Annotated in this window: 28 protein-coding genes and 1 pseudogene; 14 read left to right on the forward strand and 15 right to left on the reverse strand. The window is 43.1% G+C overall.

Features of this window, described 5'->3' with window-relative positions:
• The 5 genes from CDG79_RS20235 to efeB form a co-directional block, all read left to right on the forward strand.
• Positions 1-1,070: phage tail protein (locus tag CDG79_RS20235; RefSeq protein WP_317616594.1), on the forward strand; the 1,070-nt coding region annotated here is incomplete at its 5' end.
• 173 nt (positions 1,071-1,243) lie between these two features.
• Positions 1,244-2,443: a DUF4159 domain-containing protein gene (locus CDG79_RS20240; RefSeq protein ID WP_094330618.1), complete on the forward strand. Its 1,200-nt coding sequence runs from the start codon at positions 1,244-1,246 to the stop codon at positions 2,441-2,443.
• Between the two features lie 491 nt (positions 2,444-2,934).
• The gene (gene efeU / locus CDG79_RS20245) at positions 2,935-3,768 is read left to right on the forward strand and encodes an iron uptake transporter permease EfeU (protein WP_094343719.1); all 834 of its coding nucleotides are present in this window, start codon (positions 2,935-2,937) and stop codon (positions 3,766-3,768) included.
• 110 nt (positions 3,769-3,878) lie between these two features.
• On the forward strand, positions 3,879-5,069 hold the full coding sequence (efeO, locus tag CDG79_RS20250; protein WP_094343720.1) for an iron uptake system protein EfeO: 1,191 nt from the start codon (positions 3,879-3,881) through the stop codon (positions 5,067-5,069).
• Positions 5,070-5,099: 30 nt separating this feature from the next.
• On the forward strand, positions 5,100-6,368 hold the full coding sequence (gene efeB / locus CDG79_RS20255; protein ID WP_094343721.1) for an iron uptake transporter deferrochelatase/peroxidase subunit: 1,269 nt from the start codon (positions 5,100-5,102) through the stop codon (positions 6,366-6,368).
• Between the two features lie 145 nt (positions 6,369-6,513).
• Here efeB and CDG79_RS20260 read toward each other — a convergent pair whose 3' ends face one another.
• From CDG79_RS20260 to recN, 5 genes are all read right to left on the reverse strand, one after another.
• On the reverse strand, positions 6,514-8,241 hold the full coding sequence (locus CDG79_RS20260) for a hypothetical protein (protein WP_094343741.1): 1,728 nt from the start codon (positions 8,239-8,241) through the stop codon (positions 6,514-6,516).
• 76 nt (positions 8,242-8,317) lie between these two features.
• On the reverse strand, positions 8,318-9,601 hold the full coding sequence (locus tag CDG79_RS20265) for an O-antigen ligase family protein (RefSeq protein ID WP_223278225.1): 1,284 nt from the start codon (positions 9,599-9,601) through the stop codon (positions 8,318-8,320).
• A 2-nt stretch (positions 9,602-9,603) separates the two neighbouring features.
• On the reverse strand, positions 9,604-10,803 hold the full coding sequence (locus tag CDG79_RS43860; protein ID WP_094343722.1) for a hypothetical protein: 1,200 nt from the start codon (positions 10,801-10,803) through the stop codon (positions 9,604-9,606).
• A gap of 98 nt (positions 10,804-10,901) precedes the next feature.
• Positions 10,902-11,558, reverse strand: coding sequence for a hypothetical protein (locus CDG79_RS20275; RefSeq protein WP_223278226.1), 657 nt, complete (start codon positions 11,556-11,558; stop codon positions 10,902-10,904).
• Positions 11,559-12,211: 653 nt separating this feature from the next.
• Complete coding sequence (gene recN, locus CDG79_RS20280; protein WP_094343723.1) at positions 12,212-13,960, reverse strand: DNA repair protein RecN; 1,749 nt, start codon at positions 13,958-13,960, stop codon at positions 12,212-12,214.
• 245 nt (positions 13,961-14,205) lie between these two features.
• Here recN and CDG79_RS20285 point away from each other — a divergent pair, with 245 nt between their 5' ends.
• On the forward strand, positions 14,206-16,215 hold the full coding sequence (locus CDG79_RS20285) for an ABC1 kinase family protein (protein ID WP_094343724.1): 2,010 nt from the start codon (positions 14,206-14,208) through the stop codon (positions 16,213-16,215).
• A gap of 31 nt (positions 16,216-16,246) precedes the next feature.
• Here the strand turns inward: CDG79_RS20285 and cysC are convergent.
• Positions 16,247-16,937: pseudogene (gene cysC, locus CDG79_RS45530) on the reverse strand (adenylyl-sulfate kinase).
• A gap of 802 nt (positions 16,938-17,739) precedes the next feature.
• Here cysC and CDG79_RS20300 point away from each other — a divergent pair.
• Complete coding sequence (locus CDG79_RS20300; protein WP_094343725.1) at positions 17,740-18,843, forward strand: TIGR03032 family protein; 1,104 nt, start codon at positions 17,740-17,742, stop codon at positions 18,841-18,843.
• 65 nt (positions 18,844-18,908) lie between these two features.
• Positions 18,909-23,483, forward strand: coding sequence for a beta strand repeat-containing protein (locus CDG79_RS20305; RefSeq protein ID WP_094343726.1), 4,575 nt, complete (start codon positions 18,909-18,911; stop codon positions 23,481-23,483).
• A 99-nt stretch (positions 23,484-23,582) separates the two neighbouring features.
• Here the strand turns inward: CDG79_RS20305 and CDG79_RS20310 are convergent, their stop codons facing one another.
• The 3 genes from CDG79_RS20310 to CDG79_RS20320 form a co-directional block, all read right to left on the reverse strand.
• Positions 23,583-24,953: a DUF3370 domain-containing protein gene (locus CDG79_RS20310; RefSeq protein WP_094343727.1), complete on the reverse strand. Its 1,371-nt coding sequence runs from the start codon at positions 24,951-24,953 to the stop codon at positions 23,583-23,585.
• A gap of 442 nt (positions 24,954-25,395) precedes the next feature.
• The gene (locus CDG79_RS20315) at positions 25,396-25,830 is read right to left on the reverse strand and encodes a hypothetical protein (RefSeq protein WP_094343743.1); all 435 of its coding nucleotides are present in this window, start codon (positions 25,828-25,830) and stop codon (positions 25,396-25,398) included.
• 219 nt (positions 25,831-26,049) lie between these two features.
• Positions 26,050-29,061 carry a valine--tRNA ligase gene (locus tag CDG79_RS20320; RefSeq protein ID WP_094343728.1) on the reverse strand — a complete coding sequence of 1,004 codons (3,012 nt, stop codon included), beginning with the start codon at positions 29,059-29,061 and terminating at the stop codon, positions 26,050-26,052.
• Positions 29,062-29,247: 186 nt separating this feature from the next.
• Here CDG79_RS20320 and CDG79_RS41170 point away from each other — a divergent pair, with 186 nt between their 5' ends.
• From CDG79_RS41170 to CDG79_RS20335, 4 genes are read left to right on the forward strand one after another with little or no spacing between them, the layout of a single operon-like run.
• A complete protein-coding gene (locus CDG79_RS41170; RefSeq protein WP_143855525.1) occupies positions 29,248-29,634 on the forward strand; it encodes a hypothetical protein in 387 nt (128 codons plus the stop codon).
• Positions 29,635-29,641: 7 nt separating this feature from the next.
• Complete coding sequence (locus tag CDG79_RS20325; protein WP_094343744.1) at positions 29,642-30,904, forward strand: glutathionylspermidine synthase family protein; 1,263 nt, start codon at positions 29,642-29,644, stop codon at positions 30,902-30,904.
• Positions 30,905-30,934: 30 nt separating this feature from the next.
• Positions 30,935-32,206: an MFS transporter gene (locus CDG79_RS20330; RefSeq protein WP_094343729.1), complete on the forward strand. Its 1,272-nt coding sequence runs from the start codon at positions 30,935-30,937 to the stop codon at positions 32,204-32,206.
• A gap of 14 nt (positions 32,207-32,220) precedes the next feature.
• Positions 32,221-33,180: an N-acetylglucosamine kinase gene (locus CDG79_RS20335; protein WP_094343730.1), complete on the forward strand. Its 960-nt coding sequence runs from the start codon at positions 32,221-32,223 to the stop codon at positions 33,178-33,180.
• Positions 33,181-33,199: 19 nt separating this feature from the next.
• Here the strand turns inward: CDG79_RS20335 and CDG79_RS20340 are convergent, their stop codons facing one another.
• On the reverse strand, positions 33,200-33,940 hold the full coding sequence (locus CDG79_RS20340) for a dienelactone hydrolase family protein (protein ID WP_094343731.1): 741 nt from the start codon (positions 33,938-33,940) through the stop codon (positions 33,200-33,202).
• Positions 33,941-34,056: 116 nt separating this feature from the next.
• Positions 34,057-37,347: an ATP-binding protein gene (locus CDG79_RS20345; protein ID WP_094343732.1), complete on the reverse strand. Its 3,291-nt coding sequence runs from the start codon at positions 37,345-37,347 to the stop codon at positions 34,057-34,059.
• An 878-nt stretch (positions 37,348-38,225) separates the two neighbouring features.
• On the opposite strand from CDG79_RS20345, the gene CDG79_RS20350 reads away from it, so the two are divergent.
• Both CDG79_RS20350 and CDG79_RS20355 read left to right on the forward strand, forming a co-directional pair.
• Entirely contained in the window at positions 38,226-39,326 is a 1,101-nt protein-coding gene (locus CDG79_RS20350) for an ATP-binding response regulator (protein ID WP_094343733.1), read from the forward strand.
• A 126-nt stretch (positions 39,327-39,452) separates the two neighbouring features.
• Positions 39,453-40,145, forward strand: coding sequence for a response regulator transcription factor (locus CDG79_RS20355; RefSeq protein WP_094343734.1), 693 nt, complete (start codon positions 39,453-39,455; stop codon positions 40,143-40,145).
• Between the two features lie 560 nt (positions 40,146-40,705).
• On the opposite strand, the gene CDG79_RS20360 is transcribed toward CDG79_RS20355, so the two are convergent.
• From CDG79_RS20360 to CDG79_RS20375, 4 genes are all read right to left on the reverse strand, one after another.
• Entirely contained in the window at positions 40,706-41,302 is a 597-nt protein-coding gene (locus CDG79_RS20360) for a DUF3455 domain-containing protein (protein ID WP_094343735.1), read from the reverse strand.
• 25 nt (positions 41,303-41,327) lie between these two features.
• Positions 41,328-44,255 (reverse strand): NHLP bacteriocin export ABC transporter permease/ATPase subunit, encoded by a 2,928-nt coding sequence (locus CDG79_RS20365; RefSeq protein ID WP_094343736.1) that lies wholly within the window; start codon positions 44,253-44,255, stop codon positions 41,328-41,330.
• A gap of 247 nt (positions 44,256-44,502) precedes the next feature.
• Entirely contained in the window at positions 44,503-46,746 is a 2,244-nt protein-coding gene (locus CDG79_RS20370; RefSeq protein WP_094343737.1) for an NHLP family bacteriocin export ABC transporter peptidase/permease/ATPase subunit, read from the reverse strand.
• A 2-nt stretch (positions 46,747-46,748) separates the two neighbouring features.
• Complete coding sequence (locus CDG79_RS20375) at positions 46,749-48,191, reverse strand: NHLP bacteriocin system secretion protein (protein WP_094343738.1); 1,443 nt, start codon at positions 48,189-48,191, stop codon at positions 46,749-46,751.
• Between the last annotated feature and the right edge of the window lie 115 nt (positions 48,192-48,306).

The following is a 48,306-nucleotide window of genomic DNA, read 5'->3' on the forward strand; positions in this document are numbered from 1 at the left end:
CCCCTCTGCCTCTTCTACCCCCACCCCCAATCCCTAATCCTATGGTTCAAAGTCGCTCTAGTCCGGCTGTAAGCATTCAATTAACACCAATGCAAATACCCGAAGCTTTACCTGTGGCGGGTTTAGGATTTGCAAACGCGGATATGGATGTAGGTGGACGTACTTTACTCTTGCATCCTGGACATCCCAGCGAGATGATTGTGCAAGTGCAAAACTTAGAACAACGTCCTTTGCGGGTAAGCTTAAGCGTTGAAGGAAACTTTCCATCCCAATGGTGTCAAATTGGCACAGAAGGTAGTGAAATACCGCCTCGCGGACAAATGGATGCTGTTCTCTACTTCTCAATTCCCGACACATTTTTTGAAGACCAAGAAGCAATTTCTCCAGGAAAAAAAGACAAATTAACTCTCAATTTTCGCAGCCTAATTACTTTACATATAGACCGAGGCACGGATAACGAACAAATCGAGAGAAGCGAGTATTTCGATTTATATATCCGTCCCTACACCGCCTACATGGAATTCTTGCCAATTTTGTATCGAGAAGTCGATTTTATTGGTCGCTTCATGAAAATATTTGAGCAAGCTTTTCAACCAATCGTTGATAGTTACAACGTCATGTGGGCAAACCTCGATCCTTTGACAGCACCGCAAGCATTACTACCCTTTATGGCTCATTGGGTTGCTTGGCAAGTAGATTCTATTTGGGATCTCCAGCAACAACGGCGTTTAATTCGTCGGGCTGTAGAACTATATCGCTGGCGGGGAACTCGTAAAGGATTACGTCTTTATTTACATCTTTATACTGGTTTACCACTAGACGAACATTTACCTGATGAAGCTGATAAACATATTAGTATTACAGAACCTTTCGGCCCCAGTTTTATCATAGGAGATGCCCAATTAGGAAATGCAGTTTTAGCAGGTGGACAACCATATCATTTTATAGTTCGTTTGCGTTCAAATATTTCTAGTGGCATCATTAACGAGCAACTTATCCAAAGAATTATAGAACAAGAAAAACCTGCTTTTTGCACATACGAATTATCTATTGAAAATCCTTCTAATTAAATAAATAATTTTAAATTAAATTGTAGGGTGTGTTGTTGCTTTAGCGTAACGCACCATCGATAATTAAAGGTGCGTTAGCCTTTGGCATAACACACCTTACATCTTGAATAGGTAGTATTGTTTAAAACTCCTAAAATAGACTTTTAATCCAAAATCCAAAATCTAAAATCGCTATGTCCCATCCTTTCCCACCCCCACCAATCAAATCCTTGGAACGCCTGCAAGCCGCAGACGGGTTACTAATCAATGCAGAACGCTGGCGCACAGCCCATGATTATCATCGGAATCGGCAAAATGCTCAATATCAAAGTTTAAACCAACCAGGAATTGTTTGCGGTTTAGGCGTGCGAGATGTGACAGCCCCTAGCCTTGTAGAAGCTAGATATCGAGATGGACGTTGGGTGCAAATTCAACCTGGTATTGCAATTGATTTAGCAGGTAATCTAATTGTTGTACCGACTTCTTATGATTTTCCTATTGATATAGAAGTAGTAAGTTCTGAACCACTCATGATCTACTTAGTAGTTAGCTATGTAGACCCTGATGAATTGAGGCGTGGACAGCAAAGAGATATTGTTCAAGAAACCTATCGCATTGACCAAAGAAACTCTATACCAGCCAGTTCAGAAATAGAAATATGCCGCATACTTCTGCAACCAGGAAATACTGAAATTACCCAACCTGCGGATGCTTTCTTTCCTGGATATAACAATATTGATTTGCGTTATCGTCGTCAGGCACAAATGCGTCCTCAAGCACTTGTTTGTATGGCACAGGCAACTCATAGCGATCCTGATTGTGCGCGTAATTTTTTCAGCCTTTCGTATTTGTTACAAGCAGTAGAACCCCTGTATCCCAGTTTACGAGGGTCTGATGAACCAGGTCAGGTTTCTTTAGGAGAAAATATTCAAGATTATGACCTACTTTATCTAACAGGTGGACAGGCAATTTCTTTAAATAGTCTCGAATTTGAATCCCTCAAAAATTATTTAAATTTAGGTGGTGTGCTTCTCGTCGATGCACCAACAAATGCTAATGCTTTAATTGAGAGTACTCAAGCATTAGCACAACAGTTAGAAAGTCCTTTAAGACCTTTAGAAGAATTGCAACGGAGTCATCCTTTAAGGACAAAACCTTTTTTGTTTGCTGCCTTGCCAATGGTTAATCAACAGCAAATTAAATTGTTAATTGGTGGCGGAATTATTTTAGTAATTGGTGATTTAGCAACAGCTTGGGGACTGGATAGAGATTTGAATTTACCCAGATTGACTATTCGTACAGCCCAGGAACTTGGAATTAATATTCTTCACTATGCTTGGAAGCGGCGACAGTTGATAGGTTTGCAACAAGAAGATAATTCAGGACAGTGGTGAAAGTCAAGTTAGTCGGGTAGGCATTGCTGCAAATAATATACAGCAGATTGCAGGTAAGTTAGGTACAAAATGCAGGACTCACGCATCAGATATAAAGAGTTTCTATCTCCTGCCTCCTGCCTCCAAACCCGTAGCTTTGTACTTCATGCAAAGAAATACTGCTGTATATTGCACCTACGACATCTTTATTAAACCAACCGCGTACTAAGCTAATCGGCATTTAAGTTGCATAATCAGGGCGGGCAAGATGCCCACCCCACAAGATATTGAGCAAATTTGAATATGCAAATTAGATGTGTTTTAGCTTAGGAGTTCTTTTATAGATTGACATAATTTACAGTCTGCAATGTTTGACAGGCTGTAAATTCAACGAGAAATTTATGCTTCCAGGATTTTAGAGATTTTTTAACTTGCAGTTGTATACAAATGTTCTCAAGTAAGTTATTATTCTCATGATGATTTGATAGTAATTATAACTAATAAGGTTATCCATGCTTTTTCCCTTCTTGATCATGTTCCGAGAGGGCGTTGAAGCTGCACTTGTCGTGGGCATCATTGCCAGTTATCTCAAGCAAACTGGGCGTACCCATTTGATGAAGTCAGTGTGGGTTGGCATTGCACTAGCGACTTTTTTTTGTCTAGTAGCTGCAATTATTTTGCAAATAACTAGCCAGGATTTTCCACAACAAGAACAAGAATTATTTGCAGCAGTAATTTCCATCGTCGCAGTTGGGGTTCTCACCTGGATGGTTTTTTGGATGCGCCGTGCTGCTCGTTCTATGAAAGGCGAGTTACAGTCTCAAATTGAAACAGCCATTCAGTCAGGGGATAAATGGGGTACAGCATTGGTGGGGATGGCATTTTTTGCTGTGCTGCGAGAAGGTTTGGAAACAGTAGTGTTTCTACTGGCAACATTCCAGCAAAATTTGGGAATTCAAGCTCCAATGGGAGCATTATTTGGATATGCAGCAGCAGTAGCCGTCGGTATAGGTATTTACCAAGGTGGTATTCGCATCAATCTGCGGCGATTTTTTAAATGGACAGGAGCCTTTATTATCCTGGTTGCTGCTGGACTCTTAGCAAGTGGGGTGAGAGCTTTCCATGAAGCTGGGGTGTGGAATTTACTGCAAACAGTGGTATTCGATGCTAGTGGAGTAATTCCTAATAATGGGTTTATAGGTTCACTTTTGGCGGGATTTTTTGGGTATAACGATGCCCCGACTGTGAGCGAGGCGATCGCCTATTGTGCTTATCTAATTCCTACCATGTTGCTGTTCTTCTTGGGGGATAACGCTGGACAGAAGCCTACAGCAAGGCATTCGTAATTCGTAATTCGTAATTACGATTGCATAAGGGTTTTAGATATTTGATCGGGGTAGTTCATTTTGGCTGTGCTGTAGTAGTTAGTTCAATAATTTTTAGGATAAATACAACAATGAAAAATTTTTTAAAGCACTCAACAATTATCTGTCTGATTGCCTTGACAGTAGCTGCATGTGAATCGAATAAATCAAGCGATACTTTGGGGAGTAATTCTCCAGAAGCTAAAGTAGCTAGCGATACTTCTACTAACAATTCTGCCGAAACTGCTTTGACTGTGACAGATAAAGGTTGCGAACCCAATCAGCTAACGGTATCATCTGGGCAAAACAGCTTTGTGCTTACCAATAAAAGCAGCCAACCTTTAGAGTGGGAGATTTTGTCTGGGGTGAAAGTCATTGAGGAACGGGAGAATATTGCTCCTGGCTTCGTTCAAAAACTCAAAACCAATCTAGAACCAGGTGAATATGATATGGCTTGCGGTTTACGCAGCAATCCCAAAGGGAAAATCACTGTCAAAGCAGGAGTTGGAGACTCTCAAGCTAAAGGAACTGTAGATCGAGGTAAATTAGTCGGTGCGATCGCAGAGTATAAAGTCTACGTCACCAAAGAAGTTGACCAACTGGTGGCAGACAACAAGACCTTCACCGATGCCGTGATTGCTGGCGACCTTCCTAAAGCCCAGAAACTCTATGCCTCTACCCATGTTCACTGGGAACGCGCAGAACCAATAGCTGAATTGTTCTCCGACCTCGATAAAACGATGGATTCCCGTGCTGATGACTTTGCAAAAAAAGAGGCCGACCCGCAATTCACTGGATACCATCGTCTAGAGAAAGCTTTATTCCAAGACAAAACTACAAAAGGGATGAAACCTTTTGCCGAAAAGCTACAGAAAGATGGACTGGAACTACAAAAGCGTATTGCTACCTTGACCATTGAACCGAAAAATATGGTTGGTGGTGCTGCTGGCTTGATTGAAGAAGTGGCTGCTACCAAAATTTCTGGGGAAGAAGACCGTTACAGCCATACTGACCTATGGGACTTCAGCGCTAATGTAGACGGTTCCCAAAAGATTGTGGAGTTATTGCGTCCCGTCATCCAAAAAGCCAACCCAGATTTACTAGCGCGTGTGGATGCTAACTTTACCAAAGTTAATCAAGGACTTGCTAAGTATAAAACCCCTGATGGTGGTTTTGCTACCTACGATAAGGTGAGTGACGCAGACAAGAAAGATATGAAAACAGCGATCGCTGCTCTTTCGGAAGATTTGTCTCAACTGCGCGGCACTTTAGGCGTTAATTAAATTTTTGCATAATTTCCAGAAAAGTAAAGTATGTCTAGTTCCAAACAACCAAGTTTACGCATTACTCCCCGGATCAGCCGTCGTGATTTGCTGATTGGCATGGCAGCAGCCGGTGGAGTAGCAGCTTTGACCAGTTTGGGTTATCGCAGTCTTTCGGAAACTACCGAAGACCCATCTGAAGAAACTGTGCCATTTTTTGGGATTCACCAAGCAGGTATTATTACCCCTGTCCCAGCTTCTGCCCTGATGGTGGCATTTGACACAACAGCTAAAACCAAAGCGGATTTGGTGCGATTGTTTCAAACCTTGAGCGATCGCATTCAGTTTCTCATGGCAGGGGGAACACCCAAGCTACGCGACCCCAAATTTCCACCCAATGATTCGGGAATTCTTGGGTCTGTAGTGGTTCCCGATAATCTCACCATCACCCTAGCAGTGGGTGAGTCGCTTTTCAATAACCGTTTTGGACTTGGCAACTTGAAACCCAAGCGGTTAAACACCATGCCAGGTTTTTCCAATGACCAACTCGATCCCGATTTGTGTCATGGGGATATACTGCTACAATTTTGTGCCAACACAGAAGAAGCGAATATCCACGCTTTGCGGGATATTATTAAGAATCTGCCTGACTTGCTAACTCTGCGTTGGCAAATAGAGGGATTTCTACCACCCAATACTCATAAAAAGCTTGGCAAAACCACAGTGCGAAATCTACTTGGTTTTAAAGATGGCACAGCAAATTTAGATGCTAGCGATGATAAATTGATGAACCGGATTGTTTGGGTAAAGCCAAACAACGGCGAACCAGCTTGGACAGCAGGGGGAAGCTATCAAGTGGTGCGGGTAATTCGTAACTTAGTCGAACGCTGGGATCGGACACCACTACAGGAGCAACAGACGATTATTGGACGCAGTAAGGACTCTGGCGCACCCTTGGGAATGAAGCACGAGAAAGATATTCCCAATTATGCCCAAGATCCCAAAGGTCAACAAATCCCTTTAGATGCTCATATCCGCCTTGCTAATCCCCGCAAATCAGAATTGGGTTTGATTCTGCGGCGTGGTTTCAACTATTCACGCGGCTTTGACAAAGCTGGACATTTAGATATGGGTTTGTTGTTTGTCTGTTTTCAGGCTGATTTGGAAAAGGGCTTTGTGACTGTACAAAATCGCTTAAGTGGGGAACCTTTGGAGGAGTATATTCGCCCTATTGGTGGTGGATATTTCTTCGCTTTACCTGGTGTCAAGGGTGAAGGAGGTTATCTCGGTCAGTCATTACTAGAAGCATCAACGGTGTAGTAAGTAGGTGGGTGGGAAAATTTATATAGCGGTTCTCATTTATGTGAGGTACACACGTAGGGGCAATTCATGAATTGCCCCTACGACGGATCTGGTTTTTGCAATCATCTATACTTGGTCTTTCCTGTCAATGCGTAAGTCCTAGTTACCTGCTTTGACTTTGGAACTGATACCCACCCGCCTCGACTCTAAGCTTACCTTCCTTCCATCCTAAATAAATTGGGATTTGATTACCATCAGCATTTTGGTAAACAGCAAAATGCTTTTGCCAGTCGTGGTAGTATCCATTGCGCCAAACTTTTGGTAAACCCAAACCCTGATATTGAAGTTTTACCTGACCAAAAACCCCTTGATACTCAACTACTCCACTATTAACCTGCTTGAGGTTTAAGAGTGACTTATTTACTATAGACTGCTGGAACTGCCTCAAACTGCCGTAGGTTTCCTGTTCACCGACTTCTAGGGCAAATCCAGTTACTGTTTTTCCAGTCCCCACCGCAGTCAGAATTTGGTCATCGGGATATCTGGAGTGGATTTTCTGCGTTGCTGTTGAGTTAATTCCCTCTAGGAGCAAATTAATTGGTGTCAACGCCAACCATGTCTTTTCGTACAAGATAAAAGTTACACCATTGTGGGTTTCCAACTTGGCAGACTTGGGCAAGAAAAATTGAAACGGCGTTTTTGGTTTATCGTTGAGCCAGATAACTAAATTGCGGTACTGAGCAATGTTATCACCACCAATAGAAGAAGTAGATATTGTAGTAGGGTCTGTTCCTGTTGAGCCAATAAAGTAATCAACCCCGCGTTTTTGATTAAATGCCATCAACTTAAAGCCATTCCAGTCACCACCGGAACCTTGAGCTAATGTGCCAAGCTGAAAGGAATTACCAAAATAGAGGGTTTCGTGAAACTGAGGTGCTTTGTCTGCACCGGGTTTCCAGTTTTCGTAAGTTGGTTTAGAATTTAGCAGTTCCAGAGGTTTTTTGAATTCCTTACGCGCCAAAGCCACAACAGCTAAAGGGGGACGGTAGCTGCTAGTAATTAGGTGGACTTCATCGGAGTCAGGCTTGGGATCTGCCAAGGGTGAATCACCAAAGTACAACCCTAATTCATGGGTAGCAAGGGAACACCAAACACAATTCCCCTGACTATAATCGCGCTTACTTGGCCCACCAAATCCACCCCGCCAATACTTCAGCGCCCCGGAAGTAAAAAACCAATCCAGTGCAGATTTAGCAAGTGACTTGACTTCTTGATCTTGAGCAAAGTCATAAAGATTTACATAAGTCGTAACAGCGTGTCCCAAGTAGTTTTCCGAATCCCATTCTCCTTGTCCAATTTGGTAGAGAGTGCGAACATTGCGGCGGATGCGTTCTTTATATATTTTGCGTGTCTCTTCGTTCCCAGTTTCTTCAGCAAACAAATAGACAGCGACTTCCCGCATTGCTCTTAAATTATCAGTATTGCGGCAGTCTACCCAAGTATTGCAGTTATCGGTTGACTGTTCCCAAAATTTGCGAGGTTGGGGAAAGGTACGTGTGAGCGGGTCTTTTTCAGTCAAAATCCCCATCGCTTCCTTCATTCGCTGGCGATAGTTTGGGTCAAGATATTTGCCAAAATAGAAGTATTTGCGGACTTGACCTTTGAGGGTAAAACCAGAGTAAAAGTCAATTCCCAAGGTGTGAGCATTTCTCTCGGCATCTGCGTCTTCTGATTGCAGAAATGCGATCGCTTTTTCTCGATTACCTGCAAGAAAGTCCATCATCGCTCTGGGGTAGGATCTCTTCTCGTTCTCGAAGGCTGTATTCCCATAGTTTTTACCTGCAAGTTGAGTAATTGCTTCTTGGGAACGCTGCTGAAACTCTGCTGACATTTTTGGTGTCCATTGTGACTCTGGCTGAGACTGGGTGTTGCCTAGCAGAAACAATAAGCAGATGATTACAACCTGATTAAGATGCAGTTTTTTCAAGACAATGAGAGACTCCAAAGAAACTGAGTGACCACCAAGCCAGATGAGTATATTGGGCACACTCGAACCAGGTGAAAGTAAAAGCGAGATAGGCGATCGCGATCGCCTCAATGCCCTGGCAAGGTGATTTGATAACCTGCCATAAACATAATATTAACAGCCCCAGATAAGATGCCATCCCTAGAAAACCTACGGATAAAGTTGTATCTAAAATTAAATTGTGTGCTTTTGTTGTAGGTAGTTGTGCCGTCTGAATCTGCCCGTTTTTATCTTGGTAATCGAAACTAAAATCACCCAAACGAATAACCTTAGCTATTGTTCTCCCGTAGCGCATATATGGATAAACTGCGCCGAAACCATTCATCCCCCATCCGAGTAAGGGACGCTGACTAGTTCCACGGTTGGCCATTTCCCATAGATAAACTCGGTCTGATGTAATTTGTCTGATCAAAGGTGCATTATTGATCTGCCTAGTACTGGTAGCGATGCCAATTATGAGCAGACACACAAGGGTTGCTGGGACTAACAGTTTGTAATACTGGTGTCCTAATAGATAAATAGTCGCTACCAGTAAGGCTAATATTCCCGCCCTGGTTTGAGTGAGCAGCAAAGCTGGGATAATTAAGATGCCAGCGATCGCGGCATAATTGGTACTTATCCACCGCCATTGCCAACCGACAAGTGTCATAATTGCCACTGCTGCTAATACAAATGAAGCATGACCGCGATGGGAATACAAGCCGATTGGTTGCTGATTTTGAAAAATGGTACTCCGCAGAATGTTGGACTGGATCAATTGTCCTGTTGTGGCTGTATAATCAATGCGCCAGTCAATGGCTTGGGGGAAGATGCTGAGGGCAACAATTACCCCACCAATGACTAAACCTTGTAGTTGAGAACGGGCTATTTCTGGGTGTAGTCTGAGTAATAAGTTATTGCTAAGAGTGAAGATGGCGATGAGCAGCCAGTAAAGCAAGCCGTCGCCCATCTGTTCTTGACCAAATAGCGATCGCCAGGGGAAAGGACTAGCGAGAGTTGCAATCAATCCAATTCCCAAAAATATTTCCCAGAGTAGTCTGTTAATTTTCCAACTTTGGGGGAGTTTCAGGTGTTCCCTGTCTTCCCAGAGGATTAAAAAGTTGAGTATGCAAATAAGGCTAATGGCAAATACTTTTGGTTGAGTCCAGATTTCCCCGCGCATTGCACCGATTGGATTGATGAGAATGATGCTAAGGGAAAATAGCAGGGTGTAGAGATGGTTCACGGTTATTTTTCAAGGCGAATTTTCATCGCCTTCATTATGCCCCATGCGCCAAGTGCTAATAGTCCTAGTGCAGATGTGGATTCGGGTACGGAGACAGGAGATTCAGAATTATCTTCTTCCTGGTTTTCGTCAAGAATCGGTTCTTCGTCAGAAGTCCAATCCCAATTCTCAAATTCAGGCACTGATGGGTCTTGTTCTTCAATCCAGTCTGGGTCATTGATATCAAAATCAAAGTCTTCAGTCCAGTTGGTTTCATCAATGTTGGAATAAGAAATTTCCTGATTTATATTTTCGATACTGTCGTTATCAAATATGCCGTCAGTTTGTGTTCTATTACAGCCACCGCCACCACTACCAGGGTTACAAACTAGATCAGTAATTTTAGGAATGGGAATAGGTATTGGCTCAAATTTAGGTATTTCAGGTATGCGTATAGGTATAGGTATGGGTAAGGGATTTTTACGACGATATACTTTGTTTATCCAACCCCATCTGATTCCGTTGTAAATTGTTACTTCTCTTTCTGCTGTTTCCTCAACTAAGTAAAGTTCAGCAAACCAGGTGTGAGGGTTTTTGGCATCAGGTCTATAAGGTCTGTCATAGAAGGAAAATTCGGTTCCACCGGGATAATATGGGTTAACGTTCTGAAATGGGCGAATATCTATTCCGTCGTAAGGAACACCGTGTAAACCTTCACTGGAAGTGCTTTGGTGTTCATCAAATGAAGCATGGTTGTTAACTATATGTTGAATCCAATGGATTTTTCCTTGTCCTGGTTCTGGGTCTGTTTTCTTGGGATTATACTTTATATCAATATAAGCTCCTACTCCACCTCGGATTGTGTCGTTCGGTCTTTGTTTAGCACAATTAGTTTGAGACCCGCAGCCATAGTAATCAGAAATTTCAAAATTACCATATAAGTTTTTCTTGGAAGATATGAAATCCCAACCTCGCCACCTAACATCATTCTTGAGCATATTGAGGAAAGCTCTTGTCCCACCTAACTGAATAGGGGCAACGTATCTAGGTGACAAAAAAGTTGTACCTCTGGTATTAGCATCTATAACGTATGGCACTGTAGGATTGTAATAATTGATGGCACCATTTCCAGACTTAAGAGTAAAGCCCATAGCGGACTGATTTGTCAGTGCTACTAGTAAGTTTGTTGCTAAAAAAGCTAGAAAATATTGTTGTTTAATCATTTTTGTTATTCTTGTAGTTACTTAGTTTGAAATACTTATCAGTTTTTGTGATGAAATGAGGTAAAAAGGTCAACTTTCATTTCATTACTGACTTCAATTTATGACTCTACTAAGCGAATCTCCACAAGTGGAGTTAGTACCTCTCCAGTCCAGAGATTTTGTAATATTGTTTGTAATACTGTTGGTTCAATCCAGTGATAATATTCCTCCATACCTTCACGAGATTGACGATACTTGAAGCGAAATTGATATAAACCTGGATACAGTGGGCAAAAACTATAAATGTCTTGATATGGAAAAGGGATGTTCAAAGTTAACTTTCGGTCACGTTTTTTCTTACGGTTCTGTATCCAAAAAAGAAAAGCATCACGAGAAAAAGTTACTGTTTCCCCTGGTACTACCAGCACATAATCAGATTCAATTGGTGGGTTAAGCCGCTCGCAGCTGATACCTGTCTGCATTACTTGACCATCTGGTGCTATCAGTTCTGGAAACAACGAGTAAAAATTTGATGAAAAGTAAAAAAAACTTTGCGTATTATTAGTAATACGAATACCAAGCTCTACAGGAGTATAGACACCGCGCTTGGCTTCTGGGATGGTTAATACCCTCTGTGATACCACAGTTTCAAACCCGACATTATCCACTTCAACGGCATTAATTTCATTCGATTCAAAAGATGTCATTTTGGCTACCCTCTCTATTTCCAGATTTTCATCCGCCGTCAAATTTATTGGCGTATGGCTTAATGCCATTGTCCTGAAAAAGAATGATGATTTGTTGCAAAATACAGATTTTTCTGAAAAATTTTGCCCTTTGCTTCATCTCACCAAGGCAACAACATTAATATTCTCTTAAATGCAGGGCAATCACTTTCTCTAAAAGCTTTATAGGAATGTTCTTTGTTTGAGGATTCACAAATAGATAGTAGATGCATAAATTCTATTTTTCTAGGTTGCAAAACTATTCATTGCTGTACTTGATGCTACAGCTAATTAGAAAGCATTAAGATAAATGTACGGTCGTTTGGAGTATGTGATAACCCAATATTTACTGAACTATTAAAACAGCATCTACTGAATCACTAAACCAAACTTTATGAAGTTTATCTAAAGTAAATAGGTCGATTGCCGCTAACTTAGTAGCCACCTGTTTGCACTACGTTTACTTCATCAAAACCCAATATTTACTAGATTGTTAAAACAAGTATCTACTAAATTAATACATAAAGTTTTATCCGAAATTCATGAACTGCTGATGAAGTAAATGCACTCCAAAAAATGCCAGGGGTATGACATCTAAAAACCTATAGGCTTTTACCTGAAATTGACACCAATGGGCAATGCTGTACTCTTACAAAAAATCTATATGTAAGTAACTAAGCAAAATTAATTACACAATCTTATTGTCAAATTTGCTCCCCGCGACGGTGGTTAGCAGCTTGCAATAACAGAGATTCGGCAAAAGCGATCGCATCACTTGCAGATTTACCACCAGCTAACTGTGCTAATTCTTCCCGACGAGTAGTTAAATTGTCCAAGGTAGTAACTCGCACAACAGTACGCTGTTCAGCATTTTCATTGTTAGCTTTTTTACCTTTGCCTTGATTAATAGTTTGCTTATCCACCCGGAAATGGCGATCGGCCATTGCTGCAACTAAAGGCTGGTGGGTAACACACAATACTTGGTTGCGTTGACTTAGCTGGTGTAATTTTTCTGCGATCGCTTGGGCGACTCTTCCCGAAACCCCGACATCAATTTCATCAAATACCATTGTCCCAGCCACATCAACCTGAGAAAAACAAGCTTTCAGCGCCAGTAAAAAGCGGCTCATTTCCCCACCAGAAGCAACTTCTGTTAAAGGTTGCAGTGGTTCTCCAGGGTTGGAACTAAATGTAAAAGTAATTTTATCTGCTCCCATAGCAGTGGGGAAAGCAGGCACTATCTCAACCAGAAACTTCACCTTTTCCATCGCTAGGGGCTTGAGTTCAGCTATCAAACGAGATTCTAAATTAGCAGCCGCCTTACTCCGCAGTTGAGTTAACTGATTACTTGCTTGGGTGAGTTTTTCAAAACACGCCTTTTCTTGCTGTTCTAGCTTTTCAATCGATTGTTCGCTATCGTTAAGTAAGGCTAATTCCCCTTGGATACGCTGGTAATAAGCGATCGCTTCTGTAAGTGTCGGCCCATACTTGCGGCAAATTTGCTTTAATTCCTGAGTCCGTTCTTCCACCTCTTCCAATCGCTGCGGATCGGCTTCCAAACCATCTCCATAAGCATTTATCTGTCTTCCCACTTCCGTTACCGCAGCTTGCGCGTCCCTAACCAATTCCAACAGGTGTTGTAGTTGACTATCGTACTCCACCATGTCATTTAATGTTGCTTCACTGTCTCCCAGTAAATCTGCTGCGGCTGGCGTTTCACGATCGTTTTGATACAAAGCCTGATAGACCTTGTAACTCATCTGTTGCAAATCGACGACATGATTCAGGCGTTCCCGTTCTTGTCCCAACTGTTCCAATTCATTAGCTTCGCACAGATTAGCTGCTCCCAATTCCTGCACTTGATAAGTGAGCAAGTCGAGTTGTTGCAACCGTTCGCGTTCCGATGTCCGGCGTTTTTCTAATGCTAAATGCGCCTGTTGGTAAGTACTAAAATTCGTAGCGACTTTATGGCGCTGCTGCATTAGAGAGTCGCCACCATATAAATCCAGCCAGTCGCGGACTTGGGCAGATTGTCCTACTTGTACAGTTTGACCTTGGGCCGTGATTTCCACCAAGCGATCGCGCATTCCTCCCATAATCTGCCGATTTACCAACACACCATTTACCCGCGATCGACTGCGGATATTACTAGCAGTAGCTGTGATTTCTCGGCTAATGACTACGGAATTTTCATCAAGCAAATCTATTTCTTGTTCGGTCAACCAAGCGGCTAAGGGGGCATTTGAGGTGAAAGTCGCTTCTACCATTGCGCGACTCGTCCCTGTGCGAATCACTCGACTAGAGACTTTACCGCCTAAAGCGGCATCAATGGCATCCAAAATAATCGATTTTCCAGCGCCGGTTTCACCTGTAAGCACATTTAGTCCAGCGCCAAATTCCAATTCCAGTTGGTCGATTAGGGCAAAGTTTTCAATTCGCAGGCAAAGCAACATCAAGCCAAATTCTCCACGAGGGCAGATGCCGGATACTTCTAATTTACAGGACAATAAGTACAATCTTTCAGCAACCAGCAATACCTACTACTATTTAATTATTATGCCCGTTTAAGTGTAGCAAACCTCTGGGGACTGGGTACTGGAAAAAATTAGTTGAACCCCAATCCCCGATTCCCAATTCCCAATCCCTCAACATATTGTTACAATACTTAATGCGATCGTTCTGACTGGTGGCCTTTTTCATGATTCTTAAGACACTTCCCCCTAGTTCCCAACCGATTCAGGAGGACAGTCGCAACGGCACAAATAGCCGAGGCGAACTGGACGTTATAGATATAATGCCAGAAAATATTACACCAAGCTTAGTTGTGCGTAGGCGTAGCCCGTCGCAGACATCGGCAAGACTCTTAGCTGCCCAAAAGGTGAGGACATCTGCCCAACCAGAGATGCTTTACGATCCTGTGGGCATAGCGGCGCATTACCAAAACAGACCCTTGGAAGTTTTACGGCGGATTTTTGCCGTGTTGGGGCCAACTTTATCCTTTGTTTTTGGGTTGTGGTCGGATAGTAAACGGGGAATTGTCGTCAAAAATGACCGCCGCCGAGCCACTCAGCTACGAGAATTGCTGACCAAACTGGGGCCTGCTTACATCAAAATTGGCCAAGCTTTATCCACTAGACCGGATCTAGTTCCTACCGTATACCTAGAAGAATTAACCAAGCTACAAGACCAATTACCACCTTTTCCCAACGAACTTGCTTACCAGTTTATCCAGGAAGAACTAGGTGCACCTCCAGAAGAGGTTTACGCCGAACTCTCCGCCCAGCCAATTGCTGCGGCTTCCTTGGGACAAGTCTATAAAGGTAAGCTAAAAACAGGTGAAGAAGTCGCTGTAAAAGTCCAACGTCCTGACTTAAGAGAGCGGATCGCTATTGACTTGTATATCTTGCGTAAACTCGCCGCTTGGGTGCAGAAAAAGGTCAAACGGGTAAGAAGTGACTTAGTTGGGATTCTTGATGAATTAGGCGATCGCATCTTTGAAGAGATGGACTACATCCATGAAGGTGAAAATGCTGAAAGATTTTTCGAGTTATACGGTCACATAAAAGATATCTACGTACCAAAAATTTACTGGGAATATACCAATCGTCGTGTATTGACGATGGAATGGATTAACGGTATTAAATTAACCCAGACAGAAGAAATTAGCGCCCAAGGCATAGATGCTCGTTATCTAATTGAAGTGGGTGTCCAGTGTTCCCTGCGCCAACTGCTAGAACATGGATTTTTCCACGCCGATCCCCACCCTGGTAATTTATTAGCAACGCCAGACGGTAAATTGGCTTATCTTGACTTTGGGATGATGAGCGAGATTAAGCCACCACAGCGTTATGGTTTAATTGAAGCGATCGTCCACGTCGTCAACCGTGACTTTGAAGGTTTAGCAAAAGACTACGTTAAATTAGATTTCCTATCACCAGAAACCGATTTAACACCAATTATCCCAGCTTTTGCCAGAGTCTTTGCTGATGCTCAAGGAGCCAGTGTTGCCGACCTGAACATTAAAAGCATCACCGATGAACTATCGGCTTTGATGTATGAGTATCCTTTCCGCGTACCGCCCTACTACGCCTTAATTATTCGCTCCCTTGTTACCCTCGAAGGGATTGCAATATTTATAGATCCCAACTTTAAAGTCCTCAGCGAAGCTTATCCCTACGTTTCCAAACGCCTGTTAACAGACACAGCACCGCAATTAAGAGCATCATTGCAAGATTTGCTATTTAAAGATGGTAGATTTCGTTGGAATCGCTTAGAAAACTTGTTACGTAATGCGCGTAATAGTCAAGACTACGACTTTAACTTAGTGCTGAACCAAGGCATAGAATTTCTATCATCTGAACGCGGTGCTTTCATTCGTGACAAGCTAGTAGATGAATCTATTAATGGACTCGATGCTTTAGGTAAAAATGTTTTGCATAACTTTACCTCCCTCTTGCGGGAACGGGTAGGATTGACAGCAGTTAATGAAACTCCAGCAGCGACAGTTGAGCAACAACAAACTTTGGAACATATCAAACGTATATTAGGTATTCTCCGAGAAACACGAGGCTTTGACCCACTACAACTTGCGTCCCAAATTTCCCAGTTGTTGGTAAATTCCGATGTACAACGTTTAGGTCAACAAATTGCCAATCGCTTCACACAAAAAGCTGTAGCCAGATTGATCCGGCAATTATTGGCATCCTAGTAAGAGTTATGAGTTAAAAACTTTCTTTAACTCATAAATCATTAACATTAGCAACTATGTAACCCAACTCTTCCAGCTTTTCTAAAACCTTAGTTGCACTTTGGACAACACTTTCTTGGTTAGTCTTGCATTCAACTTCAGGATGAAGTGGTATTTCATACGGATCGTCAATACCAGTGAAGTGCTTAATCTCCCCGGATCTCAATACTTCTCGGGTTTTGGGGAAAAGGGGAAAGGGAAAAGGGAAAGAAAAAACCTTTAACCCTTACCCTTTACCCTTTTCCCCAAACCCGATTCCGAGTTAAAAATGCTTAACCGAGCAGTATTGCCCCGGATCTGGCTTTTTTATATAAGCCTTTTACGTCTCGCTGTTCGCAAACTTCTAATGATGCATTGACGTAAACTTCAATGAAACATGGAATATTTTGGCGCACTTCTTCTCGAATTTCGCGGTAAGGAGAAATGGTCGAAACCAATACAATTACATTATTTCTGGCAAGAAGATGAGCCACAAAGCCAATGCGCCGAATATTCTCTTCTCGATCTTCTTTACTGAAACCCAACCCTTTGCATAGATTCTGACGCACCGCATCGCCATCCAGGACTTCAACTCTGTAGCCCTGTATCCGCAGTTCCTTCTCCACAAATTGACAGATAGTAGTTTTCCCTGCACCACTGAGACCAGTGAACCATACTGTCACACCATACTCTTCTTGTTTCATCCTAACTCCACAGTACACTTCAAATGGCACACCCAAAAAAAGCTTTTTTGGGTAATTTCAGGTTAAATAGCAATTTTATTTATAATCCTTTTTTAGCAGAGATTTCAGACATTGCTTAGTACTTATTGTAGTATTTATTACTTTTGTTCTCACTAATTTCAAGCTTATTGATTGCACTTATATGGATCTCGGCTAAATACCTAATATAGCAGTTGGCAATGTCACATCTACTCACTTTATCAAGCCTAATCCTTCTCGGCATACCAAGAAAACGGCTGAGGCGGGCTGCAAATTATTAAAGTTTTGAATAAGTTTTATATTCAGTAAATATACAGATTTTATTTAAAGAAATAGTCTTTATTATGACAATGTAATACTAAATAAAATTTACCACTAAGAAATTATAAAAAAACTAAGTTCAAAATGTTTACAAAGATTAAATCCAGTGCAGCTTTAGCTTTATAGCGGCGTGACTTGTTGTCTGGGGGCGATTAGGTGTGTTCCTAGTACAGGCTTGTTTATTGACAATTATGACACCCTTAGTAGTCTATGAAGGCAAGTTTGCTGAGTGAGATACTTCTTAAACATCTTTTTTTCCTCTAACTCTGTGTTCTCTGTGCCTCTGTGGTTGATTCCCCTTCAAACTTCACGTGACCAATACTATTCTGTGTCATTAGTTTTTCACGATTCGTAGTGAGCGATTTATCGCTCAATTTTAAGGGCTAGAGCCACTGACTCTTTTTTTGTATTCAACTAAATCCAAATTTCCCCAACAAAATTTGAAATTTAATTCAACTTATTTATGTTAGCCACCTCTACCACTACTGCCCCAGAAGAGAATAACTTCATTCAGTGTGATGCCGATCGCGGATTTATCTCCTGGCTAAGTCAAACTGGAGGCTCAGTTGCCATCACCACCTACCAAGCCGGGAAACTAGCAGTTGTGGGCTGGAATGGACAACAGATAACCATGCTGTTACGCCAATTTTCCAAACCAATGGGGTTAGCAGTTCATGGTTCCCGTCTGGCACTGGCTAGCCATCACGAAGTCTGTTTGTTAGCCAATGCGCCCGCATTAGCTTATGAGTTTTTAGAAGACCAGCCCAGACGCTACGATGCCCTCTACCTACCACGGATGGCATACTTCACAGGCGACTTGAACATTCACGACCTAGAATTTGGCAGAGAAGGACTATGGATTGTCAACACCCGCTTTTCCTGTCTTTCTGCCTTGAGTCCAGACTTTAGCTTTGTACCGCGCTGGCATCCCAAATTTATTTCCCAAGTAGTACCAGAAGACCGTTGCCACCTGAATGGATTGGCGATGGTGGATGGCAACCCCAAGTATGTGACTGCCCTTGGTGCAACAGATACCGTCGGCGGATGGCGACCAGGTAAAGCCAACGGTGGGGTCGTTGTGGAAGTAGAGAGCAATGAAATTATTGTAGATGGATTATCAATGCCCCATTCCCCAATCTGGCATGACGGATTTTTGTGGCTGCTCAATTCTGGTGCTGGGGAAATATGGCGCATTCATCCAGAATCAGGGGACAAACAGGTAGTCTGTGTACTCCCTGGATTTCTGCGGGGGTTGTGCTGCGTGGGGTATTACGCCCTAGTGGGACTATGCCAGATTCGGGAACGGCATATTTTTGGGGGGTTGCCCATTGCCCAACGTTTTGAGCAGTTGCTATGTGGTGTGGCAGTAGTGGATTTACGAAATGGGCAGCAGGTAGGGATGCTAAAGTTCACCGCAGGCTGTCAAGAACTTTATGATGTGCAGTTTCTTGCTGGTGTACAGCGTCCGATGGTTTTAAATCAGGAACGAAAAGAAATCCGCCAAGCATTTACTGCACCAGAGTTGAACTACTGGCTGCGACCAAGTGCAGTGATTCCGAATGATTAAAGAGTCTGCTTAATCAAAGCGTAATTGTTGAAATCAAACTTTTAGTTTTTTTCAGAGGTTTTTTCATGACTGAATTCCAAGTTAATACTTATACCAACAACGAACAAGTTAACCCCACTGTAGCGATAGATGCGACTGGGGACTTTGTTATTACCTGGACTAGCTATGGTCAAGACGGGTCTGGCAATGGGATATATGCCCAACGCTACAACAGTGCCGGGCTAGCTCAAGGAAACGAATTCAAAGTCAATACCACCACCACTGGCAATCAAATCAACCCTATAATAGCGATGGATGGTGCTGGGGACTTTGTTGTTTCCTGGACTAGCAATGGTCAAGATAGTTCTGGCAATGGGATATATGCCCAACGCTACAATAGTGCCGGGGTAGCTCAAGGAAACGAATTCCAAGTCAATACCACCTTCAGCGACAATCAAATTAGCCCGACAGTAGCGATCGATGCCACTGGGGACTTTATCATTTCCTGGACTAGCAATGGTCAAGATGGTTCTGGCAATGGGATATATGCCCAACGCTACAATAGTGCCGGGGTAGCTCAAGGAAACGAATTCCAAGTCAATACCACCTTCAGCGACAATCAAATTAGCCCGACAGTAGCGATGGATGCGGCTGGGGACTTTGTGATTTCTTGGCAAAGCAATAATCAGGACGGTTCTAGATATGGGATATATGCCCAACGCTACAATAGTGCCGGGGTAGCTCAAGGAAACGAATTTAGAGTCAATACCACCACCAACGACAATCAAATTAACCCTACAGTAGCGATAAATGCCAATAATGGAGACTTTATCATTTCCTGGACTAGCAATGGTCAAGATGGTTCTGGCACTGGGATATATGCCCAACGCTACAACAGTGCCGGGGTAGCCCAAGGAAACGAATTTAGAGTCAATACCACCACCAACGACTCTCAAAGCAACCCCAAAGTAGCGATCGCGGCTAATGGGGAGTATGTCATTTCCTGGCAAAGCAATGGTCAAGACGGTTCTAGCAATGGGATATATGCTCAAGTCTACAACAGCTCTCTTGTTCCCCCGACAATCACCTCTACTTCTGCCTCTGCTCTGGCCTACACCGAAAACGCCACTAAAGCCATTGACTCAGGCATTACCGTCAGTGATACAGACTCTCCCAACCTGGCTAGTGCCACCGTCACCATTACCAGTGGTTTTGTTTCTGCTCAAGACATTCTCACCTTCATCAACCAAAATGGGATTATCGGCAGCTACAACAACAACACAGGTGTCTTAACCTTAACTGGCAGTTCCAGCGTTGCTAATTATCAAACCGCACTACAATCCATTACTTATACCAACAGCAGTGAGAACCCCAATACTACACCTCGTACCGTCAGCTTTGTAGTTGATGATGGGACTGCTAGTAGTACCGCCCTTACCCGCAATATTAATATTACGGCGGTGAATGATGCGCCTGTTGCTACTGCCACAAACTCTGCTCTAGCATATACTGAGAACGCCATTATAGCCATCGACTCAGGCTTCACCGTTAGCGATGCAGATACCACCAACCTAGCTAATGCCACTGTCAGTATCAGCAGTGGCTTTATTTCTGCTCAAGACATTCTTGCCTTCACCAACCAAAATGGGATTACAGGTAGCTACAACAGCAGCACAGGCATCTTAACCTTAACTGGCAGTTCCAGCGTCGCTAATTATCAAACAGCACTGCGTTCCATTACTTATACCAACAGCAGCAATAACCCCAATACTACACCTCGTACCATCAGTTTCGTCCTTAATGATGGGACTGCTAATAGTACCACCGTTACCCGCAATATTAATATTACGGCAGTGAATAATGCGCCTGTTGCTAGTGCCACCAACGCGGACCTGGCATACACTGAGAACGCCATTACAGCTATCGACTCAGGCATCACAGTCAGCGATTTAGACTCCGCTAACCTCTCCAGTGCCACCATCAGTATTAGTAGTGGTTTCGCTTCTGCTCAAGACATTCTTGCCTTCACCAACCAAAATGGAATTACAGGTAGCTACAACAGCAACACAGGCATCTTAACCTTAACTGGCAGTTCCAGTGTTGCTAATTATCAAACAGCACTGCGTTCCATTACTTATACCAACAGCAGTGATAATCCAAGCCTCACACCTCGTACTGTCAGCTTTATAGTTAATGATGGAACTGCAAATAGTACCGTCGTTACCCGCAATATTAATATCACGGCGGTAAATGATGCTCCCATCGCTGTTAACGATAGCATCACCACAAACAAAAACACACCCGTTATCATTAGCGCTACTACTTTGTTGAGCAATGATACAGATGTGGATGTCAGTGACGTATTGAGCATTGCTAGCTTTACCCAACCTAGCCAAGGAATTTTAGTTGACAACGGTAATAGTACTTACACTTATACTCCTGGTCAAAACTATTTTGGCTCTGACGGCTTCACTTACACCATAAGTGATGGTCACGGAGGCAGTAGTACTGCTACCGTCAACTTGAGCATTAATGAAGTCACAAATGCGAATAACGGCACTTCAGGTGCAGACAACCTGACTGGTACGGTGAATATGGATATCATCTCAGGATTGCTGGGCAATGACACGCTCAACGGACTAGGTGATAACGACACGCTCGATGGTGGCGATGGTAATGATTTGTTAGATGGTGGTACAGGCAACGATAGCCTCATTGGTGGTAAAGGCAATGACACTTATATTGTGGACAGCATCGGCGACACTATTACTGAAGGTTTAAATGCAGGCACAGATTTAGTTAAGTCTTCAGTGAGTTGGGTGTTGGGAAATAACCTGGAGAATTTGACCTTAACTGGAACCGACACAATTAATGGTACTGGTAACAGCCTTAATAATATCTTGACTGGAAATACTGCCGCTAATATCTTGAGCGGAGAAAATGGTAACGATAATCTGATTGGTGGTGCAGGTAATGACACCTTATTGGGCGGTGCAGGTAATGACACCTTGGATGGAGGTTTAGGAGCAGATAGTCTTAATGGTGGAATCGGCAATGATATTTACATCGTAGATAACCCCAGCGATACAATTACTGAAGGCTTAAATGCGGGCACAGATTTAGTTAAGTCTTCGGTGAGTTTTGTGTTGGCAGATAACGTGGAGAACTTGACCCTGACCGGAACCGACGCAATCAATGGTACTGGTAATAGCCTTAAGAACATCCTGATTGGAAATACTGGTGCTAACATCTTGAGCGGAGGAGATGGTAACGATAGCCTCTTTGGTAGCTCAGGTAATGACACTTTGTTGGGCGGTGCAGGCGATGATACTTTGGATGGAGGTTTAGGGACTGATAGTCTCAATGGTGGAGCCGGCAATGATGTTTACACCGTAGACAACCTGAACGATACTATTACTGAAGGCTTGAATGCAGGCATAGATTTAGTTAAGTCTTCGGTGAGTTTTGTGTTGGCAGATAACGTGGAGAAGTTGACCCTGACTGGAAGCGGGGTAATTAATGGTACTGGTAACAACCTTGATAACGTACTGATTGGAAATACTGGTGCTAACATCTTGAGCGGAGGAGATGGCAATGATAGCTTAATTGGTGGTGCAGGCAATGATAGCCTAATTGGTGGTGCAGGCGATGACACCTTGGATGGAGGTGCAGGGATTGATAGTCTCAATGGTGGAGCCGGCAATGATGTTTACACCATAGACAACCTGAAGGATACGATCGCTGAAGGCTTAAATGCAGGCATAGATTTAGTTAAGTCTTCGGTGAGTTGGGTGTTGGGAGATAACCTGGAGAACTTGACTCTGACTGGAAGTGCGACAATTGGTACTGGTAACAGCCTTGATAATATTCTGATTGGAAATGGTAGTGCGAACACTTTGACTGGAGGAGATGGTAAGGATAGTCTCTTTGGTAGCTCAGGCAATGATAGCCTAATTGGTGGTGCAGGCGATGACACCTTGGATGGAGGTGCAGGGATTGATAGTCTCAATGGTGGAGATGGTAATGACATTTACACGGTAGACAACCTCAGCGATATTATTACTGAAGGCTTAAATGCAGGCACAGATTTAGTTAACTCTTCGGTGAGTTGGGTGTTGGGAGATAACCTGGAGAACTTGACCCTGACTGGAACCGGAGCAATCACTGGTACTGGTAACAGCCTTAATAACATCCTGATGGGAAATACTGGTGCTAACACCTTGAGCGGAGGAGATGGTAACGATCGCCTCTTTGGTAATTCGGGTAATGACAGCTTAGTAGGCGGTATAGGTGATGATAGCCTCTATGGTGGAGTTGGTAAAGATACGCTGAGTGGTGGAGCTGGTCGAGATAGCTTATATCTGACTGATACCCGCACTGGAGGCTATGATACAATTACCGATTTTACTGGTGCTGATGATACTATCTTCATTTCTAAGGCGGAATTTGGACTGAGCCAAGCTCAGGATACAACACTCGATCAGAGCTTGTTCCGACTTGGTACGATCGCTACAACCGCAAGCGATCGCTTCATCTACAATCAAAGTACGGGTAGCTTATTCTTTGATAAAGATGGATTAGGTGGTACAGCACAAGTTCAAATAGCCCAATTCTCGAATAACGCACTGCTTGGTAGTGCAAATATTACTGTGATTGCCTAACTTTGCTAAAACTATTAACTTAGCATAAACCTATGTATAGACGCGAAACTTCGCGTCTATAAACGTTTTTTAGGTAAGTCTTACCTTCTTTCCTCTGCCTTATTTTTGGTCTACAGTTTGAATTGTCAACATTTGAGGGGGTGTGGCATCTGGTGGGTAGAGAAAATCCACTTCTACCGATCGCAGCTGGCCTGGAGACATTTTTAATTGAGCAAGCGGTTGTCCCATCTGTCCCCGTTGTTGAACTAAATGCCAATATTGAGTTCTGGGTAAGCCATTATCGTCATTGTAGCGAATACGAACTGTGCCTCGAAAAAAGACGGATGGTTGGGGTGGTGAAAAAAAGCGAAGCCCAGGTTTACTTAACTCGTCTTCTTTGATAGGTGTTTGGAAAAGCATATTTACAGTTTGTAGTTTGTCCGTATTGTTGATTAAGGGTAAAGAGATGTTGTATTCAATGCCGTAGTTGCCGTGAGCTTCGTAAGCAGTACCAGGATAACGCACCGCGAGTTTGGCAGTTTGGTTTTGTCCAGTACCCATTTTACCTGCCAAAAGGGTACTTAAGCCGTAGGAAAAAGCTTGTCCTGAAGCGGGGATTGTCAGGTATGAACTATTGGAGTTGGTAACTCGTGCTTGCCAACGAGAGCCAACAGCTACCGCCGCTACCCGACCGTAAATTTCTGCTGTCGCTGTCAGGTTATTTGGAGGACTAGGGGCAGGTTCACGCGGCCCTGCAAAATCACCATTTTCTAACAAGCTCTCCCATTCTTTTAAAGTGGGCGCTCGTTCAGTAGCATCTGGATTGGGTTTGGCAAACATGGCTAGGTTCGCCATATAAACTGGACTATCACTGTACAAACGCAACAAAGTAGAACGTCCATTCAATGGCGGTGTTAAAGGACGCACTGGAATTGGATGATTCATTAACATCCGGCTTTGTTTTGGTGGAATTAGCAACTGGGCTGGCCATCCTAACTGCCGTTTTCCTCGTAGCACATCATTCATAACGCGATCGCCTGGCCCAGCATAAATGTTTCCCGAATTATTTGACTGCATGGGGGGAAGTTTGAGAAAAGGTGCATCAGGTTGACTAACATAACTGGCTGCTTGTAAGATATTTATAGTTGCAGGGCGATCGCTGGGATTGTAAACAATCACCCCTAAATAAAGAGTCCGCAAATCATTTGGAGTCTCAATGGCTCTAGCAATATGATGAGAAAAGAAATCAAAGCGTCCCTTCCATAGAAAGTTCAGGTGGGCGCTAGGCACTCTTTTACCCTGGGGAGGAAATGTAGACAGCAGAATACCTTCACTCTGAACTACTTCTGGGTTATTACTGTTAAATACTGGTATTGGATCAAGATGTCCGGGTAAAGGTCTTGTTTGTTGGGGAATGAAGATTTCCTGGGGTTCAGTTGCTGGAGAAGGCGCTGCTTGAGCCAAAAGCAAATAGGAAATAAAATTAAGCATTTATATCAAAAATAAATTTATCGGTGAAGTTAAGAGTACAGCATACTTATACCAATTCTGTATGAGGTTGCGCTTTATTCACCTACGCCATAAAATTTTTATGTTGACATTCACTTAAAGCCAATACCCGTGAATGAAATTCTTAAACTGTCTTTGGGGAAAGAATTTCTAAATTTTTATTAAATGTCACTCGGAGGATAATTTGTCCGAGTCTGGGAGCATAAGCTAGAAGTTTAGTATCTTTTAAATGATTAAAAAACCGCAGAGACGCTGAGAAGCCAGTGCGTTGCGGGGGTTCCCCCCGTTGAAGCAACTGGTGCGGCGCAGAGGGAGAGGAAAAAGGAATAATTCCGATACAAACGGATTTGATCTGAAACCCTGATTTTGGGGAAAGTCGGCCAAGCTGTCACTAGGCGCTATGCGACTCTCAAAAGCATTGCCTTTAACTTTCCTCTTGGGGATAACCGTTTTTCTCGCGTTTGAGGCTTTCTTCTAAGGCTTGAATTTGTTCGCGACGGGCTTCTAATTCTAAGGAACGCCGCGCTAAGTCTTGGTTTTGCAACGTCAAGGATTGTCGCCAATGTTCTGCTCGTTCGGCTTCGTGCTGCAAAAATTCTGGGGTAATGCCAATGGTGAGATAGTTTTGTACCAGATGGAGTACCCAGTTGGTAGCGTCTTCTATTTTTTCAATGTCGCCTGTAGGGGAAAGTTCTACTAAAACAAGTAAGTTCTCACTGACGATCTTTCCCTTTCCTAGCAGAATGAAAGCCTCTTCTGGAATTATCGCCCACAAGTTATCAGCTTCTTGACGCGCCAACAAGCGTAACTGGTGCTGGTCTAAAAAATCGTTTTTACGCACCTGGGCTAGATATAGCATGAAAGTCGCTTCGCTCCAATTCAAAATCACCGAAGTTGAGATCGCCGGAAGTCGGCGCTCCGACTTCTCTCAAAATTCAAAAAAAATTTAATAAAATAATTAAGTACCAGAATTGATATTTTGATTTTGGTAATGTAATGAGTAATAGCTAATGGGTAATTGGAAATTATTGACACTTCCATTACCCATTACAGTTATCCTAAGCCATGCAGGCGATACCTACGACAATGCCTTTAGGCGATCGCGCAAAATTTCCACTTGTTTCTGTGCTTCTATTAAAGTATCCCGCGCCCCTTGTACCACATCGGCTCTAGCTCTGTCTACGAAGCTAGGATTGTTTAATCTGGTACTGAGGGACTGAACTTCTGCTTCAGCTTTGCTCAAGCTTTTCTCTAGCTTGGCACGCACAGCTTCAATATCTACCACACCGCTCAGAGGAATTAGCACTTGTATTGTACCAATTACACCTGCGTAGACGCTTTGCGACTTGCCGTCAGGCATCGCATTTTCTGATTCTTGTGGTTGTTCTAATTCTCTCTGCGGGAAAAACTGGCTCCACAACTTAAGTCTCGATTGAGCAGTTAGTAAATTTTGGCTTACAAACCAAGCTGTGTAACCAAAACCAACCATTTCAAAGAAAGTTCCGACGATGGGAATATCATTAATGGCATTTCCAGCAGCCAAACCTAATCTACCAAAGATAATGGCCACGATAATTAAGCCAATTGTCTTCAAACCCCTCTGAGGTTTTTTTACAGCAACAGTTTGGCTTGTTTCTTTGTCAGTAATAATTAAAGTCTCAACCTTAGCCAAATCTTTAATATAAGACTGTCCAGCAGTGAGAATTTCCCGCTCCTTCTGGCTTTCAGTTTGCAAATTCGCTGTTACTTTCACCCCTGGTTTAATATCCGCTTCAGCCCGTAAATTCCGAATTGTGCGGATAGTAGCAATTAGCAAATCAAACTGTTCTTCTAATTCAGAATCAATTAAATTTGCATCCACCTGCGGATAGATTTGCAATGACAAAGTTTGCGGGGAATCTGCTGATTGTTGGGTGAGAGTTTGCCAAATTTCTTCGGTAATATGAGGCATGAAAGGATGAAGCAGTTTCATAATCCCCTCCAGAACGTAGCCAAGGGTTTGCTGTGCTACCCTCTGCGATGTGGGATCGACATCTGCTTGCAATCTGGATTTTACCAATTCAATATATTGATCGCAGAAATCACCCCAAATAAACTCATAGAGTCCTTTGGCTGCTTCCCCTAAACCGTAATTATCGATGTAATTAGTGGTTTGTTTGACAACTTGATGATACCGCGAGAGAATCCAGCGATCGCTCAATTCGGTAGCAACTGGGTTCCCCAATTGTTGCGGTGTTTGTCCATCCAAATTCATCATCACAAATCGGGCAGCATTCCACAACTTGTTGGTAAAGTTGCGGGATGCTTCTACAGATGCTGATTCATCCTTTTTGCGATCGTATTCTAGGCGGATATTTTGTCCAGCGCCAGCCACTTCCCTAATTAGGGTATAGCGCAGGGCATCCGTACCATATTTGTCAATTAATAACAACGGGTCAATGCCATTACCTTTGCTCTTTCCCATCTTCTGACCTTTCTCATCCAGCACTAAGCCGTGGATGTAAACCGTTTGGAAAGGCATTTGCCCCGTAAAATGACTAGCCATCATGGTCATTCTGGCTACCCAGAAAAAGATGATGTCAAAGCCTGTCACTAAAGTGGTAGTTGGGTAGTAAGTCGCTAAATCCTGAGTTTGTTCTGGCCAGCCCAAAGTCGAAAACGGCCATAGTCCAGAAGAAAACCAAGTATCTAGTACATCTGGGTCTTGTTCTAGTTGGACATTTTCACCAAATTGTGATTTAGCTTTCTCCCAAGCTTCAGTTTCTGATTTCGCTACCACAAACGGCGTATTATCAGTAATTTGTCCACCTGTTTCACTGACAGCGTACCAAGCAGGAATTCGGTGTCCCCACCATAATTGCCGAGAGATACACCAATCAGTGAGTTTTACTAGCCAATCACGATAGACCTTAGTCCAGCGTTGGGGGACAAACTCTGGGGAAGTTTGCTGGTCGAGGAATTCGAGAGTGTTGTCAGCTAGGGGGCGAATTTTGACGAACCACTGAGTCGAGAGGAGGGGTTCAATGGGTACTTTACCGCGATCGCTGTAGGGAACGGTATGCTTATAATCTTCTATCTTCACCAAAAAGCCATCTGCCTCTAAGCGAGAAACCACATTTTTTCTAGCAACAAAGCGGTCTTGTCCTTGAAACTCCCCGGCATTGGCGTTGAGAGTGCCGTCTTTGTTCATAATGTTGATTAACGGCAGATTGTGACGCTTACCCATGTCAAAATCGTTCGGGTCATGGGCGGGAGTCACCTTTACGCAACCCGTGCCGAAAGTAGGGTCAACAAATTCATCGCCAATGATCGGAATTTCTCGTTGTAGAATGGGCAGAGTTAGAGTTTTACCAATGAGATGTTTGTAGCGATCGTCATTGGGATTAACTGCTACAGCCGTATCGCCCAGCATAGTTTCTGGTCGAGTTGTCGCCACCTCTACAAAACCGGAACCATCGGTGAGGGGATAGCGGAAGTGCCAGAGATTGCCATTAACTTCTTGATTTTCCACTTCCACATCAGATACAGCCGACCCAGAAGCGGGACACCAGTTAACTAAATATTCACCACGATAAATTAAGCCTTCCTCGTAGAGGCGAGTAAACGCCTCCACAACAGCTTTGGATAAGCCCTCATCCAGCGTAAACCTTTCCCGCGACCAGTCCACCGAGACACCCAAGCGTCGTAGCTGATTCAGAATCGTTCCCTCAGACTCCGCCTTCCATTGCCAAGCGCGTTCTAAGAATTTCTCGCGCCCCAATTCGTAGCGAGTCTTACCCTCTGTTTTTAGTTGCTTTTCCAGCATACTATGCACAGCAATGCTGGCGTGGTCAGTTCCGGGTAGCCATAGGGTATTGCGTCCCTGCATCCGGTGGTAGCGCACGAGGGTATCAATCAATGCACTTTCAAATGCGTGACCCATGTGTAAGCTGCCGGTGACGTTGGGCGGTGGAATGACGATGCAGTAGGGTTCGCCGCCTTTGTTGGGGTCAGCTTTGTAAACTTGGTTGTCTTCCCAGAATTTTTGCCACTTGGCTTCAGTGGAAAAAGGGTCGTAAAGACTGGGGAGATTGGGAATAATTGCGGTCATGCGGGAAAACTAAGGAAGGACTCTAATAAATTTTGCCACAGGGTTGGAGGCTGGTTTGTTTAGCAATTCTCGAAATCGTGGGTGTACCCCTTAAAAAATCTGGAAATGCGAAATCTATTCTTGACCCTTGTAGCTATCTTGGTAAATTCCGTAGCTGACATCTGTAATATTCGCTTAGAAAGACTCATGAAATTGAAACCAGGTTTATTTCAACTCATCGTGTTCGTTATGACTGTATCGTTACTTGCTTCTTGTGCGACAACCCCAGAAGCAAAACAGTCAGATTGCATCTCCAAAACGTCGCCGAACCCTAAACAACAACCCAATAACTGTTCACCCTCATCTAATAGTAGCGGCACAAGCGGTTACTCCGGTGGCAGTAACAATAGTCGCGGCACAAGTGGTTACTCTAGTGGCAGTAGCATTAGAAGCGGCACAAGCGGTTACTCTAGTGGCAGTAGCATTAGAAGAAGCAGTTTTGGTGATTCATCAGAGGTCGGTACTTCCAGCGGTTCTTCCAAGGGTCGTAGTGGTTTTGGTAGTTTTGGTCGCGGTGGTCATGCGGGTGGATAAGAGAATTATGAATATTTTCAACAGTCCTCAACGAAAGCGTCTATTTCAGTCCATGAAAATGGGTTGGTACAACTTTGCTCCTATTGAAGAAGGAACAGGTATACCTCTAACTGACCAAGAAACACCTTACGCTCTTTATTATTGCCATCAAGTTTTACCACAGACGATACAAGAAATCCGGCAAGCATCGGAATTAGTCGGTAGTGTTTTAACCCAAGCGTGGGGAATTATCCGCACTCTTGATGAGGATACACTACTTTACTATGGATTTCCTGAAGATACCATCAAGTTAGTTAAATATGACTTCCTCGCACCATTTTGTATGCGTCTTGACTGGTGCTGGAATCCAGAAGCGGGGATAAAAAAAGTAGTAGAAACTAATCCCCAAACTCCTAGTTTTTGGTTTGAGTGTACGGACGGCAATAACAAAGTTGCCAGACATTTTGGATTGCAACAACCAGATTTAGATGCTCAAAAAATCTTAACAAGAACACTCAATCAGCATATAAATAAAGCCGCATTAAATTTGGGTAAACCAATTACAGACTGTCGTGTGGCATTTACAGCTTTGAATAATGCCGAAGATTTAGGGACTATGCGATGGTTGAGCAAGTATTTGGAGTCCAAAAGTGCCATTTTACCCTTAGAATATCTTGGCATCAAAGATGGTGAATATCTATTTGACCAGAGAACAAAAAAACCAATAGATATCCTCTTTATGTGGTATCCAGTGGAATGGTTAATCCATGATACTGATGAAAAAGGTGAAAGATTATGGCCGGCTCTAGAACAACTAATTTTTGAGAATAAAATTGTGATTGTGAACTTTGGTTCTGCCTTTGCACTGCAACCAAAGAGTGTATTTGCCCTAATTACAGATTTGGGATATGACTTTTTTTCTGAGAAAGATGCTGGGACAGTCTGGGAATATTTTCCTAAAACATCACTGAGTGCAACAGAAATAGGTAATTCATACTTTGCTAAACCTATTTTAGGAAGAGAAGGTGAAGGAGGATTTGCAGTTAATTCAGGAAATATCTCTGCGCGTAGTAGTAATAACGATCCTTGGTATACACAACAAAATTATGTGTATCAAGAGTTATTAGAGTTTCCTAAACTAGAAATTGATGGTAAGTCAATGACTCAGGTTTGGGGAGCATGGCTATATAACAATGGTAATGACAAATTTATATCTGGAGGTGTAGGAATGCGTCTTTCTGAAGGGGAAATTACAGATAACTTATCCTATTGGTGTCCTATTGGATGCTAATTTTAATAGCATCGATAATTAGAGGCAAATATGAAACCTCAAACCACCACCCCTTCGCCCTGGACATACATACCCACCCTATATTTCACCTCCGGTATCCCTTACGTCATTATCAACACAGTTTCCGTAATCTTTTACAAAAAACTCGGAATCGATAACGCCCAAATTGCCCTTTGGACAAGCTTTCTCTATCTACCTTGGGTCATCAAAATGTTTTGGGGCCCAATTGTTGATATTTACTCTACCAAACGCAAATGGATACTTTATACCCAATTTGCCATGTTCGCTTGTCTAGGCTTAATAGCTCTCTCCTTACAACTGCCAAATTTCTTTTTCATCTCCCTTGCAACATTAACAATAGGAGCATTTATTTCTGCAACTTATGACATTGCCACAGATGGCTTCTACCTCTTCGCCTTATCTCCAGAACAACAAGCATTTTTTGTCGGCATTCGCTCACTTTGTTATCGGCTTGCTGTAATCTTTGGCTCTGGGATATTAGTAGTCTTAGCAGGTCAGCTTGAAGGATCTCTCAATAATATTCCTTTAAGCTGGACAATTGCTATTGGATTCTCAGCTTTAATTTTAGCAATGCTGTTTATTTCCCATCGCCTAATTTTACCCTTACCTGAATCAGATAACCACCTACAAATACAAGCTAGAGAAAATATACCTTTTTGGTCAATTATTAGCTCATATTTTGCTCAAGATAAAATTATCAGTATTTTAGCCTTTATCTTGCTCTACAGACTTGGTGAAGCAATGCTTGTCAAGATAGCCTCTTTATTTTTATTGGATAAACCAGAAGTAGGAGGGTTAGGGCTATCAACGTCAGATGTTGGGTTAGTCTACGGGACATTTGGGGTAATATCTCTAATTTGTGGAGGAATTTTAGGAGGCTTGCTAATCTCTAAATATGGATTAAAAAAGTGTCTATTTCCTATGGCTTTGGCATTAAATTTGCCGGATATATTTTACGTGTATATGGCTTATACGAAACCTTCGCTAACATTAATATATCCCTTAGTTTCCTTGGAGCAATTTGGGTATGGTTTTGGATTTACCGCTTTTAGTGTTTATTTAATGTATATTTGCCAAGGCGAATATAAAACTTCTCATTTTGCCATATCCACTGGCATTATGGCTTTAGGAATGATGTTACCAGGTTTAATTAGCGGTTATCTGCAAAAAGCACTTGGTTATCCATTATTTTTTGTCTTGGTCTGCTTGCTCACAATTCCTGGGATGATTGCTATCTTTTTTATACCTTTAAAAGAAGAACCAAAGCGTCAGAATAATTAATATTATTACAGATAATGAGTTATGTTTTAGGAATAGATGGCGGCGCTAGTAAGACTGTTTGTGTCTTGATGGATAATTTACATCAAGTGCTAGGTCGTGGTGAAGCTGGCCCATCTAATTATCAGGGTATAGGTATCGAAGCAACTTTACAATCTATTCAATCAGCAATTCAGAATGCGGTTAAGGCAGCAATAATTACAAGTACCCTGAAGATTGACGCTATATGTCTGGGTTTAGCCGGTGTAGGTCGGGCAGCAGATATCGAAGTAGTCAAAGGTTTAGTTGAAGAGTTGCAGAATAATAAACTTTTACCTATTACTTGGGCATTAAAACCAGCGAATATTGTCATTTGTAACGACGCTTTGATTGCTTTAGTTGGTGGAATTGGTCAGCCTGTAGGAATTGTGGTTGCAGCAGGTACTGGTTCCATAGTGTTCGGGCGAAATAATCAGGGACATACTAAGCGAGTCGGCGGCTGGGGTTATATTTTAGGAGATGAAGGTAGCGCTTATAAAATTGCGATCGCTGGGATGAATGCAGCATTAAAATCTGATGATGGACGGGAAAAATCAACGAGTTTGATTGAGGGTTTCAAACAGCATCTTGATTTGGAAAGTATAGAAGATTTAATAGAATTAATATATCGGCGAGGATGGGGAGTTAAAAAGATTGCGGCTTTAGCACCAATTGTAGATTTTGCAGCAGCATCAGGTGATATAGTAGCGAATATCATAATTGATGATGCTGTAAAAGAGTTGGTGAAAGCTACATCTACAGTAATTGATGCAATTTTTAGTTCTAACTCTATTTTAGAAGTAGTCACAACAGGAAGTGTGTGGCGCGGTAGATGCAAGATCCATGAGAGGTTTGCAGCCTCTCTTGTTAAGAAGTTTCCTAAAGTAAAGGTGATTTTTCCCAGGTATGAGCCTGCTTATGGTGCTGGTTTATTAGCGTTGCAGACAACTCAAAATTGACAAAGTAATAATAACGTTTTCAGTCTGCAAATATGCGCTCTAAGAAAGTTATTATTTCAGACCAAGCAGAGGTGCTAGGACTAGAATCATAACGATAACCGTCGTCGCGCATGAATGTATGTTCTGCTTCATACAAAAAAACTTGATGAGGTATGTTAGCATTCTCGATTGCTTTTATTATGGTTTTGCGATCGCTCTCTGGAATATGAGGATCGAGAGTACCAAACACCATTAGCATCTCACCTTTGATTTCACTTACCCTCTGGATTGTATCGGCTACCTCTTTACCCAGTTTGCCACTGGGAATACCAGTCGGGTAACAGCAGACACAAGCCCGAATTTCGCTTTGAAATGCGGCGCGGAAAGCTAAATGTCCACCAATACAAAAGCCGAGAGTGCCTATTTGATTTGGAGAAACCGCAGTCTCTCCTTTCAGAAATTCAATCACAGCAAGGCAATCGGCATCATAATCCGCTACGGAGGTTCGACGAGCATTGTCATTTCCCCGCATCCGTCCAAGATCGTCTGGCTCAATTACTAAACCAACTGGCTCAATTCGGTGAAAAATTTCTGGGGCTGCTACTACATAGCCGTATCCTGCTAAGTAGTTAGCTAGACGAGTTATGGCATCACCTAACTGATAAATATCACTGTAGAAGACAATACCAGGATATTTTCCTGCTGCTTTGGGAGCCGCAACGTAAACACGCATTAAGCTGCCATCTACTCTTAACTCAACGTTGCGCTTAGTGATTTGCACTTTTTTGTCTCCGTGTTCCGCTAGCTGTCATTAAAAAATACTCGAAGTTTTTCCAGCATCAGGATATCCTCAATTCCCAATTTGGTCATTGGTCATTGCACATCTACCTTTTTGGATCATTTACTTTTTTTGGTAGTCCTTAATGCAATAATTTCTTCAAAGCAGAAGCAGTCTACGAGATTGGTTAGTGCCTTGATAAGGCGATCGTGCTGCTCAGGAATTTGCTTAATCAGCATCAGAACTTCCTTAGCATTTATTCTAAGCGCTGCCTGATGCAGTTGCTCGATCCAGTCGCTGGGCATGACGCTTAAATCTGCAACTGTTAATAAATCAGGTGTGAAGGATGAAGTCTTAGAAGGCCAAGATGCTTTTTCCTGATTTTCTAGTTCATCAGCATAAACATAACGAACACCCAAATATTCAGCCATCTTTTCAAAAATTACAGTAGTCCGAAATGGCTTTCGCACAAAGTCATCAAAGCCTACAGACATGGCTGTTAAGCGGTCTTCTTCAAACGCACTTCCAGTCAAGGCGATAATCACTGGCGCTTGAGCGCCTGCTGCTTTAATATGTTTGGTTGCCTCAAATCCGTTCATAATTGGCATCCGCAGATCCATCCAGATGAGGTTAGGCGAGCAGGTTTGCCAAAGGTCGATCGCAGCTTGACCATTTACTGCCTCCCGCACCTCAAAGCCAATGGGGGTTAATAACTCAACCAATAGCTGGCGATTTTCTAGTTTATCCTCAACAATCAGAATGCGATAGCTGGGTTGTCCCTTTTCTAAACCGATAACTTGCCGATTTGGTGCAGGTGTTGGCAAGGTATCCATAATTACTGCACAAGTTCGGATCTCAAAGAGAAAAATTGAACCTTTTCCTAGCGTGCTATTCACACTGATATCTCCGCCCATCAGCCGCACAAATCGCTGGCTGATGGGTAATCCCAGTCCAGTCCCTTCCTGAGCTTTTTGTCCCGCCTCTGTTTGGACAAATGGCTCAAATAGGCGATTAAAGTCAGAGTTAGCAATGCCGCAACCCGTATCTTCGACGCTGAAGTTCAGGGTGATGGGTTCATTCGGTGTGATGTTTTGGTTCAGAGTTTCTACCCGCAAAGTTACTTGACCAATCTTGGTAAACTTTATGGCGTTTCCTAATAGATTAACCAAAACTTGGCGTAATTTACTTTCGTCAGCACAGATGTATTGGGGAATCGCTGGCGATCGCTCCAAAATGAGTTGTAACCCTCTCGATCGCGCTTTCAATGCAAACATCTGTTGCAGTCGATCCAAAAGCCCGTAGAGGTCAAAATTTGTTTCGCTGAGAATAACTCGACCTGCTTCAATTTTGGACATTTCCAACACATCATTGATTAAGGTCAGTAGGTCTTCGCCACTGCGGTTGATCGTGTCAAGATATTCCTGTTGCTGTGAGTCGAGCGATGGATTTCGCAGCAGCAGTTGAGTAAAGCCAAGGATGATGTTAAGAGGAGTCCGCAGTTCGTGGCTCATGTTGGAGAGAAACTGGCTTTTGGCAAGGTTGGCAGCATCTGCGGTTTCTTTGGCTTGTTTGAGGGCGGCTTCGGTTTTTTTCAGCTTGGTGATATCGCGAGCAACCCAAAGTACTGTATTGTCAGATAATGGCGAAACACTAGCTAAAAACCAAGTTTCTCGGTTCTTGTTGGATAAGTGGTATTCAACAAAAACATTCTTGCGGCTGCCATCAGCGTTTCTGGGTTCTTCTTTTAGATGCAACGCTTGCTGAATGGCATCGAGTATTAAATTGGCGATGTCTTTTGGTAAAACTTCATCAACTTTTTTGCCAATGCGATCTATATCAGGTTTATAAGCGAAGGATTGGGTTAGCACATACTTCGTTTGTACATACTTTTGGTAACGACCCTCTGCATCAAAAACCACTACCATATCAGTCATGGCAGCGAACATTAATCGGAGTTCTGCTTCGGATGTTTTTAGTGCTGCTTCTACTTTTTGGCGACCCCTTTGGGCAGCTTCGCTAACGCGAATTTCCCGTTGAAGTTGGGTATTTTTCTCTCCAAGTTCTGTGGTGCGTTGCGTGACTCGGCTTTCTAATTCCTCGTTGGTTCGGGCTAAAGCTAGAAAGGACTCACGCAACTGATGGGCCATAAGGTTAAAAGACTCTGCCAAAGAGTTTAGCTCGGTTGTACTGTTCACAGAAACCTTCTGGTCTAAGTTTCCGGCGGCGATCGCTTTGGCTGTACTTCCTAGTTGGAGAATTGGCTGTGTAATCCAGCCAGCCGTCAGAATGCCAAATCCGGTTGCGAGTGCAAACGCAACCAGACAAAGCACAATTGTGGAACGAGTATTCGTATTGATTTGATCCATGAAATCCCGTTCTGGCACAACCACGACGATTAGCCAGTCCAACCCCTGCTGATTCTTCATTGGGACAATCTGTAAAAATTGCCGTTGACCCTCAATGTCAAAATCTAGTTGTTGTTTTTCGATAATCTGGGTTAAGTCTCTGAAGTGTTGCTGCAAATATTCAGCAGTGTGTCGCGTCAAAGGATCGTTACTTGCGATCGCCTGAACTCGAACCGGATTCTGCGCTGTGATTGGATCTGTGGGATTTTTAATTACGTAGGGTTGTTGAGTGGTAGAACTGCCAACCAGCAATCCTGTGCGGCGTTCTAGGATGAAAGTTTCGCCCGTGCGCCCGATTTTTAGACTCCGCAGATATTGACTAATCCCAGTCAGTGAAAAATCGACAGCAGTAACGCCTAGCAAATTGTCGCCTCGATCGTAAATGGGTAAGCTGGCATTTAGTACATATTTTGGCGTGGCAAACAGTCTATAAATTCCACCCCAATTAGCCTTTTTAGACTTAACTGCCGATTCATACCAGGGACGAGTTCGCGGATCGTAATTAGGCTTGGATCTTAAAAGTTTAGTGTAATGTCCCGGTCGATCTGCGGCATAAATCCGAATTTCATTCCCAGTGGACTTGCCTGAAAGTTTCACCTGAAACTGTCCATCATCTGCTCTTTCAACCGCAACGTGTTCTCCATATTCTGACCCAACGTAAACTGCTGTCACCGTGTCAAAGGTCTTCAGTTGATACCAAAGGTGTTGTTCTAATGTTGATAATTTTTGGATATTAACTTCACCCAGTTGAATGGCATTAGCATTTAGTTGATTGATTTTATGAGGCGTTTCAACATATATTTGTAAGTACTGCTGGATTCGAGCCGTGATTTCATTTCGGAGTTGAATTGCAACTTCATTGACTGCCCGTTGCCCATTGTGTATGGATAGCCACCCGGTTAGCCCTACGGCTAAAGAAATTTGCAGTATAAACGGCACTACAAGAATATGGCGCAACTGCACATTTTTAGTCAGTTTTGAAACTTGAAGGGTGAGAGGATGCATATCCAAACTCCTGAAATTAAATAGCAATGTTGGGGTACGAATATTTACACAGAAGCTTCTTAATTTTTGTGAATTTTATTTGCATAATTATAAAAGATTAACTGTCTTAGATGATATTACCCAAGAGGGTAATATTGACAAAGAATACACAACTTAATTATGTGAGAGTTAGAATTTATCACTCTCTTAACAACTTCAGAATCTCCTAAGGCTTTTTGCTTTAGCAGACACTAGGCGTAGCTGGGTTGTACTGAGCTAATTTGGGACAATCAAGCTAAAAAACAGATAAAAAGAAGGTTGTAACTTGATTTACAATTGTGAAATAATTATTTAAAGCAATTAAAATAAAAAAATTTTACGTACTCAATTTCTTTTTAATTACTACTAACAAAAATAACTAAAGTAGGTAGACGGATATAGGATTACTATTTGATTTTTGAACGAAATTACGTATTGTAGAGGAGCCAGTGCGTTGCGGAGGTTCCCTCCGTTGTAGCAACTGGCGTTGTGTTAGAACGGAGTTCGTAACGCACTATTATCAAGGGTTTGATGCCGTACTCTCCGTGCTAACACATCCTACGGATATTTTCTCCAAATCAAACCGGATTCCTATATTAAGCCAACTATATATAGCGGTGTGCAGTTCAGTGAGATACAAAAACTTTGCTGAAATGATTTGACAGCAAGGACTTTGGTGTTCTCATCCAATCGATAACCGCTATAAATAAATGTAAATTTAGCAGCGCTTTTGAAATAACAAATATCATCAATAGATTTGTTACACAGATGGAATTTAGCATCACTTATAATCCACAATTTCTGTACAATACATTATCAGTAGCTTGATAATCAACAACTCTCTTAGCCCTTTGAGAAGTATGGAATTAAGCCAATCAGCCAAGGGAGATATTCTCATCGTTGATGACACCCTAGATAATCTTCGCCTCCTATCAGCAATGCTTACCGAGCAAGGATACGAAGTTAGGAGTGTTACTAATGGTTCTATGGCGTTGATTGGCATACAAGCTCAACCTCCAGATTTGATTTTGCTGGATATTACTATGCCCGGAATGAACGGCTATGAGGTATGTCAGCACCTCAAATCGAATCCTCAAACACAAGAGATTCCCGTCATTTTTATTAGTGCTTTAAATGAGGTATTTGATAAAGTGAAAGCCTTTTCGGTTGGAGGCGTTGATTTTATTAACAAACCTTTTCAGATTGAAGAGGTGGTTGCGCGGATGGAGCATCAACTGAAACTTTGCCGCTTACAACTGCAACTCCAGGAGCAAAATCGGCGCTTGCAGGAGACAGAAGCAGAACTGAGGCGATCGCTCAATCATCAGAGGGCGCTGAATCAACGCATCGAGGAAATGGTGGCGCTAGAAGAACGCAATCGGATTGCGCGTGACATCCACGACTCTCTAGGACATTCCCTAGTAGCGCTAAATGTGCAAATGGAAACAGCACTAACCCTTTGGGAAACCGATCCCAATCGAGCGCGATCGTTTTTATTAGAAGCGAAAAAATTGGGTTCCGAAGCTCTGCAAGATGTGCGGGAATCAGTTTCGGCAATTCGCTCAGATCCACTCCACGGACAATTGCTCGAAAATGCGATCGCTAACCTTGCAGAGGAATTCTATCACCTCACCGATGTCTTACCATACTGCAAAATTGATTTATCACAACCGCTTTCCGATTCAGTAAATCATGTTGTATACCGCATTATCCAGGAAGGGCTAACCAATATTTATAAACACGCCAATGCTACAGCGGTGCAAATCAAAATTCAAACAACGGCGGCGGGGCTATCGTTGATACTCCAAGATAACGGCAAAGGCTTTCAATGCGATCGCTCTGTAGCAGGATATGGACTCCAGGGAATGCGAGAACGAACGGTTACAGTAAATGCCCAGCTAGAAGTTGTCAGTAAACCGGGTGCTGGTTGTCGAATTGTTGCTAACTTTCCCAGAGATTAAGCATTGGGGAAGGAATGTAAAGACGTTACATATTGTAACGTTTCTGCAAGGGTTTCAGGTAATGCTTCATTCATTTTTGAAGATATCTATGCGATCGTTCATCAAAACCAGAAAGAGATAATTACCATGAAAAATGATAAATCCTCTCCTATTCGCCTGTTAATCGTTGACGATCAGAGCCTCATTCGTCAGGGACTGAAAGCAATGCTAGAACAGGAACCTGATTTGGAGGTAGTCGGTGATGCTGAAAATGGTAAAGTTGCTCTAGAGCTTGTTGCAGAACTCCAGCCCGATGTGGTGCTAATGGATATTCGGATGCCAGAAATGGATGGGCGAACTGCAACAAAACTGATTATGCAAAACTTTCCTAATATTAAAGTTCTCGTCTTGAGTACATTTGATGATGATTCTTATCTAACAGGGGCAATGCGTGCAGGTGCAAAAGGATATTTGCTTAAAGATATGCCTTCAAGTGAGCTAGCAGATGCAATTCGCTTTGGTCATTCTGGCTATACTCAATTTGGGCCGGGGTTATTTGATAAACTTTTAGTTACACAAGCAGCTTCAACTAGCCAAAATTCCTCTTCATCAAAGCCATCAGAAATTACCGCACGAGAACAAGAGGTTTTATGTTTAATAGGTGTTGGCGCAACGAACCGCGAAATTGCTCAACAACTTTATATCACAGAAGGAACGGTAAAAACTCATGTGACGAGTATTTTAAGCCGCCTCAATCTCAAAAATAGATCGCAACTTGCTATCTATGCAAATTCTGCTCTCAATCAAGAAAAGAAACTAGCCGGGAAGCTACCAGAATAAACCGGAGAGCGATGAACAATTATTATAAAAACATCTCAACAAGGGGCATAAGCCTAGGGTGTTGATTTTATACCTTTTCAGGGGTTAAAAATTCATGCACAATCCTTTCCAATCCTTGCCGAGTAAAATTTGCAGTGGGAAAAGTTATTTTTCGCGTTCTTTAAGTAATGAGTATGAAGTTGTGAGTAATGAGTAAATACCTATAGGATTACTATTTGATTTTTGAACGAAATTAGGTATTGTAGAGGAGCCAGTGCGTTGCGGAGGTTCCCGACGCTCGCAAACTCGCTAACGCTGCGCTATCCGTTGTAGCAACTGGCGTTGTGTTAGAACGGAGTTCGTAACGCACTCTTATCAAGGGTTTGATGCCGTACTCTCCGTGCTAACACATCCTACGGATATTTTCATAAATCAAACCGGATTCCTATATTACTCATTACTTGTTACTTATTACTCATTTAATTTGCTTCACCGATGATGACACCAAAACTGTATGAATAAAAAATGGGTAAATCTCATCAAAGTCAACACCCTGGCATAAGCCCCTTGTTTATTAATATTTATTGTTTAATATTATAAAATAGGTAATCAGCCGTATAATTCACGGGAATTTCTTGGTTTTGAGATGATTTGTCACACCCTTTAACAGGAGCTTTTCCACCAACTGTATTAATTCGTTGAATCCAATTGACTTGGCGGAAAATACCATTTCCCTCATGAGATTGGGCCTTTAATAATAGCCAGGGAATGGCATCTTCTTGTGGTGCATCTGCCTTAGATTTCAACTTTCCCACAACTTTGCTACCGTCTTTGGCTTCCCAGGTTGGGCCTGCATAATGCTTGCCCAAATCTTGCCCTTGCTCATTCAGCAACACGGCATCAGGAGCCTTAAACGTCCACTCATACTGCTCAGGTGATTCTGATTTCGGTTTGCAGATATAGATTTGTGAACCCTTGGCAGATGCTTTCAAAAGAAGTTGCTCACCATTTGGAACTTTTATACTATCAGGGATTGCAGCCACATCTGCTATGGGTTGGGGAGACTCCATAGTTCCTGCGATCGCAGTTTTGCTCGAAACACCACACCCACTCAACATCAGCAGTGAAAAAACGATGCTACAATTAATCGGAATAATTTTATAAAAAGTAGGTGGCATAATAGTTCCTCCTTCATTTTTCCTTTTAAAGCTTTTGTCGCGCCATCAGTTGGGCAAACAATCCTGGTTGATTTGAGAGTTGATTGAAGCTGCCTTCTTGGACTACACGACCATTCTCGAACACATAGATGCGATTGGCGTTGCGAATGGTACTCAGACGGTGAGCGATCGCAATTCGTGTTACCTTCAAACGCTCTAAACTTTGACTGACAATCGCTTGGGTGCGGTTATCTAGGGCACTGGTAGCTTCATCAAACAACAAGATTTTGGGTTTTAATACTAGCGATCGGGCAATCAATAATCGCTGCCGTTGTCCTCCAGATATATTAGTTCCCCCTTCACTAATTACCGTGTGCATTCCCATTGGCATCGATTCGACATCCTCAGCAAAGCCAGCCATCCGCGCAGCTTCCCACGCTTCATCCATCGAGATCGTTGCGCCACTGGCGATATTTTCAAATATGGAGGCAGATGTCAAGCGGCTATTTTGCATCACAACGCCTAGTTGACGACGCACTGCATGAATATCCAGCCCTGCTAAATCTTGTCCGTCGTAGTAAATTGTGCCAGATTCCGGGACATCAAATCCTAGTAATAATCGGAACAGCGTTGATTTTCCACTCCCCGAAGCTCCAACAAAAGCGATAAATTCGCCAGGTTCCGCATGGATGCTAACATCATCCAATGTTAATGGCCCGTCATCTCGATACCGGAAAATCACCCGATCCACAACCACTCGCCCAGAAAGCCGACCTGGATCGCTTTTTTCAGAGTCAACTTCCGGTTTGGATTCCAGAATTGGCAGCGCTCGTTCCCACAAAGGAACCACTTGCAAAACATCTATAATCGTGCTGCTGAGACTGGTAGCTCCACCGATAAATGTGCCAAATGCCGCATTAAATGCTAAAAATACACCTGTAGATAAACCGCTTTCTTGGGAATTAGCTTGCTGAAGTAAACTGCTGGCAAACCAGAAGAGGATTGCTGTAGTCAATACAGGCAAGATTTTATTAATTACAGCTAGAGCATCTTCAATGCCTTGAGTACTCAGCATCCATTTGATTTGCTGACTATACTGTTTTCCCCAAAAAGCAAAGGCGCGAGCTTCTGCGCCGGCGACTCGCAATTTGCTAACGCCGTTGATTAACTGCACCATCACCCCTGAGAGTTGTCCTTGTAACTCTAGTAAGGGACGAACCTTCCGCAGAGTATAAATTCCCGAAACCAGAGTAATAGTAATGTTGACAAAAGCAACCAGAGTGGCAATTAACGCCAGCGAACCGTTGTAGTAAAAAAGCAGTCCTAAATTCAGAAACGCGAACAAACTAGTGAAAATACTTCTGAGAACCGTGCTACTAAGTTTTTGGCGGATTTGGCTAATGGCGCTTACCCGTGAATTCAAGTCTCCAGTTGAGTACTGGCGGAAGAATGATGCTTTCAGGTTCAATAATCGATCCCAGACTGCTGCTTGGGTGGAAGCATCAGCAAAGGTTTCTACCCGCATGATGGCAAAGCCTTGGGCAAGTTGAAACAAGGTGCTACCAAATGCAGTTGCTAGCAGCGCTAAGGCAATTTGCACTAATAAACCGCGATTGGCATCAGGAATCGCACTATCAATCAAGATGGCCATAGCTTGGGGGACAATCATTCCTAATAAACTTGTCGCCATCCCCGCAGCCAAGACAATCAGCAATTCTTTGTAATGTCCTTGGAGAGCAAATTTTAGTAAATCGAGGGTGGTGAGGACTTTATCAGGTAATGGGCGATAGAACGTATACCCAGTGAGCGCCAGTTTAATCGCACTTTTAGCATTAACTGGAGTGCGCGATCGCTCAATTGGATCAAAAATCTCATAGTGCGTATCAGATACAGGCAACAGCGCCACCGGATGGTTATCTTCCATCGTGTAAGCCAGCATAGCACCGCAATCCTTCTTCCACCATTGACCCTGCAAAACAATTATTCGGGTTCGTAAACGAGAAGCCCGAGCGATCGCTTGTAGCGGATCTTGAACTCGTTTCAGGTCTTCAGACTTGGCTGGCGGTCGAATCGTCACACCCAAAGTCCGCCCCACAGCACCCGCAGCAATGAGCAACGCTTGGTCAAAATCATTGGCTTCAATTTGAGCAGAAGCGGTAATTTGCGGAGATTGCAGCAACGAGGCTAACTCGCCCAGCGTCTCCTTCATTACGCGATCGTTGAGGTGTTGTCGTTCCTTAAATCGGTTTAATTCTACCGCTTTTTCCTGCTTTTCTAGAAGAAAAAGGCTTTGTAGAAAATAGACTTGCAGTTGAAAAAGCCCCCGAAACAGAATATTAGCATCCTCAATCTCAGCCGTATTTAAGGTTTCCAACTCGACTGGATCTTCAGCTTGAAACCACATATCTGCACTCAACGGCAACAATCCTGATTGAGGCGTGACTAACAGTTCCTCAAACCCCATCCAAATCGCGTACCCACGCTGAATTTGCACCCAGGATACAAGCTCCCGTTGTGGTTGAAAAATCTGACCATTGCTGAGTGAGAAATAGCGCATCCCTTCTTCTTGAAACGGTAGTGCATGTGGAGTAACAGAAGACAGCACCAATCCTAGTTGCTCAATCCATCCCTCAATTAAAGTTAGGGCTTCGTCATTGCCATCAGCGAGAAATTTCTGAAAATCTTTGATTGAGACTTTTAGAAGTTCCGTTTCTTCAATGGACACCGCCAGAAGTTGATACGGCATCGGCAGGGAATCGCTGACGATGCCAAACATTGCCTGTCTGGTTCGGGTTGTAAATAAATAGCGGCGACTTCCTTCAGCAATTCCTTCTTTCATCGGAATGGCAAACACCGCCAATGAACCTGATTTCACCACCCAAATCGTCTCTGGATCGTTAAGAATAATTGGTTCATTGCCTTTAAACTGATAATACTCTCCCGGCAACCTGGCAATCCGAATTTGATCTAACATATATATTCCTGCTCCATAAAATTAATACAAGTTTTTTATAATGGGTAATTTTTAACGAACCGCGTTCGCGCAGCGTCTCGTTAGAGAAGGACGCAAAGAACGCAAAGGAAGAAGAATTTAAGAAAATTTGGTGCAGTTTCTACAAAGAATTGGTATGAGTTATCACAATACATAAGCATTTCTTTCTTCTCTTCCTTTGCGGTTCGTTCCTCATATAGTTTTGTGCATCTTCATGCAGAATTAAAAATTACGCCTCTTGGAGTGCTTCCCCTTCACTGCGAATCAATTGCAAATACTTACCTTCAACCTGCTGTAATTCCTCATGGCTACCCCGTTGCACCACCTTGCCGCGATCGAAGACAATAATTTCGTCACAATCCCGAATTGTGCTTAACCGATGCGCCACAATTACACAAGTACAGCCACGCTCCCGGAGTTTCTGATCGATCGTTTTTTCTGCCTCAGCATCAAGCGCACTGGTCGCTTCATCCATCACCAAAATTGCCGGATTATTTACTAAGGTGCGGGCAATTTCTAATCGCTGTCGCTGCCCACCACTCAAATTAGATGCCCCTTCTGCGAGGTCAGCGTTATAACCTCCAGGCATGGAAAGTACTACATCCTGAATAGCAGCATCTTTACAAGCGCGAACCAAGTTACTAAAAGGAACAGTCGAATCCCAAAGGGTGAGATTGTCGCGGACACTGCCTGCAAATAGCGAGATATCTTGCTCAACTAGGGCAATTGAATTAGTGAGAATCGATCGCGGAATATGTTTTCTGGGTTTACCATCAAATAAAATCTCTCCCGCCCACTCTTCGTATAATCCACACACCAGCTTGGCAACGGTTGACTTACCCGAACCACTACCACCCACTAAAGCGACTCGTTGACCGGGTTTAAGTGAAAGACTGAGATTTTCAATCAAGGGAGGTGCAGAGCGGTTATAGCCAAAGGTGATGTTATGGAGTTCAACATAACCCTGAAGTCGAACGTTTGCGGCAGGTAGTTGAGTTGTTGATGCACTTATGTTTTGCTCTACAGCCGGGTCGATCGCATTGCGTAACACATCATCCAATCGACCCAAATTGCCTTCCATTTCTTGGAGTTCACCCGCTAAACTCACCAGATTATTTACAGGCTCTAGAAATCTTTGCATTAAGGCTTGAAAGGCAATGAGCATCCCAATACTGAGTACGCCATCCATTACCCGTAGCCCTCCCACCGCGAGCAAAAGCATGGATGTAATAGAGGTGAGAAATGACGGCAACACACCCAGGTTTTGATTAGTTGTATCCATTTCTTGGCGGGCATTGATGGCTTTAGCGTAATAACCTGCCCACCGGGAAAAGAATTCTGACTCTAGCCCTGATGCTTTGAGCGTTTCCATACTTTGCAGTCCAGAAATCGCTACCCCGCTCACTTTGCCTTGTTCTTGCATTAATCGCAAGTTGGCATCGACACGCTGCCGGGAAACCCATCGCCAGACGCTGACATTGATGATGACAAAAGCAATGCCGATCGCAGTGAGAACGACATCATATTGCAGCATCACTAAAGCATAAAAGACAACGGTGAAGCCGGAAATAACTGTTGTCGCTAATCTTCCTGAAAGCAGATTTGCCAAACTATCGTTGAGGCGAACACGGCTGCTAATTTCTCCGGCAAATCGCTGATCGTAAAAACTCACTGGTAGCCGCAAAATATGCCACAAGAATCGGCTAGACATCCCCACAGCTAGCTTAATTTTCATGCGTCGCAGAAATTGCAGCTGAAGCAATGTTAAAAAACCATTTAATATGGCTGTGAGGATCATCCCTAAAATTAACGGCCGCAACCAATCACTTCTGCCTTCAATTAAGACATTATCGACAAAGGCTTGGGAGAATGCAGGGATGGCTAATCCGGGAATCACTAACAGCAAGCCGGCGATTACACAATAAATCAGCGCTCCCAGAGAACTCTGCAATCGATCCCATAAGGATAATGTCAGGCTCGGTTTCCGTCCTCCTGGCTGGAACTCTGCACTTGGTTCACCAATTAACACTACCCCAGTAAAAGACTGATCGAATTCTGGCAGGGAAACTGTACGCGGCCCGGTGGCAGGATCGTTAAGATAAACTTTGTCTTTGGCAAATCCTTCAACTATCAGAAAATGGTTGAAATTCCAAAAGACAATATAAGGACATTGCAGTTTGCGTAACCCAGCCAAATCGACCTTAAAGCCTTTTGCCTGCAATCCATAGCTGCGAGCCGCATTGAGAATATTAGATGCTTTACTGCCATCCCGTGAAACACCACAGGCTTGGCGGAGTTCTGCAAGGGGGACAATGCGATCGTAGTAGCCTAAAATAATCCCCAGTGCGGCTGCACCGCATTCCACTGCCTCCATTTGTAAGAGGGTAGGAGTCCGACGGCGGCGATCGGGACGGCTGATCAGCCGTTGAATTTTTTTAAATCTACGCCCAATTTGTGATTGAATTTGCCGCATAATCAATACATTCCACTCCACGATCGCAGAATCGGAAATACAAAGGAAATCGGGGATTGTTCATCCACTTTCACACGCACTGAGGTGGTGGTTCCAGATGTAATTTGACTATCTGGCCCTTTAGACGACGACCACCGAAAACGGGTTTTAGTCGATGGATCTGGCTGAAGTTCTGCGAAAACTTGAATTTGTGCCCCTTCTGTGGTTAATCCTTGCAAAACTTCCAAGCCGCCGACAACGCTCGATGCGCTCTCTTTACTAACCGGAAAGGCAGAAATACTTGTGACTTTCCCGATAATGCCACCAAAGCGTTCTCGTTTAACGGTAGAAGGAGTGACTTGCAATTCCATCCCCTTTTGAATCTTTTTGCCTTCGCTGACCGGGAAAAATGCCACCCCGACTAACTTATTCCCGGAGTCTCTAGCTTCGATTGTGCCAATGCGAGAGCCTTTTTCGAGGGTTTGTCCAGGAACGGCAGAAAGTTCTAAAACTCGTCCATTGAAATTGCTAGTAACCTGGCTGTTTGCTTTTATTTCTAATCTTAATTCTGCGATCGCTCGCTGCGTGTCTTGAATTTCTTTTTTCCGATTAGTAGAAATACTTAAATCTTGTTCTGCTTGCCCGGCAAATTTACTATCTAGTACTGCTAACTGAGCTTGTAGTTCTTTAGTTGAATTTATATTTGCTAAGAATTCTCGTTCTGCATCAGCTTCTCTAACATTAAGTTGTTTGAGTTGCGATTCGATTTCATTGATTCTAGTTTTGCTATTGAGAAATTCCTGTTGCGCCTGAAGAACGGTATCACTCGAAACTGCTCCTTCTTGGCGTAACTTTTGGCGAATTTCAAATCGTTCTTTGAAAGTGGGTATTAAATCTCGCGTTGTCTGCAACTGTTCCTGTAAGCTCTGACGCTCTTGCTGAATCGACTCCAGACCTTTACTTCTGAGAATTGGCGTTAGGGATTGGGTTGTTTTTAAAGTTTGCAGGAGCGCCTGACGTTGTTGCCCGATCGCACCCTTATCTAAAACCGTTCGCTGAAGTTGCAGAGAATTGGCATTTTTGTCTTGTTCTTGAAGTTGAGCAAGCTTGACTCGTGCAAGTTTCAACTTATCTTGAAGTTCAGTTTGGTCGATTGTCGCTAGTACCTGTCCTTTCTTCACCTCATCACCTGTGCGAACAAAGAGCATAAGAATCTGCCCAGAACTAGGAGACTGGAATCCAACGACTTTGCTAGGAAACACCACTACGCCTTGTCCGGCTACGGTAATGGGAATGCGACCAAAAACACTCCAAGTAAGTCCAACGGCAATTAGAGATCCCATCGCAACCAACGGAATCCACTTCTTTGGTTGAACCACCTGCATGAGTTGATCGAGCCGCTCTGGAGAGGATAAGCGATCGAGTGCTTCTTTACGAAATAGATTGTTTTTGTTGGTCGTCACCATACTGACTCCATTCAATTTGTAGAAATTTGTATATAAGATAGGGACTGGCGACTGGGGACTATAAAATTAGAAGTTAAAAACAACAGAGATAGAGATAAAGAGTAAATTTACCCCA

The sequence above is a fragment of the Nostoc sp. 'Peltigera membranacea cyanobiont' 232 genome (assembly GCF_002245985.1).
In the GTDB taxonomy this organism is placed as follows: domain Bacteria; phylum Cyanobacteriota; class Cyanobacteriia; order Cyanobacteriales; family Nostocaceae; genus Nostoc.

Excerpts from the sequence above, each read along its gene's own strand:
- CDG79_RS20325 (WP_094343744.1), top strand. The coding sequence starts at position 29,642 with ATGAATATTTTCAACAGTCCTCAACGAAAGCGTCTATTTCAGTCCATG.
- CDG79_RS20285 (WP_094343724.1), top strand. The coding sequence starts at position 14,206 with ATGATTCTTAAGACACTTCCCCCTAGTTCCCAACCGATTCAGGAGGAC.
- CDG79_RS20350 (WP_094343733.1), top strand. The coding sequence starts at position 38,226 with ATGGAATTAAGCCAATCAGCCAAGGGAGATATTCTCATCGTTGATGAC.
- CDG79_RS20335 (WP_094343730.1), top strand. The coding sequence starts at position 32,221 with ATGAGTTATGTTTTAGGAATAGATGGCGGCGCTAGTAAGACTGTTTGT.
- CDG79_RS20240 (WP_094330618.1), top strand. The coding sequence starts at position 1,244 with ATGTCCCATCCTTTCCCACCCCCACCAATCAAATCCTTGGAACGCCTG.
- CDG79_RS41170 (WP_143855525.1), top strand. The coding sequence starts at position 29,248 with ATGAAATTGAAACCAGGTTTATTTCAACTCATCGTGTTCGTTATGACT.
- CDG79_RS20300 (WP_094343725.1), top strand. The coding sequence starts at position 17,740 with ATGTTAGCCACCTCTACCACTACTGCCCCAGAAGAGAATAACTTCATT.
- recN (WP_094343723.1), bottom strand. The coding sequence starts at position 13,960 with ATGTTGCTTTGCCTGCGAATTGAAAACTTTGCCCTAATCGACCAACTG.
- efeO (WP_094343720.1), top strand. The coding sequence starts at position 3,879 with ATGAAAAATTTTTTAAAGCACTCAACAATTATCTGTCTGATTGCCTTG.
- efeB (WP_094343721.1), top strand. The coding sequence starts at position 5,100 with ATGTCTAGTTCCAAACAACCAAGTTTACGCATTACTCCCCGGATCAGC.
- CDG79_RS20315 (WP_094343743.1), bottom strand. The coding sequence starts at position 25,830 with ATGCTATATCTAGCCCAGGTGCGTAAAAACGATTTTTTAGACCAGCAC.
- CDG79_RS20345 (WP_094343732.1), bottom strand. The coding sequence starts at position 37,347 with ATGCATCCTCTCACCCTTCAAGTTTCAAAACTGACTAAAAATGTGCAG.
- CDG79_RS20330 (WP_094343729.1), top strand. The coding sequence starts at position 30,935 with ATGAAACCTCAAACCACCACCCCTTCGCCCTGGACATACATACCCACC.
- CDG79_RS20355 (WP_094343734.1), top strand. The coding sequence starts at position 39,453 with ATGAAAAATGATAAATCCTCTCCTATTCGCCTGTTAATCGTTGACGAT.
- CDG79_RS20260 (WP_094343741.1), bottom strand. The coding sequence starts at position 8,241 with ATGTCAGCAGAGTTTCAGCAGCGTTCCCAAGAAGCAATTACTCAACTT.
- CDG79_RS20305 (WP_094343726.1), top strand. The coding sequence starts at position 18,909 with ATGACTGAATTCCAAGTTAATACTTATACCAACAACGAACAAGTTAAC.
- CDG79_RS20320 (WP_094343728.1), bottom strand. The coding sequence starts at position 29,061 with ATGACCGCAATTATTCCCAATCTCCCCAGTCTTTACGACCCTTTTTCC.
- CDG79_RS20370 (WP_094343737.1), bottom strand. The coding sequence starts at position 46,746 with ATGCGGCAAATTCAATCACAAATTGGGCGTAGATTTAAAAAAATTCAA.
- CDG79_RS20375 (WP_094343738.1), bottom strand. The coding sequence starts at position 48,191 with ATGGTGACGACCAACAAAAACAATCTATTTCGTAAAGAAGCACTCGAT.
- CDG79_RS43860 (WP_094343722.1), bottom strand. The coding sequence starts at position 10,803 with ATGATTAAACAACAATATTTTCTAGCTTTTTTAGCAACAAACTTACTA.
- efeU (WP_094343719.1), top strand. The coding sequence starts at position 2,935 with ATGCTTTTTCCCTTCTTGATCATGTTCCGAGAGGGCGTTGAAGCTGCA.
- CDG79_RS20275 (WP_223278226.1), bottom strand. The coding sequence starts at position 11,558 with ATGGCATTAAGCCATACGCCAATAAATTTGACGGCGGATGAAAATCTG.
- CDG79_RS20310 (WP_094343727.1), bottom strand. The coding sequence starts at position 24,953 with ATGCTTAATTTTATTTCCTATTTGCTTTTGGCTCAAGCAGCGCCTTCT.
- CDG79_RS20360 (WP_094343735.1), bottom strand. The coding sequence starts at position 41,302 with ATGCCACCTACTTTTTATAAAATTATTCCGATTAATTGTAGCATCGTT.
- CDG79_RS20365 (WP_094343736.1), bottom strand. The coding sequence starts at position 44,255 with ATGTTAGATCAAATTCGGATTGCCAGGTTGCCGGGAGAGTATTATCAG.